Consider the following 54,689-nt stretch of genomic DNA (forward strand, 5'->3'; position numbering starts at 1 on the left):
CATTCCGCCGGCGACTTTCGTGGGCGCGAAGCCGGTCATGGGCCGGGTTCCGGAAGTCGGCGAACACACCGACGCCGTACTTGCCGAGTTCGGAGCACTGCCGCCGACAGAGCTCACGGACAGCCGCCGTTAGGTTCGGGTGGTCAGCATGCCGCACACGCATCGGGACAACGTCGTACAAGCGGCGAGGTCGTTTCTCTTCGTGCCCGGCGATCAACCGGCGCGCTTCGACAAGGCGGTCGACTCGGGCGCAGATCTGGTGGTGATCGACCTCGAGGACGCGGTCGCGGGAGACCGCAAGGACAGAGCGCGCGCAGCAGCGGTCGAGTGGCTCTCACACGGCGGTCGTGCATGCGTGCGGATCAACGACGCGTCGAGCCCGCTGTACGGCACCGACCTGGACGCTCTTGCCGGCATTCCCGGCCTCGTGGCGGTCATGGTTCCGAAAACCGACTCGCCGGAGTCGTCGACGGCTGCCGCCGAGCGGGCCGGCGTACCGGTGATCGCCTTGATCGAGTCGGCGATCGGCATGGTCCGCGTCCATGACATCGCCCGCACCCCCGCAGTCGCCCGCCTGGCCTTCGGGCACCTCGACTACGCACTCGACCTGGGCGCCGACCCCGGGTGGAGCGCGATGCTCCACGCCCGGTCGTCCCTGGTACTCGCATCGAGGGCGGCCGCGCTGCCAGGCCCCGTCGACGGTGTCACCACGGCGCTGGACGACGCCGAGACCCTTGACGGGGATCTGAGACGGGCGAAGGAGACCGGCTTCACGGCGAAGCTCCTCGTCCACCCCAAGCAGGTGGCGCTCACCCACGCCGCGTTCCGGCCCGACGAGGAGGCGGTCCGCTGGGCCCGCCGCGTCGTCGCATCCGCCACCGGGAGCAGCGCTGCCCGCGTGGACGGACACATGGTCGACGCCCCGGTCCTCGCACGGGCCAAGGCCATCCTGCAGCGAGCCGGCTGACAGCCGCACCGGCGTACGGGTGGCGCAGCACGCCGTGCCCGTGGGTCTGCGCACACCTTCATGCACCAGATGAATCACCGGGCGAACATTCCCGGCCTCGTCAACTCCGGCTCCGGCCAACATCCTTTGTTTACAGGCGATGTCCGTCTTGTGACAGGCAGGAGAAGCCATGTCCCTCACCACCCAGCGCCCCAGCGACCTCGACCGCAAGCGCTTCTTCATCGACGGAGCGTGGGTCGACCCGAGCGGTGACCGCGTGCAGGAGCAGATCGAGGCCGCCACGGGTGAGCGCATCGGCGTGGCCGCGCTGGGCACGGAAGCGGACGTCGACGCCGCCGTCCGCGCCGCCCGGCGTGCACTGGACGAAGGCCCGTGGGGTCGTACCACCGCGGCCGAACGTGCCGAGGTGCTGCGCAGGTTCGCGGACGCGCTCGAAAAGCGCGCCGGTGACACCTCGACTCTGGTCAGCCGCGAGAACGGAATGCCGATCGGGCTCTCTCAGATGCTGAACGGCGGGGCGCCCGCCGTCCTCCTGCGGATCTACGCCGATGTCGTCGAGAGCCTTCCGCTGGAGGAGACGCGCCCGAGCCTGGCAGGCTCGACGATCGTCCGCCGCGAACCGGTCGGCGTGGTCGGTGCGATCACACCGTGGAACTTCCCGCAGGCGCTCGCCATGTTCAAGATCGCGCCGGCGCTCGCCGCCGGGTGCACGGTGGTCCTGAAGCCCTCGCCGGAGACCGCGCTCGACTCGTACGTCTTCGCCGACGCCGCCCAGGAGGCCGGGCTTCCCGCGGGCGTGCTGAACATCGTGCTCGGTGACCGTGACGCCGGCGCCGCGCTCGTGTCCCACCCGCTGGTCGACAAGATCGCCTTCACCGGGTCCACCGCGGCCGGCCGGGCCATCGGCCAGGAGTGCGGACGGCTGATCCGCCGGGTCACCCTCGAACTGGGCGGCAAATCGGCTGCGATCTTCCTCGAGGACGGCAACGTCGAGACACTGCTGGCCGGCCTGGACAACGCGTCCTTCCTCAACAACAGCCAGACCTGCACGACACAGTCGCGGATCCTCATCGCACGCTCCCGCTACGACGAAGTGGTCGACGCCGTCGCGGGTTTCGCGGACGCCTACCGACTCGGGGACCCTCTCGACCCCACTGTGACCCTGGGCCCGATGGCCACCCGTACACACCTGGAGCGCGTCCTCACCTACATAGAGATCGCCAAGAACTCGGACGCCCGACTCGTCACCGGCGGTGGCAGGCCCGATCACCTGGGCCGCGGATGGTTTGTGCAACCGACCGTCTTCGCCGACGTGGACAACGCCGACCGGCTGGCCCGGGAAGAGGTGTTCGGCCCCGTCATGGCGCTCATCCCGTTCGACGACGACGATGACGCGGTCCGGATCGCCAACGACAGCAACTACGGCCTTGGCGGCTCGGTGTGGAGCGCCGACGAGGACCGCGCGCTGGCCGTGGCGCGCCGCGTCCGTACCGGCACGATCGGGCTCAACTACTACACCCTCGACCTCGGTGCGCCGTTCGGCGGATACAAGGACTCGGGCATCGGCCGTGAACTCGGTCCGGAGGGGATCAACGCCTACCTCGAGTACAAGTCCGTCTACGCGTCGACGAAATACCTCCCGGCATGAACCGGACACCAGGAACAACGAGAGAGGACGCGCAGTCATGACGGACCCCGTCGAGGTCGTCAACGCCTACTTCGCCTCAGTCACCGCAGCCGACCCGCGGGCCGTGGCCGACCTCTTCGCCGCGGACGCCGTTCTCCAGAACGCCGCCGGCACACTCACCGGTGCCGACGCGATCAGGCGGATGTACGAGAACGGCCTCGAGCCCGGTGCGATGAAGCCGAACCCCCGACGGTTTGTCGTCGACGGCGAGAACGTCGCCGTGGAGATCGACCTGATCGCCAACGGGAGTGCCGTGGCACTCGCCGACTTCTTCACCATCCGCAACGGAAAGATCGAACGCCTCGCCATCTACAGCCTCACCCCCACCGACGGACGTCTCTTCGACAAGGTCGGCGTCGACCCCGGCGCGGCGTGACCTGACGCCCCGCCGTACTGGGCGTTACCCCATCACCAGTTCACAAGGAGAACAATGAAGGTCGCAGTATTCGGCCCCGCACGGCGGGTCGGTGTGGTGCACGAAGGTTCCGTCGTCGACATCAACGCCGCGTACGCGAAATACCTGGCCGAGACCTCGCCTGCCGCCCGGCCACTGGCTGAGGCAGCCGCAGCCGTCCCCGCCCAGCTCAACGCGTTCATCGAGGAGGGGGCGCGGGCCCTGGACGGTGCGCGGGCCGCGCTGGAGTACCTGCTGGACCAGGCGCAGGACGTGCGTGGGCTGACAGGGGAGCAGCTCTGGTTCGCACTCGACGAGGTGCGGCTGCACGCCCCGGTAGAGGGACAGTCCCGCGTCCTGTGCGCTCTTGCCAACTTCGCCGACCACATGCAGAGCGCGGCCGAGAACTCCCACGGCGAGGACACCGAGGAAACCATCAACCGTCTCCTCGCGGGAGGACCCAAGTTCTTCGTGAAGGACCACCGCGCCGTCTCCGCGAGCGGCGATCCCCTGCGCTACCCGGCACGCACCCAGCGGCTGGACTACGAGGCGGAGGTGGCCGTCGTGATCGGCAGGAGCGGCCGCGACATCAAGGGCGATGACCTCGCTTCCCATGTGTGGGGCTACACCCTGTTCAACGACTGGTCGGTGAGGGACAACGTCTCCTTCGGCCCCGATTTCATGCACTCGAAGAACTTCGACGGCTCCGCGACGATCGGACCCTGGATCGTCGTCGACGACGGTATCGATCCGCAGGACATTCCCATCGAATGCCGGGTCAACGGCGAAGTGCGCCAGAGCGGCAACACGCGTTCCATGGTCCACTCCTTCGCCGCGCTCACCGAGCATCTCTCCAGGGACACGACCCTGTTGCCCGGCGACCTGATCGCCAGTGGCACGCCCAAGGGCACCGCCGTCGACTCCAGCCGGCAGGGACCCGACGGATCGTTCCCGGACACGCTGTTCCTCAAGCCCGGTGACGTCGTGGAAGTCTCCTCCGCCCTGATCGGCGCCATCCGCAACGAAGTCGTCAAGCCGACGGACTGAGGAGACGACCATGACCACGGAGAAGTTCGAGGTCGGCGGCGTCCTGTACGACCGCCCCTTCAAGATCCGCCGACTCAACCACTTCGGCATCAGCGTCGACGACACCGGCGAGTCGGCGAGGTTCTACCGGGACGTGCTCGGGTTCGCGGAGTCCGACAAGCTCGATCTCCAGAAGTATGACCCGGGCCCCTGGCTCGACTCGGTCCCCGACAAGCACGTCTACTTCCTGCGGCACAACAGCGACCACCACACCTTCGTGCTCATGCCGCGCCCGTGGGTCGAGCACCGGGAGCCGCCGGCCCGTTTCGACATCACGGTCAACCAGATCACCTGGCAGGTCGGCAGCCTCCGCGAGGTGGTCGAGGCGCGGCGCTGGCTCGCCGAGCTCGGGCAGAAGATCGGCCGCTACGGCCGCGACCCCGGGTCCAACTGGCACACCTACTTCCCGGACCCGACCGGCCACACCAACGAGCTGGAGTACGGCATCGAGCAGGTCGGCTGGGACGGCCTGAGCAAGCCCGAGGTGACGTGGCCGTGGCTGAACGAGCACCCCGAGCTGCCGTACAAGGCGGAGTCGACCGAGCTTGCCGAAGCCCTCGCCGGCGGCGTCGATCTGACGTCGGGCCACCGCTGGCTGGATGAGCTGCCCAAGACGTACGACGTCGGTGGTGTCCTGCTCGCGCGGCCGTTCAAGCCGGTGCGGATCGGACCGGTGAGCATCTTCGTCGAGGACCTCGACGCGGCGGAGCGTTTCTACACCGAGCGCCTCGGCCTGCACAAGAGCGAGGAGTCCTCGGTCGCCGGGCACCGCGTCCTGTTCCTGCGGGCGAACACCGAGCATCACAGCCTGACGCTCCTCCCACTGGAACTGCGCGGCGTGCTCGGCGCGCGGGAGGACAGCACCTTGCTCGCCTTCGGCGTGCAGGTCGGTTCCTACGAGCAACTCCGCGAGGCGAAGGAGTTCCTGGAGGAGAAGGGCGTCAAGCTCATCGACCTGCCGCAGGAGATCCACGCGGGGATCGACTACGTGATCCACGCGGTCGCCCCCGACGGGCACGTGATGCAGCTGTACTACTACATGGAGCAGGTCGGCTGGGACGGCCGCGTACGGCCGGAGGGCGAGCGCCGGAAGGTCCAGGCCGGCGTGTGGCCACAGACGCTGACGCCGCTCTTCGACACCTACGGCGGCGAGACCTTCTGGGGACCGCTCGGCTGACGGACGGCGCCGTGCCGTCCGTCGCTCATGACGCACCACGAGAGAGGTCCTGTTGCCTGAGATCAAATTCCACCATGCCGGAGGCGAGACGGACATCGTCGAGGCGGACGCTGGTGTCAGCGTGATGCGCGCGGCAGTGGAGAACGGCGTGGCCGGCATTGTCGGTGAGTGCGGGGGGCAGGCGATGTGTGCGACCTGCCATGTCCTCGTTCGCGACTCCTACTTGAGCGGGTTGCCGCCCATCGGTGACGACGAGGAAGAGATGCTCGAGTGCACGGCCAGCCCGCGCGACGGGCTACGCAGCCGCCTGGGGTGTCAGCTGACGCTGGGCGTAGATCTGCAGGAGGTCGAGGTCGATGTGCCCGAGTCCCAGGTCTGACCCTGCCGTCCGCCGCGTGGTCGTCATTGGTGCCGGACATGCCGGGGTCCAGGTGGCGGATGCGTTGCGCGCGGGCGGCCATGCCGGTCCCCTGGCCCTCGTCGGCGACGAGCCCGTCCTGCCCTACCAGCGTCCACCGCTGTCCAAGGACTACCTGTCACCCACCCGGACACCGGCCACGCCCCATTTGCGGGCGCGACAGTACTTCGCCGGCCATCGGATCGACCTGCACACCGGTGTCACCGCCACCGGTCTGGGGCGGCCATCACGCACTGTTCGGCTTTCCGACGGCCGCGAGTTGCCCTACGACGTCCTGGTGCTGGCCACTGGGGCGGCCAACCGCACGCTCGCCGTCCCAGGATCCGACCTGGCGGGCATCCACACGCTGCGTACCCTCGGCGACGCCGACACCCTGCGTGCGGCCCTGTCCCGAAGCCGGGCAGTGCTCGTCGTCGGCGCCGGGTTCATCGGCCTGGAGTTCGCCGCGGCGGCCCGCAAGCACGGGCTTCGGACCACCGTCCTGGAGGCAGCGGACCGCCCCCTGGGCCGAGCGCTGTCCGCGGAGATGGCCTCCCACCTCACGGCCGCACACCGGACGGCCGGCACCGATCTACGGCTCGGTGAGGCGGTCGCACGGTTCACCGGAGACGGCGGTCGCGTGAACGGTGCCATCAGCACCACGGGTGTGCGGTACCAGGCTGATCTCGTAGTCGTAGGTATCGGCGTCGTGCCGCGGGTCGAACTCGCCGTCCAGGCCGGCCTTCCGGTCGCGGACGGGATCGTCGTCGACGAGTATCTGCGCACCGCCGACTCCGCGGTATACGCCGTCGGCGACTGCGCCAACCACCCCAACGTGCACGCCGGTGTCCGGATGCGGGTGGAGTCGGTACAGAACGCCACCGACCAGGCGCGCCACGTCGCCTCGACGATCCTCGGTGGCACTGATGCCTACGCGGACCTGCCCTGGTTCTGGAGCCACCAAGGTGAGCTGAAGCTGCAGATCGCCGGCGTGCGCCGGCCCGATGACGAGAGTGTCGTGACCGGTGATCCCGACGCCGGCCGTTTCTCGGTCTGCTGCTACCGGCGGGGCCGCCTCGTCGCTGTCGAATCGCTCAATCGTCCCGCTGACCACGTGGCGGCGCGGCGCGTGCTGACGGCCGGTCGCTCACCAGAACCCGGACAACTGCGCGATCCGGGGTTCAGCCTCAAGGAGTTCGCCCGGGAGACCGTGGCGGCCCGCTGAGTATCCGCACTTCCTCCGAGGAGCTCCCATGACAATGACGTCGCCTTCTCCTGTGCCCAGCGCGGACTGGGTGGACCCCGTGGTGATGTCCGCCGATCCCTACCCCACCTACCGCCGTTTGCTCGACGAATCTCCGGTGGCATGGGTCCCCCCGCTGAACCTGTATCTGGTGACCTCGTCCCGGGCGTGCCGGGCCATCGAAGAGGACCAGCAGACCTACAGCGCGAAGCTCACCGGGGACGGCGGCACCATGGCCAGGGCGGTGGGCGCCCGGCCGATGCTCAGCAAGGACGACCCCGACCACGCGACCGAGCGGCGAGTGATCAACCCCACCCTGCGGCCCAAGAACCTGCGCGCCCGCTGGGCCCCGGTGTTCGAACACAACGCTCGCACTCACCTCGCCGTCCTGCGTGAGCAGGGCCCCGACCAGGCCGAGCTCAACCGCGACTACGCCGCCCCCGTCGCCTCGCAGAACCTGATCGACCTGCTGGGATTCAAAGACGTCGACATCGAGGACATGCGGCGTTGGTCGAACGCCTTCGTCGCGGGCATTGGCAACCTCTTCGACGATCCGGAGATCTGGCGGCGCAACGACGAGGCCCGCGAGGAGGTCGATGCCCTGCTCGACGAACTCATCCCTTTCTACCGGTCCCACCCGGACGACACGATCGTGTCCGCGTTCGCCAACGCAGAGCTCCCGCTGACGCAGGCCACCGCGAACATCAACCTGATCATCTCCGGAGGCATGAACGAACCGCAGCACGCGATCACGAGCTCGGTGTGGGCTTTGAGCCGCCATCCCGGCCAACGCGAGCGGGCGCTCGCCGATCCGGCCCTGTGGCCGGCGGTGTTCGACGAGACCGTACGATGGCTGTCCCCGATCGGCATGTACCGTCGGGTGACGACGCGTGAGGTTGTGCTGAGGGATGTGACGCTTCCGGCGCACGCACCGATCGGCGTTGTCGTCGGCGCGGCCAACCGTGACCCCGCCGAGTTCGAACGCGCCGACGAGTTCGACATCACCCGCCCCCGACAGCCGCACTTGGCTTTCGGCAGCGGCGTGCACCTGTGCGCCGGTCACTGGGCCGCGCGCATCGGCATCGGGGAGATCGCGATACCACTGCTGTACACGGAACTTCCCGGACTGCGCGCCGACCCGCGTCGCCAAGAGGCATGGCACGGCTGGTTCTTCCGCGGACTCACCGCACTTCCCGTGACCTGGAACTGAGCGGGTGCAGTAGGAGGCACCCCGGTCTCTCCGCCGTCTACGGCTGGTGCGCAGTGTGCTCGGCGGACAGGGCCGCCTGCCTAGGCCGAGCGCAGCAGCGCCCTCGTCGAGGGGGACGGCTCGGGTCACCGGGCGGGGGCTCGGCGGCGGCTTGGCCCGGAGGAGAGCGTCATGGCGTTGGCGTTGTCCTCTGTGCTTGGCCGTCGACGCGCACGAGCCAGTCGCGGAGGCGTGACGCGACTGTGTCCGGGTCTTCGAGGGGCGAGAGGTGGCCGATCCCTTCGAGTACGTGCAGCTCCGTATCGGGGATCGAGCTCGCCATCTCCTCGCTCAGCCGGAGTGGGGTGATCGCATCGGCATCACCGGCGACGATCAATGTGGGCACCTCGATCTTCGCAATCTCCGATGTGCGATCGCGCCGGTCCAGCACCGCGAGTTGCTGGGCCGTGAAGACTTCGGCGCCGAGGTCACGCGCCATCGCGGCCGCGAGGGCGGTCACATCGGGGCGGGCCGGCGCGACGGCACCGCTGACCCGGTCCACCGCCTCGCTGAACCGGCCGGACTCGGCCAGTTCGATGACGCTGATCGAGCTCTGCCTGCGGTCGGTCGGTGCGGCAATCGCGGAAGTGTTCAGCAGCGCCAGTCCCGCGACTCGCCCAGACGCTTTGAGTGCGATGTCCAAGGAGACATAGCCTCCCATCGAGATCCCGGCCAGGTAGAACCGGTCCGGTGCCTGGGCGAGCACATCGTCCGCCATGGACTCGATCGAGTCCCCGCTGCCTTGAACGACCACGCATTCCAAGAGGTCATGGACCCGGTTGATGACTGGTTGCCACAGCCGGGCGTCGCAGCCCAGCGCGGGCACGAGGACCAACGGATACCGGAGCACGGTCGGCTCCCTTTCTTGTCGCTCTGGAATGTGGCGGTTGAGGGCTGAGGACGGCGAGCTAGGAGGCCGCGCCGTCGACACTCAGGATGGTGCCGGAGGTGAAGCCGGCGTCCTCCGAGACCAAATAGGCGACGGCCGAGGCGATCTCATGGGCGGTCCCGGTTCGACCGGCCGGGATGGCCGCCCGGATGGCGGCCTGGTCCGTGTCGGGGAGTGCGTCGAACACCCTCCTCACACGGCCCTCCTCGGGCAGGACGAGCCCGGGGGAGACCGCGTTCACGGTGATCCCGTTGCGGGCGAGGTCTTTGGCGAGCTGCCTGGTGAAGCCGTTGACCGCGGCTTTGGACGTGGCGTAAGCGAGCCGCGCGCCGACGGTCCCGGACGGGCCGGAGAGGCCACGTGACACTGCGGACGAGAAGTTGACGATCCGGCCGTAGCCGTTCCGGCGCATGATCGGGACGGCGTACCTGCAGCACAGGAACGCGCTCGTGACGTTGTTGTCCAGCACGGTGTGCCAGGTCCGCGACGACAGGTCGTCGATGTCGCGCACCTGCTCTGTCCCACTGCCACCCGCGGTGTTCACGAGCGCGTCGACACGCCCGAGAACGGCGTCGATCTCCGCGAACGCGTCGGCGACGAGTTCCTCGCTGGAAAGATCGACGGGGATCGTCCGGACCGTGGTGTCCGGGAACCGGCTCTCTATTTTCTCCCTGGTCTGTTCCAGGCCCTCCTTCTGCAGGTCCAGGAGGGCGATCGCGAACCCTTCACCGGCAAGGCGGAATGCGATCTCCGCGCCCAGTCCTTGGGCCGCTCCCGTGATGACCGCGCTCCGCCGGTCCGCTGCCTCACCCATCACCGTTACTCCTCGTTGCAGATTGTTCAGAACACGAACTCGCCGACGGCCTGCCAGCTCAGTTCCCGTCGCAGGCGCGCCCGCAGCTTGACGAACTCGGCGCGCCGCTCGAAGGCCAGCACGCCCGTCACCGCCTCGCCCCGGCGGTAGAGGAAGAGCGAGCCGTCAGCGGCGCGGCTCTCCACGATCTCCTCGTCGCCGGCCAGATGGCCCGCGAACTGGATGCGGACGCCGTGCTGGTCCGACCAGAAGTACGGCACGTTCGTGAAGCCTTCGCCCTCGCTGCCGCGGAGGAGCTTCACCGCGTTGATTCCCGCGGCGCGTCCTTGCTCGGCAGCGCTGGTCCAGTGCTCGACGCGCATCACGGTTTCGAACCGCGCGTTGGGCCAGCGGACGATGTCTCCGGCGGCGAACACGTTGTCCGCCGCCCGGAGAGTGGCATCGGCCAGGATCCCGTTGTCGAAGACCAGCCCGGAGTCCTGGAGCCAGTCGATCGACGGGCGGACGCCGACTCCGACGACGATGACGTCGGCGGGCAGCCACGTGCCGTCGTCGAGCACCAGCGAGCGGTGCCCGTCCTCGTCGGCGACGCCGACGCCGCCGCTGCCCAGGAACAGGCCGACGCCCGCCTTCCGGTGCAGTGCCGCGTAGGCGTCGGCGACCGGCTCGCCGAACCGCCCCAGCGGCTTCGCCGCCAGGTCGACGAGCGAGACGGTCCGCCCTGCCTTCTGAAGCGTCGAGGCGAACTCGCCTCCGATGAAGCCGGCTCCGACGATCGCGACCGAGGCCCCCGGATCGGCGACCGCCGCACGCAGGGCGGTCGCGTCCTCGAAGCGGCGCAGCGTGTGAACACCGGCCCGGCCGGCGAACAGGGGAGGGATCACCGGCCGGCATCCGGTCGCGATGACGAGCGCACGATACGTCAGTGCTCCGTCGGGCAGAAGGACGGTGTTCGCCTTCGTGTCGAGCGCCCGGGCACGGGTGTTGAGTCTGAAGTCGACCCCTTGGTCGCGCAGTCCCGTGGCGAAGGGATAGACGAGCGTGTCCACGTCGAGCCGTTCGTGCAGGGAGACCTTGGACAGCGGAGGGAGCTCGTACGGCAGGTGCGGCTCGTCGCTGATGACCGTGACCTTCAGCTCCGGGGCGTGGCGTGCGACGGCTTCCGCGGCCCGCAGGCCGGCGGTCGACCCGCCGACGACGGCGACATCGGTGGTGGATGCGGTCACGGTCTCAGACCTCCGTGAGGGTGCTCACGGCGGCGACGGTTCCGTCGGCGCCGCGTGCCTCGGCACCGTGCTGCAGCCCGTCCGCGCCGGGGACGACCGTGATGGTCTGCGGCTTGGTCAGCGGGGAGACGAAGCGGTAGCCGAAGGTCTTGCCCCGCAGATCGATGCCCTGGCGGCGGAGGTGTTCGCCCGTCATGAGCGCCAGCAGGGGCCCGTGGATGACGAGACCGTCGTACCCCTCCCGCCGGCACCAGTCCAGGTCGTAGTGGATGCGGTGCGCGTTGTAGGTCAGCGCCGAGAAGCGGAACAGCAGCCGCTCGTCGACCGCGAGGTCCAGCGTCGGCCCGGCCGGGGCCGTCGTCGCCGCGGGCGGGGGCGGCAGCGCCCGGGAGCCGGGAGCGCGGTAGACGATGTCCTGCTCCTCCCGGATCGCCAGTTCGCCGCCCTGGAAGATTTCCTGGAGGACGGTCGTCAGCGTCAGTGGTCCGGTCCTGCCCGCCTTGTCGACGGACCGCTTGATCGATGTCACCTTGGTCGCGGGCTCCCCGATCAGGAGGCGGCGCAGCGTCGTCACCCTGCCGCCGCCGAACATCCGCCGGCGTCCCGGGCCGGGAGGGGCGGGGATTCCCGTCACGGGATGGCCGTCCTCGCCGAGCTCGTGTTCCGGGCCGCGCTCCAGCAGGTAGGTCCAGTGCCACAGTGGGGGCACCGGGTCTCCCGCCGCGTGCGGCATCTCGATGTCCAGCGCGGCCGCCAGGGACTGAGTCGGCTCGGACGCGATGACCTCGGTCCGCTCGACCGTCCGCGTTCCCTCGCTCGTGACCATGTCACTCTCCTTGTCTTCCGGCGCGAAGAGCGCGCAGGAGCTCCGACAGGTCCGGAGCGTCGTCCAGGTTCTCCACCGCCCGCACCAGGTCTCGCGCGGCCTCGTGCCCGTAGGGCCCGAGCAGTGCCTCCGCCTTGCGAACGACCTCCGCGTGTGACAGCGGGTTCTGCGCCGACCCTTTGGCGGTGGTGGGGTTGCCGGCGGGAAGCGTCACCGTCTCGCCGTCCGTGAACTCCACCGCCAGCCGTGGCCCGTCCTCCAGCTGGATGCCGCTGTCGACGTGCATCGAGATCTTATGGAACGTCGCCCGGATGCCGGGCTCGTCGATGCGGGGCGGGTCGAACTGGTCAAGTCCGACGCTCCTGTGGTGCAGGGCGATCGTCACGGCGTACGGGAGGCTGAACTGTGCGTCGAACACCGTCTCGATGGGGTCGACCGACAGCATGTTCACCGCTGTCTCACCGGCCGTGATCGAGATGTGCCGTACATCCTCGGGCTTGAGATCCCGCTCCTGGATGAGAGCGAGCACCGTGTCAATCGTGGAGTGGCTTCCGCGGCAGCAGGCGTAGGGCTTGATGTACGCGGTCGCGACGTTGAAGTCGACGCCGAGGTCCTGCAGTGCCTTGTCCGCGTACCCCTGTCCGCCGTTGTAGACGGCGAACAGGCCGCCCCACTCGGCCTCGAAGATCCGCCGTGGGCCGGTGATCCCGGCGCGCGCGAGCAGCGCCGCGTCGACACCGGTCTCCCCGGCCTTGCCGGGATGGATCCGCTTGGTCCATGCTCCGTCGTCGATGAACGCCCAGACGCCGCCCGTGAAGGATCCGGCGATGCCCAGCGCGTCGGCGAAGCGCTCCGCGTCCAGTCCCAGGGCCTTCGCGCCGGCGGCGGCAGCGGCGAAGCTCCCCATGGTGCCGCTGGAGTGCCAGCCCCGGTCGGTGTGCGCGGCGAAGCCGCCGAGCGACTGCAGGGTCCGGTAGCCGATGTCGTACCCGGCGATCGTCGCCGCGATCAGTGCCCGCCCGTCGGCGCCGGTCGCCTCGGCGACGGCGAGGGCCGCCGGCAGCACGGTGGAACCCGCGTGCCCCGGTCCGCCTCCGTCGTCGAAGTCGCGCGCGTGTGCCGACGTCCCGTTCGCCAGCGCGGCGTGCGACGGGGGGAGCAGGAGCGGTGTCCCCCAGACGAGGCTGCCCGACTCGGACTGCTGCGTGCTCGTCAGGGCGTCCCTGACCCGCTGCGCCTCGTCGGTGTTCACCCCGGCGAGCGCCACCGCCAGCGTGTCCAGGATGTTGTCCTTGACCCGGCCGACGACCTCGGCCGGGATCTGGTCGAACGACAGGCCGGCCCAGTGCGAGGCCAGACATTCCGTCAGCGACCCTTCGGTGTCCGCCATCACGTCCCGCCTACGACTTGAGGTCAACGGTGAGCGACTTCACGAGCCACCGGCCGCCGGCCTGCCCGATCTCGGTGTCCTCCTCGACCACGACGGCATTCGGACAGCGCTCCACCAGGTAGCTGACGACCTCTTCCATCTCGACCTTCGCAAGCCCCTGTCCGAGACAGTTGTGGCTGCCCGTGCTGAAGGTCAGCGGCTGGTTGCGCTCACGTCCGAGCACGAAGTCCGCCGGATTCTCGAAGCGCGCCGGATCACGGTTGGCCGACCAGACCGCCACGTGGACGTCCGAACCGGCGGGGACGACGGTCCCGTTCAGCTCGACGTCCTCGGTCGCGATCCTGCTGATGACCCCGGGCCGGGGGTACAGCCGAAGCACCTCGACGACCGCCGCCGGGATCAGCGTCGGATCCTCGACCAGCCGCTGCCAGACCTCCCGGTCGCGCAGCAGGGTCCACACCACCAGACCTGTCTGGTGCGTGGTGTTGACGGAGCTCGCCTCGAGCATGGCGGCCGCTTCGTTGAAGAGCTCCTTCTCGGAGAGCTTGCCGACGTCGTGCTGTGCGATCAGGAACGACAGCATGTCCTCGCCCAGGCCCTGCGTGCGCTTGCGTGCGACGAGCTCCTCCAGGTAGGCGAACAACTCGTCGTACGCACCGACGATCACCGGTGTGAGGCTCGGGTCGCGGTTCAGCAGCGACAGGGTCCGCTCCGAGAGGCTCGCGACCTTGGGGGCGTCCTCGACCGGTGCGCCGGCGAGGTGGCAGTACACCCGCGCGGGCAGACGCCGGTCGACGGCACCGTGGAAGTCGACCGGCGCGGACGGGTCGAGGTCGGCGGCGAGGTCCTGGATGATCTGCCGCAGGGCGTCGCGGATGTTCTCGACGGTCGCCGGTCCCATGAAACGGGCCAGCGGCGTGCGCAGCCGGAGATGACGCGGGCCGTCAGCCATGAGCAGACTGTGCGCGCGGAAGTCGTGCACCGGACCGTCGGTGATCCCGAAGTCCTCCATCAGCTTGAGTGCGGCGTTCTGGAATCGCTTGTCCCGCAGCACGGTGGTCGCGAGCTCGTGGCTCAGGACGGTGTAGCCGGCCGAGCCGAGAGCGAGAGGGCCCTCGGCCAGGGCGCCGCCCGGGTGCGCGAGGGCATCCGGGGAGAACGGTTCGAAGTGCGGAAGGGGCGTGTTCATGAGCGTGAGATCGCCCCCAGCGGGCAGCAGAGGATGACTTCCTCCAGCTCGTCCGCACGACCGTCCTCGACTTCGGTCGTCAACTGTTCGAGCAGTCCGTTCTCACCGATCCGGAACACGTCCGGCATCAGCGCCGCACAGGTGCCGTTGGCGTCGCACCGGACGAAATCCACTTTGACCTCGACCATCTCGAGGAACTCCTCACTGAGTCAGGCAATGCTATCTGGCAAATATCAAAAAGTTGCCTCATCCATACATCGAATGTATGGGAGGGTCGGCTTATGAAACATGCGCGCCTATCTCGTCGTAGCGCAATGACTTGCAACGCTCCATCACAGATCGCAGGGGAACAGGTTCTCGGCCCGTGATGTGCTTGACATGGTGCGACATGATGGCTTGGTAGCCTTCAGAGATCGCTACTTCGGCGGATATCAATTCGTCACTTGCCCACATGTGCCCGTCCGCGCTCGGCGGCATGCTGGGGTCATAGGTCCGGGGAATCCCCACAGAATCGAAGAATGCGAGGCGCTCTTCGACCGAGACCGGCGCGTACTTGACGGGGACGCCGTGGACTTCGGTAGCGATCGCCGCGATGTCGTGGAAATTGAGCAACTCGCTGCCGGTGATCTCGTAGACCGCGTCGGCGTGCCGCTCGTTCTGCAGCAGGCAGGTGGCAGCGCTGTCGGCTACATCGCTCTTCGCGACCGGAGCGATGAAGCCATCACCCGTCGCCTGGGTGAGCAGTCCGCTTTCCACCCCGGGCGCCACAAGAACGTTGCTGACGATTTCGGAGTAGAGGGAGTTCCTGAGGATCGTGTACGTCAGACCAGACGCACGCAGATCAAGCTCGGTCTGACAGTGGTCCCTGGACGACAGTGCCGGATTGTTCGGCTGCACGCCTCCCACCGAGGTATACACGATATGCCGGATACCGGCCCGTTGTGCTGCGGAGATCGCATTCCGGTGCTCGGAAACCCTTCGTCCGAGGTTCAGTCCGCTGATGAGGAAGAGTATCTCCCCGCCGCTGTAAGCGGCGTCCAGGGAAGCCGCGTCCCGGTAGTCGCCTTGGCAGACGCGGTGCCGCTGTGTCCCACCCTGGTACAGCTTTTCTGGGGTGCGCGTCACAAGCGTCAGTTCGGCATCCGGGTCCGCGGCCAGAAGCAGGTCAGTGACGCGGTGCCCCAAGTCCCCCGAGGCTCCGCTGATGACAATGCGACCCATGGTGTGTCTCCATTTCGTCTTTCTCGAAACGTCTGCAGGGCACGTCAGCGCGCTGACGGAATTGGTCGTGGGGCGCGAGGGCTTCATGCCCAGGGGCCCTGGAAGAGACGCCGGCCACGGGATGCGGCGGACAGGCGGGCGTGCGTTCGGCCGCCCGTGACGCACACCGCTCCGTGGAAGGCCAGGGAGGCCTACGGCCCCTGGATGCCTCCGGTCCGCGGGCCGGCTGTCACCCGGCGGTCGTGCTGTCCTCGTGGGCCGCATAGTGGACGACCCGGGGCCTGGCGACACAGTGTGGTGCGACTGCCTCGGCGAAGGCATTCGCCTGCGGTGTTCCGGGGAAAACCTCGGTGTGGTCCTCGAGTCGTTCCCAACCGACGTGCAGCAGGTACGTGTCGGGGTGGTCGACGCTGCGCAGCAGTTCGGCGGATCGGCACCCGGGAGTCTCCAGCAGCAGATGCCGGGCCGTCGCGAAGTCCGCTTCGAGCCGGACGCCCGCCCCCGGATGGACCCGCAGTTCGGCGTGCTCGTAGATCATTGGTCCCCTTCGTCGCGTCCGGACGCCGTGCCCGAGGCACTCAGGTCCAGGAAGCCGCCGCGCAGGAAGATCAGGGGGGGATCGGTGGCGCGCAGTTCCAGTGACTCGACGCGGCCGACCACCTGGTAATGATCGCCGATGAGGTCGACCTTGAACCTCGTGCATTCCAGGGTGACGATCGCCTCGTCCAGCAGGGGCAGGCCGCGCGCCGACAGGTGCCAGTCCACGTCGAGGAAGCGGTCCTCGCTGCGCCGGGAGAACGACTTGCACAGCTCGCTGTGGCCATGGCCGAGGATGTTCACGCCGAAGTGGCTCGCCTCGTAGAGACGCGGCCAGGTCTTGGACGACCGGTCGACGAAGAACGTGATGAGGGGCGGGTCCAGCGACACAGAGGTGAAGGAGCCGACGGTCATCCCGACGGGCCCGGACCTGACGCTCGCGGTGACCACCGCCACACTGGTGGGGACGTGCCCGAGGGCGCGCCGGTAGTCGACGGGGTCGTCGGTGGTGGCGGGGCCGCCCTGCTGCGCGGCGTGGGCAGGCGGGGTCTGCATGGTCGTTGTCCTCACAGCGCGATCGTCGGTTCTTCGTTGCCCAGCAGCAGTCGGCCGTAGGCTTCCTTGCCGATCTCGGGGGTGACGAGGGCGTGCCGGGCGGCGGTCTCGGAGTCCCGCCAGATGCGGTTCAGCACGTTGACCTCGGCGAAGGAACCCGCGCCGTTGGCGGTCAGCAGTCCGTCGATCGCGCCCGTGACCAGTTCGGCGACCACGCCGGTGTCATTGCGGATCCGGGCACGGGTCTCCAGGTCGAGCTGTCGGCGCTCGGCGGCGGCCCGGTCGATGTCGAGGCACATCCGTTCCACCGTCAGCTCGGCCAGGTGCAGCTTGGTGGCCGCACCGGCGACACCGAGCTGGTGGGTGGGGGAGAGCCGCGCCTCCTGGTAGCTGGTGTAGGCCACCGGCTTCCGGGGCAGCTTGGCCCGGGTGATCTCCAGCGCGTGCCGGCCCAGACCGATCTGCGGTGCGACGAGAATGGCGGCGGCGACCGCGTTGAAGGCCATCGACGCCATCCGTTCGTCGGTGTACGGCGTGAGATAGCGCCCCTCGAACATGTCCTTGACCGGCTGGATCCGGTGATCGGGCACGAAGTGGTCTTCGACCACGATGGTGTCGCTGCCCGTGCCCTGCATTCCGGCGACGAACCAGGTCGGTTCGATCGTCCAGGCCTCCGCCGGGATCAGCGCCAGCGCCAGCTCGCCGCCCTCGACGGGGATGCCCAGAGACCCCCAGTCAGCGGCGAAGGAGCCCGAGGCGTACGGCCAGCGGCCACTGACGAGGTAACCGCCGTCGACCCGCTCCGACTTGCTGCCCGGGGAGAAGACGCCACACACCTTGGCCTTCGCGTTCGCACCGAAGACGTCCTCCTGGGCCTGGGCGGAGGAAGTCGAGGCGAACCCCGTGCCGACGGTCATCAGGGCGGCGATCCATCCGGTCGAGCCATCACCGCGGGCCACTTCCGCCACGGCGTCGACGGCGGTGCGCAACGTCGCCCCGTGGCCGCCGTACCGCTTGGGCACGAGCAGACGGAAGATGTCCGCGTCCTCCAGCGCCTTGACCACCTCGGGGGCCACTCGACGCGCCTCGGAACCTTGCATGGCGTATTCACGGATCAGCGGGACCAGGCCGGTGGCGCGGCCCACCAGCTCGGCGTCAGAGGCTTCGAGATCCGACACTGCGGCGCTGGACGTCATTGTCATGGTGCCTTTCCCAGAGAGCGACGTGGGTCGATGAATCTCATGACCGACGTAACGGGGTGATGACAGCCAGCATGCGGATCCGCTTTGAGCGGCGTAAAGACCAGGGGCTTCACCAGAAGTTCGGGTCTGCGATGCATCAGACGCATGACGCGGCTCGCGCGAGATCGGGGACCGCACCCGGGCGTGACCTCGACGCCGATCTGGTGGGGTCGACCGCGGTCCGAGGCGAGGGCACAGGTTCGGGTGACCGTCGTGCGCGGCAGGCCCCGGCGGCACGGGCGGGGTTTCTTGGCCACGACCGCCAACGGGCAGAGCGCTCGGCTCACTGCACCGGCAGCGGGGCATCGTACCGATGCCCCGCTGCCGGCGGTCGGTGTCAGGACAGGAAGCTCCCGTAGGGGCCGTTCAGGATCTGGTTCTTCTGGCTCTGGTTGAAGTGGGTGTTCGGGTAGTCGTAGAAGGACGCGGACATCGGTGTGCCGTCGGTCGAGGCCGCGTCCGGCAGGCCGAAGGCGTGTCCGAGTTCGTGCACCATCCCCCCGTACCAGCGGTTCATCGACTGTCCGCTGGTGCCCGCGGCGCCGTCGGCGTCGTGCCCGCTCAGCACGACCCATCCGGGGCTGGCGCCCCCGCCCGCGCCTTCTCCCTCGGCGCTGATCTCGCCCACGTTGAGCCAGCGGCTGTCGGGGTTGTTCAGGCCGAACTTCCTGGCGAGTTCGTTCTGCATGTTGGTGACGGCCCACCAGTAACGGTCACCGCCGTTGGGTGTGCTCGAGCAGACCGGGACAGCCCCCTACGACAACGATGTCGAATTCGTGCTGCGCGGGGCTCCCACCGCCCGAGGACGGACCCGCCCCGCTCACGCCCCTCCCAGGAACAGGCGGACAACCCCTGACACACCTGCGCCTCGAGCAGCAGTGGAGCGAAGGGGACACGGTCACCGTGCGCCTTCGCCCGCGCATCAGCGCCGAACTGCTCCCCGACGGCTCGCCATGGTGTCGTTCCGCTACGGGCCCAGCGTCCTGGCGGCCGAGGGCGACCGGCGCGACCTGGTCGAGCTCTTCGCCGACGACTCCAGGATGGGTCACGTCGCCGGCGGCCCGTTGCGCCCCCTGGAACACCTGCCCATCGTACTCACCCGCAGCCCCGCCGACCTGAGGGCCGGCGTATGCCGACTCGCTCCGGACCGGCTGGGGTTCGCCCTGGATCACGTGACGCGCGACCGGGCGAGTCCGTCACCCTCGTCCCGTTCGCCGGCATCCACGACTCCCGCTACGTCATTTACTTCCCCCTGGCGGAACCGGAGCGCCTCCAGGTGCGGCGAGCGGAGCTGCGCGCGACCGACGAGGCGGCACTCGCTTTGCACGACCGCACGGTTGACGCCATTGCCGCCGGCGAGCAACAGCCCGAAAGCAACCACCGGTTCCTGGGGCACGACACGTGGTCCGGCCTCACCGACGGGCTGAGGTGGCGGGCTGCCACGGGATGGTGGTCCTACCGCCTGACCGACCGGGACGGCACCGCCACCGGCCTGCAGGTGACCCACCTCGCGGACGGGAGCGCCGGACCGACCCGCGTGTTGGTCGGCGGACAGACGCTGGGCATGATCAGTCCCTCTTCAGATCGCCAAGGCGAGGAAATCTCCCAGGTGTTCCCGCTCGACACGGACCGTACCGCCGGACCCGTCAAGGTTCGCTTCGAAGCGGCCGGCCCCGCAACCACCATCCGGCTGCGCGAAGTGCACCTGGTGCGACCATCCGCGACGTAGCCGAGGCGGCCGGGTCTCCACAGCAACTGCCTCCGACGTCATCAATGGACCGGCTCACCGGGCGGACGGGCCCGCCCACCGCCGCGTCCCGGCACCTCTCGCGTGCCGCCCGACGCGCACCGGTCACGGCGACGGCACCACCATCGGTGGACGTCTCAGAACATCGCCTGGATGATCCCCACGGTGCGTGCCAGGTGCGGTTCGGAGCGTTCGGCGCGGTGGGCGACGGCCAGTTCCACACGCGCGTCGGCCCCGGCCAGCGGTAGGTAGGCGACGCCGTCGAGCGCCAGCGCGGTCACGGGCTTGGGTACGACGGCGACGCCGAGGCCGCCGGCCACGAGCGTGACCAGTGTCGAGGTCTCGCCGACCTCGTGGCGGATGTGCGGTTCGACACCGGCGTCGCGCAGCAGGCCCAGCACGACGTCGTACATCACCGACCGGCGGTCGGCGGAGTGCACGATCAGGTCGGCACCGGCGAGGTCCGCGGCGCGCAGCCGTTTCCGGCGGGCGAGGGGGTGGTCGACCGGTACGGCGACGACGAGCCGGTCCCGGCGCAGGGTGTGCACGGTGAGGGAGAGGTCGGCTGCCACAGGGCGCAGCAGCGCGACGTCGATGGCGCCGGTGCGCAGCGCCTCGACCTGGTCGGGCGCCAGCATCTCGCCGCGGAAGGAGAAGTCGACGCCGGGAAGCTCCTCCGTGAGGCGGCGCGAGAGCGTGGGCAGGAGGCTGTACGTCGCCGAGCCCACGCACCCGATCGAGAGGTGGCCCACCGCGCCGGCGGCGACGAGCCGTGCGTGGTGGGCGGCCTCGTCGACGTCGGCGAGGATCGCGCGCCCGCTCGAGGTAGGCCCGGCCGGCCTCGGTGAGGTCGACGCGGCGGGTGGTGCGGTGGAGCAGTTCGACACCGAGTTCGGCCTCGAGTGGTGGCGGAACCAGTCGCGGCGGTCGACGTCGGCAATCTCCCTCTGGGCTTGCTCAACTCGGCGCGGAATCCCAACATAGACCTCGGGACGCATCGCCCTACTGGTGAAGCCGAGCTTCGGGTAGCGGTGGTGCAGATCCATGTCACGGACCCAGTTGCGCGCTGTGCGCCCGTTCTTCCATCGATTGCAGTCACCGCACGCTGGCACGAAGTTCCACCAGATGTCTAGTCCCCGCTCTGCCACCGGCCTCTCATGATCGAGCGTGGTAGCGCGCGACCGTCCGCAGTAGACACAGATCCCACGGTGTGCGGTCAGGACCATGAGCCATACCCATGTCGGCTGAACTCCACGACTACCACGCGGTGTTGCCATCTGCCCCGTAGCCACGCCCCCCATTGTGCTGTCAGGAATTGGGGAGCGATCTTAGCGCCGACAGCTGACAATCCAGTGGTTGAGGAGGGTCTCCGCCTGCTCGCGAGGCGGGTGAACGCTCGGGCACGCAAGGAAGAACAGGCGTCTCGATCTCTCCAGGAGGGGGAGACGGCGGGTCAGCGGACTTCTGTCTCTGACCGTTTGAGGTCGGGCGGGTAGCCCTTTGCGCGGAGCCAGGCGTCCAGGGCGAGAGCGACGATGTCACCGTGAGGGATGTCGGTGTCGGCGTTGCAGCGGCGGATCCGGCGCTGGAACTGAAGAACTTCAGGGACGGCGTGGTTGAGCTGCCCTCGCTTGGTGTGCCGGTCTTTGATGATGTTCAGGGTGTCCGGGTGCGGGGTGAGAGCGTCGTCGGTGGGCTGGAACTCGGCGTCGAGGGCGTCGGCGATTTCACGCAGTCGGCGGGCGTAGGGGGAGTGATCAGGCACGAGAGCTGCTCCGGTCGGTCCGGCTAGGCGGATGGCTATCCGCCTACTGGGCTATTGGAATAGTCGGCAGAAGGGGCGGCCGCATCCCGGCGTGGGTTGGCCGCCCCTCGTGCACTGCAGTTGGGCTCAGAACCCGCGGGCGGTGAGCCACTCGTCCAGCGCGACCGAGACGATGTCGCCCATGGGCAGGTGATCGAGTTCGTTGTCCAGTGCGAAGCGTTTGATCCGCTTCTTCAGCTTCAGTGCAGTAGGGACCGACGAGTCGAGGCTCTCGCGCGCGATGATGCGCTGGTTGAGAACGACGGCCGTCTCAGGAATGTCTTTGGGACGGCCGGATCCCTGAGCCCACGGTGTTCCTTCGCTGGGCGCTGCCTGCGATTGCACGTTCTGTTCCTGGCGAGCCCGTGGAATATCGTTCTTCACCGGGAAACCGTTGCCGCCTGCCGCCGGAGGAGCTACCGGGCGAAGCGCCACCTCGGCGGCCGGGGCTGCGCCAGGAGCCGCAGCCGGGCCGTGCCGCGGAACGGGCTCGGTCGGCCGCGTGGGCTGGACCGCAGGTGCTGCGGGTTCGGAAGCCGGGAGCACAGGCGGCACCCGTGTCTCCATTGGCTCCCCAGCGAAATCCATCCTCGTCCCGGGGGCGGCGACGCCCAGATGCCCGGCGTCTGGCTCCGTCACGGGGCCGCTCTGTGTGACCTCAACGGTCGGCTGGGCGGAGGGCTCCGCCACTGCGGGCGCCGCCTCGGTCCGGCCCCGTGCCGACCGCTCGACGGGAACCGTCGAAGGAGCGGACTGAACCTGCGGCTCGCCGGCAGGGGGACCACCTTCGCCGCGAGCGGCGTCCTGTTCGGCGACGAACTGCTCCGGCGTGAGTTCAGCGGCCGGCGGAGGGGGCGGCGGGGTTGTCCTTTTGGCCCCGCCCAGGGTGCGACCGCCTGTGCGGCGGGCCGGAGGCTTCGGCCTTTCGTTCTTTTCACTCATGCCTCGGTCAGCTCCATCATCAGGTTGGCGTACTCGCTCAGTTCGGTCGGGATCTCGCCGAAGGCCTCCATGTAGTGCACCCAGGAGTGAATGACCGTCTCGGCGAGCGGGAACGGCTCGTCGCGGTCCGGGCCGATGCCCTCGCCCTTCGCGGGCTGAAGCAGCTTGTCCTTCGCGGTGCGGGGCAGGCTGGTGCGGTCGTCGGCCTTGACCATCACGACGTGGGCGGTGACGTCGTGCTCGTTGCGGGCGGCGGCGCGCTCGGCCTCGTCGAAGGTGGCGACGAGCTTGCGGCGCTCGATCTTGGTGGGGGCGACCGGCACGAGCAGCAGGTTCGCCTCGGTAACAGCCTCGTGGAAGATGCGCGCGCTGCCGCCGCCGGCGTCGACCACGATCGCGCCGAACTGGGCGCGCTTGGCGCGGATGTACTCGGCGATGTCGTCGAACGGGTACCGCTCGATGACCAGGTTGGCGGGGATGTCGAAGCCTTCGGCCTGGGCGACTTTGAACCAGTCCCAGGCGGACTGGCTGGTCGCGTCGGCGTCCAGCAGCAGCGTCGGCAGGTCGAGGACGACCGCGTAGTAGAGGGCGATGAACCAGGCGGAGGTGGTCTTGCCGGTGCCGCCCTTGAGCATGCCGACAACGATCACGGAGGCGTCCCAGGCGTGGGCTGTGGCCGCCGCCAGGCTCTTGTGACGGGTGTTCTCGTTCACGTGTGTTCGATCTCCAGAAGGTAGAGGGGTGTTGTTTGTGCGGCCGGTGCGGTCGCACGCGCTTCGCGCGGCGCTGGTGGAGGGGCGCGTGCCGCGCGGCTGCGGCGGGGATGGCACCACTGCGCAGTCGGCAGCTGACCGGTACGCCCGGCAAGACCAGCGAGGGCACAGCCTGGGTGGGTCACGACCGCTCCCCCTCGCCGGGAGTACGGCCATGTCGGTGCTGGGGCCGCATGGGGGTCTGCGCCTGGTGAAGGAGCCGGTAGACCGTGGCGACCGAGTAGTTGCAGTCCTCAGCCAGCTCCGGCACAGAGGCGCCAGCCTCGTACCGGACCCGCAGGGACACCGCGAGCTTCTGCCGCTCGGCGGCCCGCGCCGCGGCGCGCATCCGCAGTGCCTGCTGCGTGGTGCGCACAGCGCCGCCGGCCTCGATCAGCAGGCGCCGGGCAGCACGCCTCGTCCCAGCCCCCGCCGCGGCGAGCTCGGTGAGGGTCGCGCCGTGCTGCTCGTACAGGGTGCGCAGGTGGGCCGCGAGCCGCTGGCGCGCTTGCGGATCCTGGCGCATCCGGCGGGTCTGCCACGACGTGCGCATCACCGTGCCGGCATCGTGCAGCCGATTGAGCACCGTGCCGTACGACAGCCCACTGGCAGCGACGAGTTCGTCGACCGTAGCCCCGGACTCGTACTGCTCGCGCAGAGCCTCAGGCGTCACCGGCCGGTTCTCGGCTGCGGTGGTTGGAGGGCGTTGTGGGTTCATGCGGCGGAGTTCCATTCGCTGAGGGCTTCGGCATGGGCGGCGGCCAGCTCGTCGTAACTGCGCTGGTCCGATGGGGTGATGAGGATCAGGCGGCCATCGGTGGCGATGCGCCAGTCGGTGGCAGGGCGGCCGGTGGCCGGGTCGAGGACACCTCCGCCCGGGGCGTGCCACGCGGGCGGGATCTCGTCGGGCCGTGGTGCGGGGACCAGTACCTGGTGCCCGTCGCGGACGATGACCACGGCCTTGCTCCGGTGCTCCGCGAGCCGCTCCAGTGCCTCCCGGTACGCCGCACGCTGAGCCGCGTGCCGGGCTTTGCGGCGGGCTGCAACGCCCGTGGTGCAGTGGTGCTCGGCGACCTCGTCCCAGCCCTGTGCCGGAGCTGCTTCCGGGCCGGTATCAGACTCAGGACGGCTGTTACCGATGCCCTCCAGAGCCCGTGGCGCGAGGGACCAGGTCTCCCCGGTCTGGTGGGCGAGGCCGTGGTAGGCGAGGCGTTGCAGGGTCCGATAGGTGGTCGCTCGCGAGACCGAGGAAGTACCGACGAGCTCCCTGACCGTCTGGGCGGGACGCTGGTGCAGAGCGCTGATGAGCATGAGGGCGGCACCGCCGAGGCCATGTCGGGCAAAGGCGTCGTGGCCCATGAGTCGGCCGAGGACGGTGGAATCGATATCGGCCGTCGTGGCCGTCTCAGGGGTGGTCCACTCCTCAAGTGCCGGGTCGGGGGGGAACTGAGTGGTCCAGAAACGAGACGGCAGAACCGGGGCACCGTCGCCGGGGGCGCTGCCGTCGCCCAGGTACCAGGTCGAACCCTCCCGGCCGTGACCGGTCCGCAGCCGACGAAGCCAGCCGCCTGGTTTGAGGACGGTGTCGTAGACGGCCCGCAGCGTGGTGCGGGAGATGCCCGCTTCCTCCGCGGTCTGCCGTTCACTGGCGTGGTGCAGGGGGCCGCCCGCGATCTCGGCGAAGGTCAGATGCGCCCGCAGCACCCGCAGCGCGGTCCGTCCCCGCTCCCCGCGCCAGGGCGTCGTCTCGATCCGGTCCCGCAGCGCGGCGAGAACCTCGTACGCGTCGTGCCGGGACCCCAGCGCCATGCTGGCGCTGACAGCTGCCGTAGCGCTGGCCCACACCCGGCGGATGTAGTCCAGAGCGCCGGACTGCCCGGAGCGCAGCGCGATGTGCCGGGCGTGCCTGCCGCCTTCGTGGTCGGGGTGCAGCAGCAGTCGGGTGAGCTGGTCGATGGTGCCGCCGGCGCGGGCCACATGGCAGGCGATGGCCGCCGTGATCCGGTGGCCATGCTCGGCCGCGCCCTGGCGGTCGTCCCGCAGGGCCACGGTTCGGCCGTCAGTGTTGAGCCTGCTGTAACTGCCGGTGGCGTAGCGGCCGGTGAGGTCGCCGAGCAGAATGAGATCGGTCGCAGCCGACGGCAGTGGGGCGTATTCCCTAATGCCGTGGAATTGGGTCGAGTGACGTTGAGAGAGGGCTTTGTGGGTGCTGTCTGGCACGGTGGGGTCGTCTCGCAAAGACGTGGGCGCCACCCAGGCCCGCTAAAACCACGGGTGGTGCCCGGAACCAACCTCCATCGGCGCCGGCAAGATCTCCAGGACGGCCATCCTGAAGACCCTTTTCTGCCCGGCCCCGAGCGGAGGCAGGCGTCCCCATCGCAGCTCGACCGAGGTCGAAACAGAGCACCGCCAGAGTGGTCCACTCTTGATCCACACCGGCCAACTCGGGTCCGTCAGATGCCAGTTGCAGAGGTCGTTGCCTCTGACTGCCTCTGAGCGGACCGGGTCGAACCGGGGTCGAATCAGAGTGTTTTCCTCTGACTGCCTCCGATCGCCTCTGCGACCCGTCCTAGCAGGTCACAGCCTCATCGGCCCCACACAAGCGCAGGTCAGAAAGGTGCGCTAGCTGTACCACTGGTTCCTGGCGAAGGCGGTGATGTGCGGCATGGCGTTCGGCTCCCGTCGTTGGGTCGTGGCGACATCGTCGAGACGGGGCGTGCGGGGGCGCAATGCGGCTTCCGTGTCACGGAAGGGCGCTTGGAAAAGCCCTGGTGAGAGCCTTGATGCGAGGCGCCGTGCCGCCGCCCGCCGCTGACGGGGACAGCAGCCGTGCAGTGTGCCTGCACTGTCGGGCGGTGTTGATCTGTGACCACTCAATTGCGAACTATGTCCTTAATAGGCTTTCTCTAGCGCTTACTTGGCGGCATACGGCTGGTACAGCGGCAGAAGTTGTATAGCTGCAGATCGAGAAGGAGAGTTGCTGTGATCGGAGGCCTCCGTTGCGAATCCGGGTCGAATTCGCCCTCCCGGGATGTTTTCGCAGGTCACGGTCATGATTGGAAGGCGTAACCGGGTGACTGTGAAAGTGGTCGTGGGGCCGTGCAGCCTGGGATGCGGTCGCCAGCAGGTTCTTGGTCTGCTGGTGGTACACGCTCGCCGTCGCCTCTGACCTGAGGCAAGGGGAGGAATCGTCTGCTGCTGGGCCGAGTTGGCCGCACCTGGTCCGGATCTTTGCGCGTGATCTGCGGTGTTGGCGTGGGAGTCCTGCGGTACCACATCGCACATGTCGTAGAACGCGTCCAGGGGCGTCCATTCAGTCCCATGCGGACATGCATGTCCAGTTTCGGGATCCTGTGCTGGGAGGGTGTCCACGGGGTTTGTGACTCGCCGGTGACAGCTGGCAGCGCGACGAAGCCCCGGGCTCACCCGCTGTGCTCAGCGTAGGTTCGTAATACGGATGTCTTTTTCTCCTTGGCGATGGCCTGTGTCCGGCCCAAGGGACAACGTGATGAGACGTCCGTGTGCCCGTTCACTCGTCGTGGTGCTGTTCCCGGTGTCGCTCTGTGCAGTGGCACCCGCCCCACCGATCCGGGGCAAGTGCGGCCAGCCGTTACACCGTCCCCGGCGCATCTACGCCGACCGCGGCTACGACCACAACGTCTACCGCGACAGGGTCCGCCTGTTCCGGATCAGGTCGCACATCGCCCATCGCGGCACCGAACACTGGCTCTGGCTTGGGCATACACCGCTGGGTCGTCGAGGGCGCGACCGCGCTGCTGCACTGGTTCCGCCGCCTGCGCATCCGCTGGGAACGCCGCGACGACATCCACCAAGCCTTGATCACCCTCGGCTGCGTCATCATCTGCTGGCGACAACTCATGACCTCGTCCTGATTCGAGTCCTGAGCCGTGCGCGGATAACCTCCGCCCGTGGACCCAGACGATCTCATACGCAGCATCCAACGCTGTTCCATGTGGCCGGCGACGGGGCCTGGCCCAACATTCAAGAGCACGGCCTGCTGAGCACCGCCGCGGTGGTGGACCTGTACGGGCCGTAGGAGGAGACTCGGACCGAGGTGTTGAGCTCCGTGCGCACGAGGAGCATCCCACTGCAGAGGCAGGGGCTCAGTCCGGTGGTCGTGCGGGAGCAGGGCCCACTGCGGCTCCTTCCTCCCCGTGTGGCCGACGACACGACGGAGCAGCAGTTCCCGGATGCGCTGAACGGGAGGGTCTTCTTCTGGCTGGCGCAGGAGCGGCTCATGAAGCTTGCCAAGGCCGGGCCATATCGCAAGTTCCCGCAGACAGTGTTGTCGTTCTCCACGGCCGAGATGCTTGAGACCTACAGCGATCGTGTGCGACTCGCGCCCTACAACACGGGCAGTACCCGCTCCACGCGGGGACTCTCTGCGGCCAACGGGTCGCACTTCTTGCTTCTGCAAAGTTCAGCGTCTTTGGAGGCGTCTGCGGCACTGCCTGTCCCCGCGAGGTTGCGCAGATCGCGGACTGCGTGGACGCGACCTCGGACGGCAGACCGCGGTGATCGCCGACCGAGGCCGTGTCGGTTACCTGCTCAGGCCGCGCATCAGCGCGGCGAGGCCGCCGAAGAACTCTTGGCCGGCGGTCACGTCCCGCGCGTGGTGCGCGGTCTCGGCCAGGCGCGGGAACTCGGTCGGCGGCAGTGCGGAGATGGCGACCGTGCCCTCGCCCGCCAAGGGCCCCAGGTGCTCCAGCTGGATGGCTCCGATGACGTAGCTCAGCAGGGCCCGCAGTGCGATGACGCGTGGTGTGCCGTCGAAGCCGGCTTCGACCAGAACAGTGAGCACCGCTTCCGACCAGCACAGCACCCCGTGGGACCGATGCCGGTGGGTGACCGTCAGCGGCACGACGGCGGGATGGGCGCTGACGGCGTCGCGCAGGCGCCGCACCAGGGTCTCGATCCGCTCCTGCCATGACATGTCTGGGGGCGGCGGCTCGGTGTCGACGGTTCCCAGCACGAACTCGACCACCAGCCGTTCGAGTTCCTCGCGGTCGGCCACGTAGCGGTAGAGCCCCATCGTGCTCATGCGCAGTTCCTTGGCGACCGTGCGCATCGACAGACCGGCGAGACCGTCGCGATCCAGGACGGTGAGGGCGGCCGAGGCGAGCTGATCCGGCGTGAGCGAACGGGGGCGAGGCATGGCAGTTGACAGCGTACGGCATACGCCTACGCTGGTAGGCGTATGCCGTACGCCTAAAAGAAGGGGGAGTAGCATGCGGACGCCTCGAAGGCCCATACGGCCAGGGACCTTAGGACCCGGTGCCGTTGTCGATGCCCATGACCTCACGGCCGTCTCGGGCGCCCCGGTCGCCGTGCCCGACCGTGACTGGCTGACACATCTTCAGTTCCGGCGGTTCGCCGGCTGCCCGATCTGCAACCTGCACCTTCAGTCGGTGGTGCGACGGCACGCGGAGATCGCTCAAGTCGGAATCCGCGAGGTCGTGGTCTTCCACTCGCCCGCCGAGGAACTGCGGCATTACGTGGCCGACTTCCCCTTCGCCGTCATAGCCGATCCCACCAAGCGCCTGTACGCCGAGTTCGGCGTCGAGTCGGCACCACGAGCACTACTGAGCCCGCGCGCCTGGGCACCGACCGCCCGGGCCGTCCTGCGCAGTGCGTGGCGGATCCTCCGCGGGCAGGAGCGTCCGCCGGCCCGCAGGCAGCCCGGCGGGCGGCTCGGCCTTCCCGCCGACTTCCTGATCGCGCCCGACGGCCGCATCCTGGCCGCCACGTACGGCGAACACGCCTACGACCAGTGGTCGGTCGACCACCTGCTCGAACTGGCAACCCGAACACCGCTGCCATCAGGACCTCGTCGCGAAGGAAAGTCATGAGTGAGATCTGCCAGTGACAGGGCAAGGCTCGCCGGGGAGCATGCCGGCGGGGCCTCTGCGCGGACCCGTGAGGTGACGAAGCCGCACCGGAGATCGCCGGTGCGGCTTCGTCGTGAGATCGGTTGCGTCGGCGCGCACCATGCAGTCGGCGGCCTATGCGGTTTCCTGCATGCTCTCGGGGCGTGCACCGGATTTGGGGTTGCACCCGTCCACCCGTCCACCCGTCCTGCCCGGGAGCGGCCGGTGGTCGTAGTGCTTTCTTCCGAGGCGCACTGCGTCGAGAGACCGATCCGCTCGCGACTCGGCGTCCCTAGGGTGATTCACATGAGCGACGCAGCGCAGAAGACCTCCCGCGACCGTGCTCTGGACGTCGTCCGGGGTTACGCGCACCACGACCCCGTCGCGGTGCGCGAGGCGCTGGACGGTCTGTACGCGGGCGGCTCGTTGGAGGTGTACGCCATCTTGAACGGCCTGTTGCGCTCCACCATCAGCATCATGGAGCTGACCGGCAGGCCGTGGCGGCTGGACGACCTGGTGCGGCGGGCAGACGAGATCGCCGTCTCGGCCCCACCGCACTACGAGTTCGCCGTGGCGGAGGCGACGCGGGCGTGGGCCCGCGGAGACGAGTCGGCGATGCGCGCGGCCTCGTGCCGGGACCTCACCGGTGCTGTGCACATCACGGCGGTCGGCGTCACCGTTCTGGGGCTGGCGGTGTGGGGCCGGACCGGTTTCCTCGATGTGCTCGCGGAGTTCCACGAGGCCGCACGCACCATCGCCGACGAGCAGGTCTACGACATCTCCGAGCGCTCATAACCCCGCGCCCCCTGACTCTCGCCGGCTTCGTCGTCGATGCCACCTGTCTGCGGAGCCGGCGAGAACCCCCTCCCAGGACACACATGAACTTCCAGACCCCGCTGTCGGCTCTGTTCCCCGGAACCTCAGGTCGGCTCCTCACCGCCCTCGTCGGCCATCACATCGCCCAGGCGGACAGAGCCCTGCCCCTCGAGGAGTTGTCCAGGAACGCAGCGGTGACGTCGACGCAGTTGGAAGCGGCGCTCTTTCGCCTTGGTCTGCTCGGCCTCATCGCGCCCAGGCGCAAGGGGGAAGCCGTACATCTCGTCACCGGTCACATCGCCTGGGGCGCCCTGCGTCAGCTGGTAGACCTACGCGACGCCGTCATCGACATGGTCCGTCGGGAGGCACAGGCGCGCCTCCGACCGGCACCGCTCTACCTGGCCCTGACCGGCGCCGTCATCGAGGGAACGGCCACACATCCCGCAGACCTGTTGGAGCTGATCGTCGTCCCTCCGCCGACTGCTCAGCCCGACTGGCACGACGGCGTGGCCGCCCTGGTCTCCCACCTGTCCCGGGCACTGGGCAACGTCGTGGTCCACCGCACCGCTCAGGACACCGACGAGGCGGCGGCCAGGGGCGGGGCCAATGCCGTGCGCGTGTCCCTCCCGTGAGAGCGGACGCACTGGAGAGGGACGTTCATCGTTCGTTGGCCTCGGTCACCCGCCGTACCAGATCCGCCCAAGTGGCCTGAAGGCGCAGGGTGGTGACCTGGTCGTCGGTGCGCAGGTGGTCGAGGGTCTCCAGGTCGACAAAGGCGAGCAGAGCGTGGGCGAGCATGGTGCGGTCGCCCACGACTCCCGCCTCCCCCAGCAGCGAGGTGACGTGGTTGCGGAAGGCCCGGCCGTAGTGTGAGGTCTGGCGGCGCTCGCTGGAGACCAGGCGCCCCAGTACCGGGCCCAGGTCCGTCTCGTCGGCGACTCGCGCGATCAGGGCGTGCCCGAACGCGATCAGCCGGTCACTGGCGGGCGCCCCCGGCCCCAGCGGCGGCAGACCGAGGGTGTACGCCTCGTAAAACTCCGCCTCGACGTCGTTCAAGAGAGCCAGCAACAGGCCATCGCGGTCACCGAACCGACGAAACAGCGTGCCCTTGCCCACCCCGGCCACCTGCGCGACCTCGTGCATCGTCACATGCTCGGCACCCCGCTCGGCCACCAGCCAGGCGGCCGCCTCCAGGAGCCGGGCACGGTTGCGCGCGGCGTCGGCCCGCTCACCCGTGAGGTTCTCCGGCGGATCGGTCACCGACCACCCCGCGGCACGATCTCGACGTACACGCTTGCGTCCTCGACCCGCACCGGATACACCGGCACGGGCTGGGTCGCCGGCGGGTCCAGGGGCTTGCCGCTGCGCAGGTCGAAGCGGGAACCGTGCAGCCAGCACTCGACCGTGCACCCCTCCACCTCGCCTTCGGAGAGCGACACAGCGCTGTGCGAGCACACGTCGTGGATCGCGAACACCTCGTCCCCGGTCAGCACGAGCGAGACGGGCACGCCCTCCGCCTCGAACCGCCGGCGCACGCCCTCTTCCAGCGTGTCGAACCGGCAGAGGTACGTGTAGCCGCTGATGGGCATCGAACTCCTCGAAAGCATCCAGCACCCGGGGTGACCAGGCTGTTCCCCCAAGCTAGTGACCGGAACCGCTGTCGTTACCGGCCTCCGGTCCGAACTGCGCTCAGCCCATGGTCCTAGGGCACTACGAGCCGAGGCCGACGAGTACACCTTTCTCTGCGGACCCGTGCCTGCCCGCTTCATACTCGGCCGCAGCCCGATCCCCCATCGCACGTCCGGCCAGGCCGCCTCGGAGCAGACTGCGCGGCATAGCACGCCCCCATGCGGTGGGGTGATACGCCGTCAGGACTCCTGAGCGCCGCGCGGATACGTGGCTTGTCGTGCCCACGGCCGCGACAGGCCGGTGAGCAGGCGCCCTGTCGGTGCGGCGGCACAACTCGCGCCCATGGCTATGATCCGGTTCCGGTCGCAGTGTGCGGCCGCGGCAGGGCGCCTGACCGTTTCAGGGTGGTGAGCCACTGCGCGACGACGGCGTCGACGAAGGTGTCGGTGACCTGGCCGCGGTCGAGGAAGAGCCGGGCGAGCACGGGGCCGTAGAGCAACGTGAATTCGTCGTCGTCGACATGGACGCCGGATGGTTCCAGCAGTCTGTTCAGGTCCGCGTGCCGGTCCTCGATGATGCGGGCGAGCGCCTGGGCGCTGTCGGGGTCGTGGTCGGCCTGGGCGGTGACCGCGAGGACGGCGGCACGGATGGCGGCGTCGCTGTTGCCGTCGCGCAGACTCCTCACCCAGGCGGTGGCCACGGCCCGCACATCGCTGCCGGGTTGGGGATAGGGACCGAGGTCGGGCCCTTCGAGTATCAGATCGCACAGCAGGGTGGCGCGGTTGGGCCAGTGCCGGTAGAGGGTCTGACGGGTGACGTCTGCCCGCTCGGCCAGCAGCGCGTAGGTCAGTCCGGTCGGCCCGACCTGCGGCAGCAGCTCACGCGCGATCGTCAGGATGCGGGTGCGGGTGCGCTGGACGCGGGGGTTGCTCAGGCTCGGTCGGCGGCGGTGGACAGGCGTCGAGGACATGAGGCCAATCTACCTAAAGCATACGTAGCGTGTGATAGGTCGTGGTCGCACGTACGACACGTCGCTCAGGCTGCGTGATGGAGTGGGAGAAGACCACGCACTTTCCGTGCCACGCGTAGCGCAGGATGGTCACCCGCCGGCGGGGCTGATCAGTGCGGAGTGCTGGAATGGGGCCGGTAGGAGTTTCTGCGCGACACGGGCGGCAGTCAGCGGCCGAGAGAGGAGAGTGCACCCCGCACCCTGCCGGCCCAGTCATCGCCGTCGTGCAGGTCGTGCGCCCCGACACCCCCGGGAGCGGCGCTGGAGGCCACCACGTCCGGCCGCAGCGAGGCGATCAGCTCCAGGCTGTTGGCCAGTGCGTCCGGGTCGCTGAACGGCAGGTTCCCGGCAGCCCATGTGCCGTCACGCTCGGTATAGAGGGTGTCGCCGGTGAACAGATAACGCTCGCCACGCGCACCACTCACGAGGTAGCAGGTGCTGCCCGGGGTATGGCCAGGCGTAGGGATGACCTCCACTCCGTTCTCGTCCACCTGCCGGCGATCCAGCCAGACGCCGTCCTCGGCGACGTTCGCGATCCGCTTGGCGTCACCGCGCCCGGCGTGCAGCCGAGCCCCGAAACGCCTCGCGATCTCGCGCACCATCGGCCCGGCCTCGTCGTGATGGCTCAGATACTGGTGCGCAACCCCGCCCAGCCGCTCGATCTCATCGAAGTCCGCGTCAGTGACGGTCGAGTAGAACAGGACGTTGCCTCCGGACGGCGGCGTCCACAGGTACGCGTGCGTGGTCAGTCCCGGAAACGGGGACTCGCCCCGGGTCTCCCACAGGTCTTCACGGATCTTCTTGAGCATCGGAACCTCCCGGGCGGGTCGTTCACATCAACCAGCTCGGCCGGAAGAACTTCAAGCAGCCTGCTGGATACAAGTCTGATGGAGATTGCTGTCGGCACCTGCTTGTGGGCCGGTTGCCGGCTCCACGGTGCTGACGCGGTCGGATTGCTCCTCTGTCCCGCCGTCGCGCCGTCGCTCCGGGGCCGGTGAGTGCGGTTCGGCGCACGAAGGCGGTCCTTCGGAGCCCGAAATGCAGGTCCGGACTGCGTTGCGGGAATCGGGGTGCCGGCCGTGCCTGTCTGCTCTGATCGGGTACGGCCGGCACCTGCAGTCGGTGGGTCGGTGTCCGATTCGGTTCAGTTGCCGAGGGCGGCGTAGACCTTGGCAAGGTCGAACATGTTGTGGACGGAGACGAACTTCTCCGAGGCGATGTCGATGGTGAAGATCGAGGTCGCCGGCACCGCGATACGCGTCACCTCGGAGCCCGTGTCGATGGAGAAGGTCGGCAGGGCGGTAGAGGCGACGGTCACGGTGGAGGCGGACCGGGCCGGCGCCAGGTCCACCGGCACGATGTCACCCATCAGCGGGGTGTTCCAGACCTCGATCTTCGTGTGCCTGACGGAGACGTTCTGGAAGAGCTGTGCCGTGAACGCCTTGATGGCCTCGACGGTCACGATGGGGTCGTCGGCGTTGAACTGCAGCGTCGTGTCCGGGGCGACGAGGTAGTTGTCGGCGACGCGGGCGGCGTCCCGGGAGTCGACGGAGTCGTAGTACTCCTGGACGATCCGGAGGACGTCGGCGACAGGGATCGCGGTCTTGGTGCTCATGAATGGTTCGCTTTTCTGTTCATGCGGAGAAAATGATCTCTCCGCAGGGGGCTCTGGGGCCGGCTGAGGGAGCTGCCGGGTCAGGGCGCGAGGATGACCTTGCCCTGGTCGTGGTGGGCCTCGATCTCGGCGTGGGCCTGGGCGGCCTCGGCGAGGGGGAAGGTCCGCCATACCGGCACGTCGAGGTCGCCGCGGGCGACGAGATCGGCCAGCAGGGGCAGGGCCTGCGGGAACCGGTCGGCGGGGTCGAGTCCGGTGAAGCGCACCCCGTGCTCGGTGAAGGTCAGGTCGGCGATGGTGATGACCCGTTCGGCATCGCCGGTGAGGGCGATGGAGTCGGGGAGGACACCCGCACCGGCGGTGTCGAGGACGCGGTCCACCGTTCCCGGCGCGGCGTCGCGGACCCGCTGCGCCCAGCCTTCGCCGTAGCGGACCGGCGTAGCCCCGAGCTTGCCGACACGCTCGAAGTCGCGCTCGCCGGCGGTGCCGATGACGGTGAGGCCGCGGGCGACGGCCAGCTGTACGGCGATGGCGCCGACGGCGCCGCCCGCGCCGTGGACGAGCAGGGTCTGCCCGGGCGAGAGGCGGAGGTGCTCCAGGGCCCGGTAGGCGGTCTCGCCGACCGTGATCATGGCCGCCGCGGTCTCGAACGACAGTTCCGCGGGCTTGGCGAACGCCTCGTCCAGCAGGACGTACTCGCTGTAGGCGCCGCCGTGCCTTGCGCCGAAGACCTCGTCACCGGGCGAGAACCCGGAGCCTTCGCCGGCCTCGTCGACCACCCCGGCGACGTCGTTGCCGGGGGTGAACGGGAACTCGAGCGGCATGATCGCGGCCAGTTCCCCGGAGCGCAGCCTGAGGTCGACGGGGTTGACGGCGATGGCGCGGACCTTGACGCGGACCTGGCCCGGACCCGGCTGCGGGAGGGGGGCGTCGGACAAGGTCAGCACGTCGGGCGCGCCGTACTCGGAGAAGGTGATCGAAGTGGACAACAGAAACTCCTCAAACGAAGGGGATCCAACCCTCACACCAGAATCATTCGTAGTGTGTGATTGACTCCGGTTTATCATACGATGCGGATGATTCACAAAGGGCTGAGGCGCTTTTCACACAGGGCTGCGGCAGATCACGGGGGCGCCAGGCACCGGTGGCCTTGAGCCCGCAGACGCCGCCGGAAGCAGGGAGTCAGCGCGTCAGCGGGTCAGTTGCAGCGTCCTGTGGGCCAGTTCGAGCGCTTGGTCCACACCCCGGTCGGCCAGGTAGGTGAGGTCCACGAAGACGTGATCGACATCGGTTGTGTCCCGTGTGCGGAGGATGAGTCAGCGACCGCCTCCACGCTTACCCCGGCCTTGGGATTGATCCGCAGGATCGCGTCGATGCCTGCCGGGTCATGGCTTTCTGCCGCGGCCATTCGGCAGACCTCTTCCAGGGGCCTGGACGGTGGCCGGGTCGAACTCGAACCCGGGATACGCCCTCGTAGCCCACGGTCGGGTTCACCGCGGCCAGGACGCGGTCATCGGCCACAGACTGTCGGCGCCGAGTTGCTCGGCCTGCCGAGCGAAGTGGGCCACCCGGTGCAGCTGTTGGGCCATCGCGCCGTACTGGGGAAGTGCAAAGCCAATGCGCATGCATGCTCCTGTGTGGGGGTGTGGGGGGCCGCCGGATCCGTCAACCGGTGGGCCACTGGGAACTGGTGACACAGTCCGTCGCAGAGCTGCATCCTGATCCGGGCCTGACGCTCCAGTTCCACGCCATGGGACAGACCCCGCGGCTTGCGGTGGTCAGCGGCCGAGAACGGCCCTTGAAGTCAGTGATCGCGGCAGACGTCCAAAGAAGAGCTGCTGGAAGGAAAGGAGAGGGGAAGCCGGACTCCTCGCAGCTCCCAGGGGGGTTACTGGTCCTCGATCCGCTCCTGCGTGCTGCCCCGCCGAGCATCCCGGTTCTGGGGTGCGGCGAGGCTGCCGAGGATGTCGAGCAGTTCGGCGCTGCGGGTGCCGGGCTCGGCGTGGAAGACGACCATGTTGAGCCCGTCCGTGCCGTCCACGGAGAGCTTGGTCGACCGCAGGTCGAGTTCGCCGACCTGCGGGTGGGTCAGGTGGCTCACCCGGCCATGGCGGGGCCGCACCTCGTACCGGGCCCACAGGGTGCGGAAGCGTTCGCTGCGCAGGCACAGCTCGCCGACCAGGTCCCGTAGTCGCGGATCGTCCGCATTCGTTCCGGCCTCGGCGCGCAGCGCGGCCACCGCCTGCGACGTCAGGTCCTCCCAGTCGCGGCGCAGTTCGCGCTCGGCCGGGTCGAGGAAGAGGGCGCGCAGGAGATTGACGCCGGGCCGGAAGTTCGGGGTGAGCGCGGTGGCCAGGGCGTTGGCGGCCAGGCAGTCGTAGTAGCGGTTCTGGACATAGGCGGGGTTTCGGGGCCAGCCGTCGATGAGCTGGAGCAGGCTCGCCGGTACCTGTCGTGTGCGGTGTCCGCCTGCGGTGGGCCGCTCCTGGGCGAGCCCGACGAGGTGGGCGGTGGCGTCGGCGTCGAGCCGCAGGACGCGGGCGACGGCTTCCAGGACCTGCACGGAGGGGTTGCGGTCCCGGCCCTGCTCCAGGCGCAGGTAGTAGTCGGAGCTGATGCCGGCCAGCATCGCGACCTCCTCGCGGCGCAGGCCGGGCACTCGGCGCAGGCCGCCGCCGGGCAGGCCCACGTCCTCGGGCCGCACCAGCGCGCGGCGGGCGCGCAGGAACTCCCCGAGCGGGTTCGATCCGTCCATGGCCCCACCGTAAGACCGCCCGGCCGACGGTGCCTGTCCCTGTCACTCCCAGGAACACCGGGGCCCTGCCACGCCGGGCGTGCGAGGCGCAAGGTGGAGACCGGGCCACCGGAACGACCTCGGCGGCCCGGACATCCTGAGCACCCTCTGGAGAGATACGACATGTCCGCACAGCTGGCCGGCACCCTGACCCTGGCCGACGACCTGACCATCACCCGCGTCGGGTACGGCGCCATGCAGCTGACCGGGCCGAACGTGTTCGGCCCCCCGAAGGACCGAGCCCGAGCTGTCGCGGTGCTGCGCGCGGTGGTCGACGCGGGCATCACCCACATCGACACCTCCGACTTCTACGGCCCCGTCGTCGTCAACGAGCTCATCCGGGAGGCTCTGCACCCGTATCCCCAGGGGCTGCACCTCGTCACCAAGGTCGGCGCCCGCCGCGCAGCCGACGGCAGCTTCATGCTCTCCCGGCACCCCGAGGACCTGAAAGCGCAGGTGTACGACAACCTGCGCAACCTCCGCCTGGAGGCCCTGGACGTCGTCAATCTGCGGCTGGGTGCCCCGGACGGCCGCCCGAACGACGACTCGCTGGCCGAGCAGTTCGGCGCACTGGCCGAGCTGCGCGAGCAGGGACTGATCCGGCACCTGGGGCTGAGCACCGTGAGCGCCGCGCAGCTCGACGAGGCCCTGGCCATCGCGCCCGTGGTGACCGTGCAGAACCTGTACAACCTGGCCAACCGGCAGGACGACGCCCTGGTGGAGCGCACGGCCGCCGAGAACATCGCCTTCGTGCCGTACTTCCCCCTCGGCGGCTTCTCGCCCCTGCAGTCCGAGACGCTGGCGAAGGTCGCCGCCCGACTGGAGACCTCGCCCCAGCAGGCGGCGCTGGCGTGGCTGCTGCGCCGGTCGCCGAACATCGCGCTCATCCCCGGCACGTCCTCGCTGGAGCACCTGCGGGACAACATCGCCGCCGCGAACCTGGTGCTGCCGGACGAGGCGGTCACCGACCTGGACGGAATCGCCGGCTGACCGGCCACCCGATATACCCGGACACGCGAGTCGGTCGCAGGGACGGGCCACTGGCACGGATTCTCGACGCCAGCCGGATGCGGGCGGTTCTCCCGACACTGCGGGGAGGTGCCGAGCAGCTCTCCGCAGAGGATCCGGGGCGTGCGCGTCAGCGCGGCGCGCAGAAGAGCTCCGCGAACGGCTCGTCGATATCCGGGGCGAATTCATACCTAGTATCCGTGCCGCATTGTTCAGTCGAACAGTGCAGAGACCTTGTTGCCGTCGTAAAAGCCGATGACTTCATCGATCCGGTCTTCGGTGACGTGCATCGCCCAGCAGTACTCCATGCTGTAGTCGATGCCGTTCCTGCCGAGTCCGCCTATTCCCTGGAAGAAGACGACCGCCCGGTCGCCATCGACGATCAGTCGCTTCACACGGGCGCTGGGCCACGTGGTCAGCCGCTGGTCCAAGGCGCCGTAGCAGTTCCGGACGTAGTCGTCTTTTCCCTGGTACACGCGGGAGATCGGGGAAGAGCCGGTCACCGTCCAGGTCAAACTCTCCGACAGCGCGTCGAGCAGCGGCATGTAGTCACCGCTTTCCACCTGCTCGAACAGATCGGTCAGAAACTCCCTCGTCTTCTCGCTGCTCAACGCTTTCGCCCTCTCCGTGAACGAACCGCTCCCGGTGGAGCCCACTCGTGAATGCTGCCTTCGATTCACCAGTAAACGGCTTTGGAGTGCTGTCGGTCCAACACTCCTCATCGGATACGTGACAGCCTCAGGCTGTTACGGTGGGCAGGTGGACCTCGATCTTCGCCAGGTGCGCTACGTTGTCGCCCTCGCTGATGAACTCCATTTCGGCCGGGCCGCGGACAGGCTCGTCATCGCCCAGCAGACGCTCTCGGCCCAGATCCGCAGCCTGGAGAAGCGCCTCGGCGTCCCGCTGTTCGTCCGAGACCGCCGCCACGTCGCCCTGACGCCCGCAGGCGAGACTTTCGTCAAGCGCGGCCGGCGTCTCCTGACGGAGGCTGAGCGCCTGGTCGAGGAAGTCACCCACACCCACGCGCCACTGCGCATCGACGTGCCCAACGAGGGCCTGCCCTCCATCCCCCTGTTCCACTACCTGCGCACCCAGACCCACGACATGCCGTTCGAGGTGGCACTGAGCCACGGCCTGACCAAGACCCTGCCCCGTCTGCTCGCCGGTGACCTCGACCTCGCCTTCGGCCGCCCGCACGGCCTCGGCCGCCCCCTCGCGGCAGCGCTCGCCACGATGCCCGTCGGGCTGGAACCCATCGGCATCATCCTGCCGACCGGCCATCCCCTGGCCGACCGCGACCGTGTCCCCCTCGCCGCACTCGCCGAACACCAACTCCTGGTCCATACCTCCGACGAAACCGCCGAGTGGCGCGACTGGGTCGACCAGGCCGTCGCCGCCTTCGGCCTGCAGGTGGCCACCCGCGTGCGCGGGCACGGCCGCACCTCCGCCCAGGTCGCCGTCCAAGCCCTCGGCCACCCGGCCTTCAGCCTCATCGGCGCGCACCTGCCCGACGGCCTCACCGCAAGGCCGCTGACCGACCCGGTCCCGCTCTACCACTGGCACGCCGTCTGGAACACCGCCACCGCACCCCCAGCCCTCAAGCGAACCCTGAAGCTCATCCACACCTACGCCCGCACCCACCACTGGCACCGCCCCCCGGCCGCCGCCTGGTGGCTCCCACAGCCCGACTACGACACACTGCGGGCCACCGGCTGAGTCGAGGAGCGGAACGCGGGGCCGCCGAACAGGCCAGCCCAGCCGAGTCACCGAACCGGTACCGATCACCTGCCTACCGCCAAACCCTGGCCCGCTCCTTCTGAGCACGACGCGCTCTCGCATGCCGCCTTGCTCGGGCCGGGTGTCCGCGGCGACGGCGTCGCCCCTGTCGAAGCCCTGGCGGCGCAGACCGATCGTGCCGTCCTCGACCTGGTCGCGGAGCCGCACGATCGCGTCCCGGTCTGTGCCTGATCCGGTCAAGGGAAAGGCCCCTTCATGGCGTTGGCAGAAAGGGGCCGCATCCGAGCACCCGAAGACGGCGGTTCCACTTGTATGGGGGCCGCTGCCGGGGTCAGCTTTCCGGCGCGTTCCACAGGTCCCGAAGCTCCGCCCATTGCGGTCCCGGCCCGTGCAGGGCGGTGGGCTGCCCGGGGTCCGGGGCGCGCAGCCCGGCGAGGACCAGGTCGAGGTAGCGCAGGTGCAGCGCGGTGGCGCGCTCGCTGGTGACGGGGATCTGAGGGGTGAGGTGTTCGAGCAGCAGCGGAATGTCGGCGGATTCGAGGGCGGCGCGCAACTGCCGCGCGGCAGCCTGCACCTCGTCGGTGGCCGGCAGTCGGCCGCCGACCAGAGGCAGGAGCGGACCACCCGTTCCCTGCTCGGCCAACGCGTCGCGGAAGAAGCGTACGAGGGCGGCCCAGGGATCGGACTCCTCGGCGACCGCCGTGCGCGCCTGCGTGACGAGTTGTTCCATTCCCGCGATCCGCATGCGCTGGGCCAGCAACTCCTTGCTGGGGTAGCGGCGGTAGAGACTGCCCATGCCGATGCCGGCGCGGCGCGCGATCTCGGAGACGGGAGCGTCCCAACCGCGCTCGGCGAAGACCTCACGCGCGGCCTGGAAGAGGCGGGCGTCGTTACGGTCCGCCTCGCGCTGCCGGCCGCGCGGCTTGCCTGTGTACGTGTCGCCCATGGAGCGGCATTCTCCCTCAGGGACGTCCCACGCCGTGCCCGCCGTCGACGGTGACGACAGCCCCGGTGACGAACCCGGCGTCGCCGCCGGCGAGCATGGCAATCGCCCGGGCCACATCCTCCGGTTCCGCGACCCGCCCGAGCGGGGTGTGCTCGGCCAGACGCTGCTGGAACTCCGCCGGCTGTGCGGCGCTGCGCTCTGTGCGCACGAAGCCGGGCGCCACGACGTTGACGTTGATGCCGAGCGGGCCGGCCTCGTAGGCGACGAACCGGGCGAAGGTGTTGAGCGCCGCCTTCGCGGTGCCGTGCGCGGCCATGCCCACCATGGGCGGGCCGTCGGCCACCGAGCTGGAGACGTACACGATCCTGCCCCCGCCCTGGGCACCCATGATGGTCAATGCCTGCTGGGTGAGGGTGAAGGCGGACGCGAGCTCGTTCGTCACCTTCGCGTGGAAGTCCTCCCAGGACAGGCTGGGGAGCGGGGTCGGGGTGAAGCGGGCGCCGGCGTTGCAGACCAGGACGTCCAGCCGCCCGTCGACCGTGGAACGCTTCAGCAGTTCGGCCGCCTGCCGGGGGTCGTGCACATCGGCCTGCACGGCGAAGGCTTCGCCGCCGTCGGCCTCGATCTGCTTGACCACCTGGTCGGCGGCCTCGCGGTTCGAGAAGTAGTTGACGGCCACGCGGTATCCGCGGGCCGCCAGCTCACGCGAGGTGGCCGCACCGATACCCCGGCTGCCACCGGTGACCAGTGCGGTCGGCTTGCTCGTCGTCTCCATGTGCCCTCCGAGTCGGCAGAACGATGCGTCCTACACCCAACCTATCGGAGCGGAGCGCTCCGATCAAAATGAAGGGCTGCACCAAGCAGGTGTGATGTGCGCCAGGGGAACGTCATGTAGGACCGCCCGTGTCCGAAGCGGTAGGTGGGGTGGGGAGCGGGCGTTCAGTAGGTAGGGCCGTAGGGGCTCCAGTGCCCGAGGAAGGGTTTCAGGTCGTCCGCTCTTGGGTTGGGAATGTCGGGCAGCCGGGGCGGTGCGTTCAATGGGTCGAGGTGCTCAACGATGGCCGCTGCCCACCTGATCCATTCCTCGGCTTAGGTTCTGGCCTGGCCCGGTGGCATGGCCTCGACGCGTGTGCGTACCGCGCTCACGTACGTACACCCAGGTCGACTGACCGACTGCCGAGATGGCGACCGGCGGAGCCTCCGGCGGCAGCCTGACCGTGGGCGCCGGAGCCTCGTTCACCTTGGCGGGCAGCAAGGTCCGGTACAGCGAGACCGCGACGGCCATCGGGGACGACGCCAACACGATCCAGAATTTCATGCGGTCGACCGGAGCCAACGGCCACGACGTGATTGTCCACGGCGACGAGGCGGGCAATTTCCGCGTCGACGGCCTCATCACTCACCCTGAGCAGATAGCCCAGCTCGTCCGGGAGAACCCGCACTACAGGGGAGGCCCCATTCAGATCGTCTCCTGCCACGCCGCCTGCGGCTCTGCGGAAGAGCTTGCGGAAGCCTTGGGTGTCAAGGTAACCGGCGTGAGCAAGCACCAGGTGGATCTCGACCCCACCACGGGCATCGTGCGCGAGTGGCCGGACGGCCCCCTGGGTGCACCGGTTCCGGTGGGTTCGCGGTGACACATAGGATGCAGACGGAAGGGATATCTCTATGACGAACATCGCCCCCCTGGGGATATTCGGGAGGATTGCAAGCTAGTCCGCCTTCTCGGAGAACGCCGAGGAACTTCGGCAGCGAACGGGTGAGATTGCCGTCGGGGAGCGGGCACACATTGCCGGATATCTGCGCTCCGGTACTCCCGTCATCGCACTGATGGGATTCTCGGAGGACATTCTGGGCAACAAGTTCTCCCGGTCCGGCGGCACCGCCATCATGAGCGACGGACGGTTCTTCTGGCGGCTCGATGCTGCCGACTACGTGGAGTACTACGGGATCGGGCTACCGGAGGAGTTCCTCTCTCACGGCGCGGCCCGGCAGTGGGTTCCGCCGGTCCTCACCCGTGAGGAAGTGGCCGCCGTCGACCGCCGTCTGATCGAGCTCGGACAGAACAACCAGGTCTGAGTCACATCACGGACACACCACGGCCGCAGCCCCCGCACAGTGGGCTGCGGCCGTTCTCGGTGTCGGTCTCAGAGGGCGACGCCGGTGAGGACCAAGACTCGCTCGCTCGTTCGTTCAAGACGGCGATCAATGGGCCTCCATCCCGATCATCGTCACGACGGAAGTCGGCGACCTGCTCGTCGAGGTGCCGGGCCATCGCCGAGACCTGTGACTTGGACAGCTGGGTGACGCCGAGCGACTCGGCGAGCTTCTCGACACGGCGGGTGGACACACCCAGCAGGTAGGCGGTGGCGACCACCGAAATGAGGGCCTGTTCGGCCCGGCGACGCCGTTCGAGAAGCCAGTGCGGGAAGTAACTCCCGCTCCTGAGCTTGGGGACGGCGAGTTCGACGGTGCCGGCCCTCGTGTCCCACTCACGCGGGCGATATCCGTTGCGGTGGTTGACTCTCTCGTCGCTGACCTGCCCGTATTCGGCGTTGCAGAGTGCGTCCGCCTCCGCGGACATGAGTGCGTCGGCGAACGTCTTGACCATCGCGCGCAGCAGATCGGGACTCGCCGCAGCGAGGTTGTCCTCGGCGAGGGCGTGCAGGGGCAGACTGTCAGGTGCGGTCATCGTGCTGATCTCCTTCGGGCTTCGACACCTCGAAGATCAGCCGGTGGCCGTTCATCTATGCGGGCATCATCCCGACGCCGGAGCAGACCCCCGGATCAGGTCGAACCCGTACACCACTTCCCTGGACGCAACCGTTGGAAAGGGCTCACTGCTCAGTGGCCCGAACCGGTGCATCGACATCGACGGGCCCATCGCTTGGTGCCAACGGCGCAAGGTCGAAGGGACGTACTACCCGGCGCCGCGCTATGCGCCAGATCCCTCCCTCGCGCCGGTATTCGTCCTCGTAGGTACCTCCACCGACAATCCAGCGGTGGTTGCGGAGTTGGGCCAGGACCACGACGTCCGATCGTCCGGTCGCGGCAGCGCCGTCGATTTCCACCGTGTGGTTGGCAGTGGCATGCTGCATGATCGGGAATGCCTGCCACTGCTGCTCGACCGCCGCGCGTATGGCTTCGATCCCCGTGAATGTCTGGTCCGAGCTGGTCTCCCACGCGGCGTCCGCTGTCCAAATTGCCTCCCAGCGGGCTGAGTCGCGGTGGTCGGCACCCACGCAGTAGTCGTGGGCCAGCCGATGCAGTGCAAGTTCCGTCTCGACTCGGTCCAGGCGAGCGGCAAGATCTTGTAACGTCGTCATTCCTGAGAGGCTACTGACGGTTGAGATGGCCCGCAGGGCGGTCGCCTCACCCCTACAAGTGCTGGCGCAGGGCGTGCAGTTCGCCGTTTGCCGCAGTGAGCGCGGCCCGCAGTTGGGCAACTTCTTCACGGTGTTTGCGGCGGTCGGCGGCCAGCCGTTGGATGAGGCGGCGGACCAGCGTACTGGCGGCAGCCTCAGCTTGAGCACGGCTTCGCCCATCTCAGAAACTGAGGGTCCTCGGCAAGGTCCGCACCGACGCGAAGTGGGCGACCACCCTGGTGAGGGCCCTGCCTGTTCTGACGAACCGCGAAGTTTCCCGCTGACCGACGATCTTCACCGAAGTCATCCGCCCGCGACTTGCACAAGTATCGAGAACCCTGCGCACACCAGACCCGTAACCTGCGACTTCACGATGCACGCGGCTCATTGAGGATGGTCTTTGTCCGGCCCAAGGGACAGAGCGATGAGACGCACTCTCTTTTGATCGATTACGCGTCGGAGTGCTGATCTTGCTCTGCGCCGGTGCCACGCTCTGGATCCCGCCGAGTGATGGCCTTCCGTGGGGGCCGGAAAAGTCCGCCGCGGATTGGGCGGAGCGACTATGAGGCGTCGCGAGTGAAGCGCCAGGCTCCGCAGGTGAGGGCGAGTGCCAGGTAGAGGGCAAGGTCGACGAGGGCGAAGGAGAGGGAGGGGGTGCGTTCCGGGTGGAGGGGGTGCGGGTGGAGCTGGCCGAGGGCGTCCGCAGCGTTGCTCAGCATGAGCTTGCTGGGCAGATAGGACCAGCCTTCGGCGGCCTTGGCTGCGCCGTAGCCGAGATAGACCAGGGCGAAGAGCGCGGCGATGGCTCCGGCGGTGTGCCGGATGACGGCCCCGAGGCCGTAGCCCACGACGGTGACGACGAACAGGTAGAGGCCGGCACAGGACACGGCGCGAAACACGCCTGGAGTGCCCAGACCGACGTCAAGGTGCTGCTTGGCCAGGATGGCCTGCCCGATGAAGAAGCTGGTGAACGCGGCCAGTTCGCCCAGTAGCAGGGCGAATCCGCCGGTGACGAGGGTCTTGGCTGTGTAGGCGAGCACGCGCCGGGGCGTCGCGGTCAGCGTCGAGCGGATCAGTCCGGTGGTGTATTCGCTGCTGACGCCCAGCACGCCGAGGACTCCGAAGGCGAGGACGGCGAAGGCGAAGCCGGAGAGTGAGTCGCCCACCGGGTCGAACTGGGCCCGGTCGGCCGTCGTCATGTGGGGCCAGGCGTTGGCGGTGTGCGCGACGTCCATGACGCTCAGCGCCAGGCCGAATGCCACGGTGATGAGGGCGGTGATCCAGGTCGAGCGGAGGGAGCGCAGCTTGATCACCTCGCTGGCCATGGCACCTGTCAGTGCAGTGGGCATCAGTGTCCCGTCCCTTCGGTCCGGTACTCCACGGCGGATTCGGAGAGGTCGAGGTAGGCGTCTTCCAGTGAGGCGCCGGCAGGAACGAAGTCGGTGATCGGGACGTCAGCGAGCAGACGTCCTCGTCCGATGACGAGAAGGTGGTCGACGGTGAGGGCCATCTCGCTCATCAGGTGGCTGGAGACAAGGACGGTGCGTCCTTCGGCGGCCAGCGACCGCATGAGGTTACGGATCCACCGGATGCCTTCCGGGTCCAGGCCGTTGGCGGGTTCGTCGAAGATGAGCACGGGCGGGTCGCCGAGCAGGGCGGCGGCGATGCCCAGGCGCTGCTTCATGCCGAGCGAGTAGGTGCCGATCCTGCGGTGGGCGACGTCGGTGAGGCCGGTGAGGGCGAGCACCTCATCGATTCGCCCGCGCCGGATGTGGTTGGTGGCCGCGAGCGCGGCCAGATGCGCCCGCGCCGTACGGCCCCGGTGGACGGCTCCGGCGTCGAGGAGCGCGCCGACACGGCGCAGCGGCTGTTCGGCCTGGCGGTAGGGCACGCCGTCGACCAGGGTGCGGCCGGCGTCCGGGGTGTCCAGGCCGAGGACGGCCCGGATCGTGGTTGACTTCCCCGCGCCGTTGGGACCGAGGAAGCCGGTCACGCGGGCGGGCTGGACGTCGAAGCTGAGGTCGTCGACGGCGGCCTTGCGGCCGAAGCGTTTGGTGAGATGTTCGCATCGAATCACGTCCATGACGATGCCGGGACGGGCGAGACTCTTCATCTGCCCGCGGGCGGGTCCTTTCGGGCCCGGGTCTGCCGTACGGCATAGGGCCCGCGGACGATGTGGGCATGACCGGGAGACGCATAGGCTCAGGTCGTGGAACGGAAGACGCAGGCGGCCCCGGAGTCGTTCCGGCCCTATTGGCCGGAGGCCCTTGTTGTTCTGTCATTGGCGGTGTGCGGCCTGGCACCGTGGCATCCGCAGGCGATTTTCTGGGGCGGGTTGCCGCTCGCCTTCGCGCTCTTCTGCGTCACGTCCCTGCGCCCGGCCCGCACCGCGGGAATCGCCCTGGCCGCGGCCCTGGCGATGGCGCTGTCCACCGGCCTGCCCAGGTTCGAACACGCCGGGGCCGTGGTGCCCTTCGCGCTGCTCTTCGCCGTCGCCTGGGCGGTGGGCTTCGCGGTCGGCCAGCGGCGCCGGTATCTGCACGCGCTGGTGCGGCAGGAACGCGACCGCGCCGATCGGGAGGCGGCTGCGGAACGGCTGCGGATCGCCCGCGAGCTGCACGACAGCATCGCCCACTCGATGAGCGTGATCTCCGTCCAGGCAGGCTTCGGCCGCCTGGTGCTCGAGGACCGTCCCCAGGACGCGCGCAGCGCGCTGGAGGCGATCGAGACCACCGGCCGGCAGACCCTCGTTGAGCTGCGCCGCATGCTCGGCGTGCTGCACGACGACACCCACGACGCAGGCGACACGGGCCTGGCCCCCGCCCTAAAACTCGCCGACCTGAACCGTCTCACTGAACGGACCCGGCGCCCCGGCCTGCGGATCGACCTCACCGTCACCGGGCAAGCCAGGCCCCTGCCCCCTGGGCTGGAGGCAGCTGCGTACCGGATCGTCCAGGAGGCGCTGACCAACGTGGTCAAGCACGCCGACGCGAGCACCGCGCACGTCACCGTCGCGTACGGACCCGACGAGCTGACCCTCACGGTGATCAACGACGGCAGCATCCGGCCTGCCTCGGGCCGCACCGGACGCGGGCTGCCCGGGATGCGTGAGCGCCTTGCCCTCTACGGCGGCACCCTGCAGGCGGGGCCGGCCGCGACTGGCGGCTTCCGGGTACGGGCCGGCATCCCCGTGGACCGGCCACAGCCCACTGCCCCCGTACGGGAGCGGCCGTGACCATCCGGGTCCTGGTCGCCGACGACCAGCAGCTGATCCGCATCGGCCTGGCCGGAATCGTGGACACCGCCCCCGACCTCGCGTCGATCGGCAGCGTCGCAACGGGCCGGGACGCCGTCGCAGCAGCCGCCGAACACCGGCCCGACATCGTCCTCATGGACGTGCGGATGCCCGAGATGGACGGCATCGAAGCCACCCGCCGTATCACCGCCGCCGGCCACGCCCGTGTCCTGATGCTCACCACCTTCGACCTCGACGAATACGTCTTCGGCGCACTGCACGCCGGGGCCAGCGGCTTCCTCCTGAAGGACGCCCCGCCCCTGGACCTGCTGTCCGCCGTCCGTACCGTCGCCCAGGGCGAGGCGCTGCTCGCTCCACGCGTCACCAAACGGCTCATCGCGGCATACGTAAACAGGCCGGCACAACCGCACGTCAAGGAACCGCCGCGGCTGCCCGAGGCCGTCACCACGCGTGAACGCGAAGTGCTGCTGCTCGTCGCCGAAGGACTCACCAACGCCGAGATCGCCGAACGGCTGTACATCGGCGCGGGCACGGTGAAGACCCACGTCGCCCGGCTGCTGGCCAAGCTCGACGCCCGCGACCGCGTCCAACTCGTCATCCACGCCTACCGCAGCGGCCTCACCGGCTAGTCCGCCAGCCCTCGACTGTCCCCGAGAAGCCAAGATCGTGAGACACGACGCCTTGGCCCTCAAATGAGACAAACCGCAAACACGCAGGTCCCCACGACGGAACGGGACATTCCAAGTGAGGCCCTACAGCCGGCCGACCGTGCAGTGCGCGGGCCGTCCCGTGCGATCAAGGGCGCCTGCGGCTGCGCTCCGCGCCGGGCTTCCCCCACTCTGGATGGCCCGGCGCTCCCGAGACTGCGGAGATGCGGCAAGTGCTGACGGCTGTGACGGCGCTGGCCCACACCCGGTGGATGTACTCCAGCGCGCGGGACTGCCCGGAGCGCAGGGCGATGTGTCGGGCGTGGCGGCCGCCCTCGTGATCGGGGTGCAGCAGCAGCCGGGTCAGCTGCTCGATGCTTCCGTCGGCGCGGGCCACGTGGCAGGCGATCGCCGCGGTGATGCGGTGACCGTGTTCCGATATGCCTTGGCGGTCGCCGCGCAAGGTCACCGTGCGGCCGTCGGGGCTGAGCCTGCTGTAGCTGCCTGCCGCGTAGCGGCCGGTGAGGTCGCCGAGCAGGACGAGGTCGGCGGCGGGCTTGGGGAGGGAGGCGAGTCCCTGCAGCGTGGTGTGGTGGCCTGTGGCTGCCTCTGGTGGGGAGAAATCCGGACGTGGAGCCGACGGGGAGTAGTGCGGGTGGGCTGTGGGGTGTGGCATTCTGGGGTCGTCCCAAGGACATGGACGCCACCAAGGCCCGCTGAAACCAGCGATGGTGTCCGGAACCGACCTCCAGTCGGTGCCGGCGAAGCCTCCAGGATTGGCGTCCTGGGGGCTTTCGTGCGCTCTGGCACCTGTCGGAGGCAGGCGTCCCCATCGCGGCTCGACCGGAGACGACCGAGAGGCCTGTCAGAGCCGCCACCCTGGATCCGTACCGGTCAACACCGGTCGCTCAAAGGGCAGTTCGAGAGGTCGATGCCTCTGAGCGACCCGGGTCGAACCGGGGTCGAATCAGAGCGGTTTCCTCTGACTGCCTCCGATCGCCTCTGCAACCCGTCCTAGCAGGTCACATCCTTATCGCCTCGCATAAGCGCAGGTCAGAAAGATGTGCTAGCTGTACCACTGGTTCCTGGCGAACGCGGTCATGTGCGGCATGGCAGTTCCCGTCCCTGTCGGCGGGGCTCCGTCGCCCCGCGTGCCGTGGTTGGCATCAGGGTCGTGAGGCCTGCACCGGCGCGGCAAGGCGGCTTCTGCCAGGCGGAAGGGCTTGTGTGAAGAGGCTGGTCAGAACCTTGTTCTGTCAGCCCCTAGATCAGCATCGCGGACGGTGCTTGGCCTTGCGGGGCCGGTCACCATGTGCTCGGCGGAAGCCCGTCGCAGGCCCGGGAGTTCGCCCCGTCGTCGCCCCCGGCGGTAGTGGCCGGCCTAGCCGCGGCTTTCGCCGCCGATGGCGCCGGGACCCCTGAAATCCCGCAGGGCATGCAGGGCGCCGAGCAGGCCGCACCGGCCTGGGTATACACCGCCGGTCGCCTGCTGCGCGGACCCCGGCAATCCGTGGAGTTCCTCGCCCGCAGGCTGCTGTCGGGCCCTACGGCTACGGCTACGGCCGTCCAGTCTACGGTTCGGCCGGGCGGGCACCGCCCGAGCGGCGTCAGGCGTCGATCGGACGCAGCACTGCGTAGTACGCGAACGGCGGACCGTACAGCCGGGCGACCCGCAGCCCGGCTCCCTCCGCCAGGCTGATCAGCGAGGACGGCCGGATCTGATGCCGGTCGAAGAACTCGCCGACCACCAGCCGCCCGGACGGCTTCAGCACCCGGCGCAGCTCGGCCAGCGTACGCGCCGGATCCGGGATCTCGCCCAGCGCCGTCACCAGGTAAGCCGCATCGAACGAGCCATCCGCAAAAGGAAGTTCATGTGCGTCGGCGCAGTTCGGCACGATGTTGTCGACGCCCTGCTCCTTGGCCCGGCGGCCCACGTGGTCGAGCATCTCCTGCTGGATGTCCAGGATGTCCAGCTGGCCGTTCGGGCCCAGCTGCGGTGCGACGTGCAGCGACTGGAGGCCGGTTCCGGGGCCTATCTCCAGGATCCTCTCACCCTCCCGGGCCTGCAGCACGTGGTCCAGACGCTTCAGAGTCAGGAACGGCAGCGGCAGGTCGAGCAGCCAGCGCTGAGAGTACGGGTACGGCGCGGAGTCGGTGAACCACCAGGTGGCGACGGCTGCGGCAGTGCCCGCGCCGATCAATGCCCGCGAATGCCTCATAATTCCTCCTTAAATGTCCGATTAGGCCATCGGAACATCGCTGATGGTCAATCAGTTGTGTTTGTGTGCAATCCGCTTGTGCCGGCGCCGACCTTGTCGGCAGTTGACCCGAGCGGGCCGAACGAACCGCCCGTGGACCGCCGTTGCGGCAGGCCGGGACTTCCCGAAACGGGCCGGACCGCAAGCGCCGATCACGTCACGAGCTCCTCCGCTCAGCGGCCCGGCCGAGGGAAGGTCCGGGCCGTGAGAACCGCGCAGGCCACCGCCAGCGGCACCTCGACGAAGACCGCCATCAGCACCGCCAGCTTGAAGTCCGAACCCGGGGCGGCCGTCATGGTGTCGAACCAGGCGTCGACCAGCAGCAGGACCGAGGTCGCGGCGGAGGTCAGGCAGGCCCGGCAGTCGCCGCGCCTGAGGAGCAGTCCGGTGGAGAGCAGGCCGAGCGCCTCAAAGCTGTCCAGACCCGTCCACGTCCAGGCCCAGTGCGAGGCCTGAGCGGTGGCCGGCAGCCCGGTGTTCAGGAAGACCAGCCAGGGAATCATCGCCAGCCCGAGCACGGTGAGGACCGTGGCCGCCCGGCGAAGCAGCAGGGGGAACGCCGAAGCGGCCGCAGCCTTCGGAAGGATCCGCGGGACACCGGAGCCCGAACCGGAGGCGCCCGCAAGGGTCCGGATGTCGGCCTTGCCTAACGGGGCGCTCAGGGGTGCGGAGGGGTGGCGCATGGTTCTTCTCCAACCTTGGTCGTCGGCGTGGGGCGGTGGTGCCCGCTCAGTGGATGTGGATGCCGCCGTCGGAGGCGGCCACGGCGAGAGAGGCCGTCGCGCCGTCGGAGTTCGGCAGGGCGATCTGCGGCGCGGAGCTGCTGCTGTGTGCGTCGATCCGGTAGCCGGTGCTCGAGGGCACCGCGAGGTCGACCGCGCCGTGGCCGGTCGTCGTGGTGCACCGTCGGGCGGTGCGGCCTGAGGTATTGATCGTTCCACTCCTCGTTCTCGGGAAGGCCGGTGGCCTTCACCGGTGGTTCGCGGTGGCGCTGCGGGGCGGCGCACCTGCGCCACCCCGCACCGACCATCTGCCCTCCAGCCAACAGCAGTTCGGCCAGGCCGGACACGTGGCCAGCCCACCGAACCGGGGTAGGGATAACCCCCCTGCCAGTCCCAGCCGTTGTTGTCGGGCGGGGTGGTGGGGCCGGTGGTGTCGGCCGGGGCGGCAGCGGCCCGCGGCTGCGCTGCGGCGCTGACTCCGGATGCGATGGCGGGCGTGACGAGGGTGAGGGTGATCGCCGCCAGCGCGGCGGCGGCCGCGGCCACGAGGTTGGCCCGTCGTGCGTGGGTGACATCCGGAACGGCCTGGTGCTCGGTTGCGAGTTCGCCGCCGAGATCGTCGGCTACGGCCCGGACACCGTGCGGGCCCTGCCGGTCGGGAGCACCGTCTGCGGCCCCCCGATCGGCTTCGGCCCGCAGGGCGGTGGGATCGTCGGCTGCACCCCGGCCTTTCCGGGCGGCTTCGGCGAGTACAGGATCCTCAACGAGGTCTTCACCCTGGCGGTGCCGACGGTCTGGACCCGAAGGCGGCCGCGCTCACCGAGCCGTTCTCGGTCGCCGCCCGGGCGGTCCGGTGGGGCGAGCCCGGTCCGGGTTCGGTCGCCGTGGTGCTCCGCCTCGGCCCGATCGGCCTGGGCGTCGTCGCGGTGCTCAAGGCGCGCGGCCACGGCCCGGTCGTAGCGGTCGACTTCTCGCCCAAGCGGCGGGCGCTGGCCGAGCGGCTGGGTGCCGACATCCTGATCGACCCGGCCGTCGAGTCGCCCTACGACCGCTGGTCCTCGCTCGGGGTGATCCCCGGGATGCTGGACCGGATGGCCACGGAGTACCGCGGGGTGCCGACCACCGACGTGGTGCTCTTCGAGTGTGTCGGCGCCTCCGGCGTGCTCGCCCGGGTCGTCGACGGCGCACCGGCCGGCGCGAAGATCGTGCTGGTCGGCGTCTGCCTGCGCCCCGACACGGTCGACCCCGGGGTGGTGGCCGGCAAGGAGCTGGACATCGGCGGGTCGTTCGGCGGCAGCCCGGGTGAGTACTGCCAGACGCTGCGGGACATCGCCGAGGGCCGGATCGACGCCGGTGCCGTCATCACCGGCGTCACCGGCCTGGACGGACTGGCCGGGGCGATCGCCGAACTCCGCGAGCCGGAGCGGCACGCGAAGATCGTCGTCGACCCCTCGCTGGTCGCCGGCTGATCGTCCGAACGACGGTGGCGTCCCCGGAACCTCCCGGCGACGCCACCGTCGTTCGCGGCACGGGCGCGCTCAGTGGACCATGATGCTGCCGCGCGTGGTCTTCACCACCACGCTGTGCGGCGCGTCCGTGGCGGTGTTCGGCAGCGAGACGCTCGGCGACGACCAGGAGCTCTGCGCGTCGACGTGGTAGGTGGCGTCGTGAGGCACCTTGAGGTTGACCCCTCCGTAGCCCGTGGTGACCTTCAGGGAGGCGGGTGCCGCCGTGAAGGAGGCGCTGACCGAGCCGTCGGTGGTGATCACCTCGGCGTTCGGGGCGCTGCTGTCGGCGAGGGTCACCGCGCCGTACGTGCTCCGCACGGTCAGCGGGCCGGACGACTGGTCCACCTCGACCCCGCCCAGCCCGGTGGTCAGATCCAGCCGGCCGGTCAGGCCCTTCGCCTGGATCCCGGCGTCCCCGGTGCTCACCTGCGCGGCCAGGCCGGCCGGCACCGTGATCTGCAGGTGCCCCGAGCAGTCGTTGGAGCAGTCGGCTGTGACCGTGACGTCCGACCCGGACCGGGTGACGGAGACCTGCGGGACATGGCCCGTGTAGCTGCCGCTCATGGCCACCGTGACCTTCGAGGAGCCGTCCTGACTCAGCGTCACGCCGAGTCCGTCGGCCTGGACCGTCACCTGGCTGGCGCCGGCCGCGTCCTGCTGCCAGTTGCCGCTGTACGGGTGGTGCGCCGGAAGCAAGGCGACCACGACCCAGCTGGCCGCGGCGACGACCGCGACGAGGACGGCCAGCCCTGTGAGGAGGCATCCGCGGCGCCTCATCGGTGTGGTACTGATCTCAGGCTCCCAGGTAGCGCAGAACGGCGAGCACGCGGCGGTGGTCTCCCGCCTCCTGCTGCAGATCGAATTTCACGAAGATGCTGCGGATGTACTTCTCCACCGCCGCCGTGCCAATCACCAGATCGGCCGCGATCCCGGCGTTGGAACGGCCCCCCGCCATGGCCGTGAGGACCTCCCGCTCGCGCGGCGTCAGGGTGGACAGCGGATCCCGCTGCCGGCTGCCGGCCAGCAACTGCTTGACCACCTCCGGGTCGAGGACCGTCTCGCCCGCGGCGACCCGGCGCAGCGCGTCCACGAACTCCTCGGCGTCCGATACCCGGTCCTTGAGCAGGTAACCGACCCCGTTGTCATTGGTGTTGACCAGGTCGATGGCGTAGCGCTCCTCGACGTAGTGGGAGAGCACCAGGACGCCGGTCTCCGGCCAGCGGGCGCGTACCGCCAGTGCGGCGCGCAGGCCCTCGTCCAGGAAGGTGGGCGGCATCCGGACGTCCGTCACACAGGCGTCCGGCCGGTGTTCGGCCACCGCGCGCAGGAGTTGCTCCCCGTCGCCGACCGCGGCGACCACCTCGATCCCCTGTTCGCTGAGGAGCAGCTCGATGCCCTGGCGCAGCAGCGCGGAGTCCTAGGCCAGCACTACCCGCATGGCAAGTCCACCTCGATCACGGTCGGTCCACCCACCGGACTGCTGAGCCGGAACCGCCCGTCCACCCCGGACACCCGGTCCGCCAGACCAGTCAGACCCGTGCCGGCCGCGAGATCGGCTCCGCCGCGCCCGTCATCGCCAACCTTAATGTCCAATCGGGCGCCCTCCCGCCGGATCTCCACCCAAGCGCGGGTCGCATGAGCATGTTTGGCCACATTGGTGAGCGCCTCGGTCACCGTGAAGTAGGCGACTGCCTCGATGGTGGAGGAGGGGCGCGGCTCCACCAGGACGTCAAGGCGCACCGGCACCGGAACCAGCGCGGCGACGGCGGAGAGCGCCGCCTCCAGGCCTCGGTCGGTCAGCACCGGCGGGTGCAGGCCACGGGCCAGGTTGCGCAACTCGGCGATGGTGCTCAGGGTCTCCCGCCGGGCGTCCTCGACCAGCTTGTTGGTCTCGTGGTCACCGGACTTCTTCAACCGCGAGCTGGCCCGGCCCAGGGTGATCGACATCGCCACCAGCCGTTGCTGGGCACCGTCGTGCAGGTCCCGCTCGATCCGTTTGCGCTCCGCCTCGGCGGCGTCCACCACCCGGGCTCGACTCTCCGTCAGATCGTTGACCCGCTGTTCCAGTTCCAGGCCGCGGGGCCGGGAGAGCAGTGCGACGGCCAGCGCGGTGTCCAGCGCCAGCAGGATTTTGACGATCAGTGGGGAGAGGACCGCGCCG

General features: G+C 69.1%; 59 protein-coding genes and 4 pseudogenes (1 of these 63 running past the window's edge). 21 read left to right on the forward strand and 42 right to left on the reverse strand.

All coding sequences use genetic code 11. From position 1 onward, the window contains the following. Nucleotides 1-148 precede the first annotated feature (148 nt). The 8 genes from JF597_RS37585 to JF597_RS37620 all read left to right on the forward strand — a co-directional run bounded on the left by JF597_RS37585 (nt 149) and on the right by JF597_RS37620 (nt 8,161). Nucleotides 149-967 (forward strand): CoA ester lyase, encoded by an 819-nt coding sequence (locus JF597_RS37585; protein ID WP_294006539.1) that lies wholly within the window; start codon nt 149-151, stop codon nt 965-967. A gap of 169 nt (nt 968-1,136) precedes the next feature. Next, on the forward strand, nt 1,137-2,615 hold the full coding sequence (locus JF597_RS37590; RefSeq protein WP_294006542.1) for an aldehyde dehydrogenase: 1,479 nt from the start codon (nt 1,137-1,139) through the stop codon (nt 2,613-2,615). A gap of 37 nt (nt 2,616-2,652) precedes the next feature. Further along, entirely contained in the window at nt 2,653-3,030 is a 378-nt protein-coding gene (locus JF597_RS37595) for a nuclear transport factor 2 family protein (RefSeq protein WP_294006545.1), read from the forward strand. A 54-nt stretch (nt 3,031-3,084) separates the two neighbouring features. Then, the gene (locus JF597_RS37600; RefSeq protein ID WP_294006548.1) at nt 3,085-4,095 is read left to right on the forward strand and encodes a fumarylacetoacetate hydrolase family protein; all 1,011 of its coding nucleotides are present in this window, start codon (nt 3,085-3,087) and stop codon (nt 4,093-4,095) included. Nucleotides 4,096-4,105: 10 nt separating this feature from the next. Continuing rightward, nucleotides 4,106-5,311, forward strand: coding sequence for a VOC family protein (locus tag JF597_RS37605; protein WP_294006551.1), 1,206 nt, complete (start codon nt 4,106-4,108; stop codon nt 5,309-5,311). 52 nt (nt 5,312-5,363) lie between these two features. Next, the gene (locus JF597_RS37610) at nt 5,364-5,690 is read left to right on the forward strand and encodes a 2Fe-2S iron-sulfur cluster-binding protein (RefSeq protein ID WP_294006554.1); all 327 of its coding nucleotides are present in this window, start codon (nt 5,364-5,366) and stop codon (nt 5,688-5,690) included. A 16-nt stretch (nt 5,691-5,706) separates the two neighbouring features. Then, nucleotides 5,707-6,933, forward strand: coding sequence for an FAD/NAD(P)-binding oxidoreductase (locus JF597_RS37615; RefSeq protein WP_294006557.1), 1,227 nt, complete (start codon nt 5,707-5,709; stop codon nt 6,931-6,933). Nucleotides 6,934-6,961: 28 nt separating this feature from the next. Beyond that, nucleotides 6,962-8,161, forward strand: coding sequence for a cytochrome P450 (locus JF597_RS37620; RefSeq protein WP_294006560.1), 1,200 nt, complete (start codon nt 6,962-6,964; stop codon nt 8,159-8,161). A gap of 169 nt (nt 8,162-8,330) precedes the next feature. Here JF597_RS37620 and JF597_RS37625 read toward each other — a convergent pair whose 3' ends face one another. The 12 genes from JF597_RS37625 to JF597_RS37680 form a co-directional block, all read right to left on the reverse strand. After that, nucleotides 8,331-9,050, reverse strand: coding sequence for an alpha/beta hydrolase (locus JF597_RS37625; RefSeq protein ID WP_294006563.1), 720 nt, complete (start codon nt 9,048-9,050; stop codon nt 8,331-8,333). A gap of 58 nt (nt 9,051-9,108) precedes the next feature. Then, nucleotides 9,109-9,903, reverse strand: coding sequence for an SDR family NAD(P)-dependent oxidoreductase (locus tag JF597_RS37630; protein ID WP_294006566.1), 795 nt, complete (start codon nt 9,901-9,903; stop codon nt 9,109-9,111). 26 nt (nt 9,904-9,929) lie between these two features. Continuing rightward, nucleotides 9,930-11,129 (reverse strand): FAD/NAD(P)-binding oxidoreductase, encoded by a 1,200-nt coding sequence (locus JF597_RS37635; protein WP_294006570.1) that lies wholly within the window; start codon nt 11,127-11,129, stop codon nt 9,930-9,932. 4 nt (nt 11,130-11,133) lie between these two features. Then, nucleotides 11,134-11,955: a mesaconyl-C4 CoA hydratase gene (locus JF597_RS37640; RefSeq protein WP_294006573.1), complete on the reverse strand. Its 822-nt coding sequence runs from the start codon at nt 11,953-11,955 to the stop codon at nt 11,134-11,136. Nucleotide 11,956: 1 nt separating this feature from the next. Then, nucleotides 11,957-13,345: an MmgE/PrpD family protein gene (locus tag JF597_RS37645; protein WP_294006576.1), complete on the reverse strand. Its 1,389-nt coding sequence runs from the start codon at nt 13,343-13,345 to the stop codon at nt 11,957-11,959. A gap of 10 nt (nt 13,346-13,355) precedes the next feature. Next, nucleotides 13,356-14,534: a cytochrome P450 gene (locus tag JF597_RS37650; protein ID WP_294006579.1), complete on the reverse strand. Its 1,179-nt coding sequence runs from the start codon at nt 14,532-14,534 to the stop codon at nt 13,356-13,358. Continuing rightward, on the reverse strand, nt 14,531-14,722 hold the full coding sequence (locus JF597_RS37655; RefSeq protein WP_294006582.1) for a ferredoxin: 192 nt from the start codon (nt 14,720-14,722) through the stop codon (nt 14,531-14,533). Before JF597_RS37655 ends, JF597_RS37650 begins: the two co-directional genes overlap by 4 nt. Before the next feature lie 91 nt (nt 14,723-14,813). Next, a complete protein-coding gene (locus tag JF597_RS37660; RefSeq protein ID WP_294006585.1) occupies nt 14,814-15,755 on the reverse strand; it encodes an SDR family oxidoreductase in 942 nt (313 codons plus the stop codon). 229 nt (nt 15,756-15,984) lie between these two features. Continuing rightward, entirely contained in the window at nt 15,985-16,293 is a 309-nt protein-coding gene (locus JF597_RS37665; protein WP_294006588.1) for an antibiotic biosynthesis monooxygenase family protein, read from the reverse strand. After that, nucleotides 16,290-16,847: a flavin reductase family protein gene (locus tag JF597_RS37670; RefSeq protein WP_294006591.1), complete on the reverse strand. Its 558-nt coding sequence runs from the start codon at nt 16,845-16,847 to the stop codon at nt 16,290-16,292. The genes JF597_RS37665 and JF597_RS37670 overlap by 4 nt, the downstream gene beginning before the upstream one ends. Before the next feature lie 11 nt (nt 16,848-16,858). Next, nucleotides 16,859-18,049, reverse strand: a complete 1,191-nt coding sequence (locus tag JF597_RS37675) for an acyl-CoA dehydrogenase family protein (RefSeq protein ID WP_294006594.1) — start codon at nt 18,047-18,049, stop codon at nt 16,859-16,861. Between the two features lie 376 nt (nt 18,050-18,425). After that, nucleotides 18,426-18,776 carry a hypothetical protein gene (locus JF597_RS37680; RefSeq protein ID WP_294006596.1) on the reverse strand — a complete coding sequence of 117 codons (351 nt, stop codon included), beginning with the start codon at nt 18,774-18,776 and terminating at the stop codon, nt 18,426-18,428. A gap of 265 nt (nt 18,777-19,041) precedes the next feature. On the opposite strand from JF597_RS37680, the pseudogene JF597_RS55760 reads away from it, so the two are divergent. Together JF597_RS55760 and JF597_RS37685 are read left to right on the forward strand one after the other, a co-directional pair. Further along, nucleotides 19,042-19,260, forward strand: a pseudogene (locus JF597_RS55760) (DUF4986 domain-containing protein); the annotation flags it as partial. A gap of 104 nt (nt 19,261-19,364) precedes the next feature. Beyond that, nucleotides 19,365-19,817 carry a DUF6805 domain-containing protein gene (locus JF597_RS37685; protein ID WP_294006598.1) on the forward strand — a complete coding sequence of 151 codons (453 nt, stop codon included), beginning with the start codon at nt 19,365-19,367 and terminating at the stop codon, nt 19,815-19,817. Between the two features lie 155 nt (nt 19,818-19,972). On the opposite strand, the gene JF597_RS37690 is transcribed toward JF597_RS37685, so the two are convergent. The 7 genes and pseudogenes from JF597_RS37690 to JF597_RS37715 form a co-directional block, all read right to left on the reverse strand. After that, on the reverse strand, nt 19,973-20,881 hold the full coding sequence (locus tag JF597_RS37690; protein WP_294006601.1) for a LysR family substrate-binding domain-containing protein: 909 nt from the start codon (nt 20,879-20,881) through the stop codon (nt 19,973-19,975). 42 nt (nt 20,882-20,923) lie between these two features. Continuing rightward, nucleotides 20,924-21,136 (reverse strand): annotated as a pseudogene (locus tag JF597_RS55765) (HNH endonuclease signature motif containing protein); the annotation flags it as partial. Nucleotides 21,137-21,288: 152 nt separating this feature from the next. Beyond that, on the reverse strand, nt 21,289-21,600 hold the full coding sequence (locus JF597_RS37695) for a hypothetical protein (RefSeq protein ID WP_294006604.1): 312 nt from the start codon (nt 21,598-21,600) through the stop codon (nt 21,289-21,291). Nucleotides 21,601-21,726: 126 nt separating this feature from the next. Beyond that, nucleotides 21,727-22,023 carry a hypothetical protein gene (locus tag JF597_RS37700; protein WP_294006607.1) on the reverse strand — a complete coding sequence of 99 codons (297 nt, stop codon included), beginning with the start codon at nt 22,021-22,023 and terminating at the stop codon, nt 21,727-21,729. A gap of 554 nt (nt 22,024-22,577) precedes the next feature. Beyond that, complete coding sequence (locus JF597_RS37705) at nt 22,578-23,294, reverse strand: ParA family protein (RefSeq protein WP_294006610.1); 717 nt, start codon at nt 23,292-23,294, stop codon at nt 22,578-22,580. Between the two features lie 181 nt (nt 23,295-23,475). Next, nucleotides 23,476-24,066, reverse strand: a complete 591-nt coding sequence (locus tag JF597_RS37710; RefSeq protein ID WP_294006613.1) for a helix-turn-helix domain containing protein — start codon at nt 24,064-24,066, stop codon at nt 23,476-23,478. After that, nucleotides 24,048-25,553, reverse strand: coding sequence for a transcriptional regulator (locus JF597_RS37715; RefSeq protein WP_294006616.1), 1,506 nt, complete (start codon nt 25,551-25,553; stop codon nt 24,048-24,050). Before JF597_RS37715 ends, JF597_RS37710 begins: the two co-directional genes overlap by 19 nt. A 1,360-nt stretch (nt 25,554-26,913) precedes the next feature. On the opposite strand from JF597_RS37715, the pseudogene JF597_RS37720 reads away from it, so the two are divergent. Next, nucleotides 26,914-27,226, forward strand: a pseudogene (locus tag JF597_RS37720) (IS5/IS1182 family transposase); the annotation flags it as partial. 668 nt (nt 27,227-27,894) lie between these two features. On the opposite strand, the gene JF597_RS37725 reads toward JF597_RS37720, so the two are convergent. Beyond that, nucleotides 27,895-28,509, reverse strand: a complete 615-nt coding sequence (locus tag JF597_RS37725; RefSeq protein WP_294006619.1) for a TetR/AcrR family transcriptional regulator — start codon at nt 28,507-28,509, stop codon at nt 27,895-27,897. Between the two features lie 253 nt (nt 28,510-28,762). Here JF597_RS37725 and JF597_RS37730 point away from each other — a divergent pair, with 253 nt between their 5' ends. The 3 genes from JF597_RS37730 to JF597_RS37740 all read left to right on the forward strand — a co-directional run bounded on the left by JF597_RS37730 (nt 28,763) and on the right by JF597_RS37740 (nt 30,669). Further along, nucleotides 28,763-29,203, forward strand: coding sequence for an AhpC/TSA family protein (locus tag JF597_RS37730; RefSeq protein ID WP_366916500.1), 441 nt, complete (start codon nt 28,763-28,765; stop codon nt 29,201-29,203). Nucleotides 29,204-29,527: 324 nt separating this feature from the next. Beyond that, nucleotides 29,528-30,016 (forward strand): hypothetical protein, encoded by a 489-nt coding sequence (locus tag JF597_RS37735; RefSeq protein ID WP_294006625.1) that lies wholly within the window; start codon nt 29,528-29,530, stop codon nt 30,014-30,016. A gap of 83 nt (nt 30,017-30,099) precedes the next feature. Further along, the gene (locus JF597_RS37740) at nt 30,100-30,669 is read left to right on the forward strand and encodes a hypothetical protein (RefSeq protein ID WP_294006628.1); all 570 of its coding nucleotides are present in this window, start codon (nt 30,100-30,102) and stop codon (nt 30,667-30,669) included. 25 nt (nt 30,670-30,694) lie between these two features. Here JF597_RS37740 and JF597_RS37745 read toward each other — a convergent pair whose 3' ends face one another. The 8 genes from JF597_RS37745 to JF597_RS37780 form a co-directional block, all read right to left on the reverse strand. Further along, nucleotides 30,695-31,297, reverse strand: a complete 603-nt coding sequence (locus JF597_RS37745) for a TetR/AcrR family transcriptional regulator (protein WP_294006630.1) — start codon at nt 31,295-31,297, stop codon at nt 30,695-30,697. Then, on the reverse strand, nt 31,294-31,626 hold the full coding sequence (locus tag JF597_RS37750) for a non-heme iron oxygenase ferredoxin subunit (RefSeq protein WP_294006633.1): 333 nt from the start codon (nt 31,624-31,626) through the stop codon (nt 31,294-31,296). Before JF597_RS37750 ends, JF597_RS37745 begins: the two co-directional genes overlap by 4 nt. 386 nt (nt 31,627-32,012) lie before the next feature. After that, a complete protein-coding gene (locus JF597_RS37755; RefSeq protein ID WP_294006636.1) occupies nt 32,013-32,636 on the reverse strand; it encodes a TetR/AcrR family transcriptional regulator in 624 nt (207 codons plus the stop codon). Between the two features lie 206 nt (nt 32,637-32,842). Continuing rightward, nucleotides 32,843-33,484, reverse strand: a complete 642-nt coding sequence (locus JF597_RS37760) for an MBL fold metallo-hydrolase (protein ID WP_294006639.1) — start codon at nt 33,482-33,484, stop codon at nt 32,843-32,845. A gap of 335 nt (nt 33,485-33,819) precedes the next feature. After that, nucleotides 33,820-34,290, reverse strand: a complete 471-nt coding sequence (locus JF597_RS37765) for a ketosteroid isomerase family protein (protein ID WP_294006642.1) — start codon at nt 34,288-34,290, stop codon at nt 33,820-33,822. An 80-nt stretch (nt 34,291-34,370) separates the two neighbouring features. Next, complete coding sequence (locus JF597_RS37770; RefSeq protein WP_294006645.1) at nt 34,371-35,279, reverse strand: NADP-dependent oxidoreductase; 909 nt, start codon at nt 35,277-35,279, stop codon at nt 34,371-34,373. 501 nt (nt 35,280-35,780) lie between these two features. Next, a complete protein-coding gene (locus tag JF597_RS37775; protein WP_294006648.1) occupies nt 35,781-35,915 on the reverse strand; it encodes a hypothetical protein in 135 nt (44 codons plus the stop codon). Nucleotides 35,916-36,178: 263 nt separating this feature from the next. Then, nucleotides 36,179-37,045: a helix-turn-helix transcriptional regulator gene (locus tag JF597_RS37780; RefSeq protein WP_294006650.1), complete on the reverse strand. Its 867-nt coding sequence runs from the start codon at nt 37,043-37,045 to the stop codon at nt 36,179-36,181. Between the two features lie 162 nt (nt 37,046-37,207). Here JF597_RS37780 and JF597_RS37785 point away from each other — a divergent pair, with 162 nt between their 5' ends. Next, the gene (locus JF597_RS37785) at nt 37,208-38,074 is read left to right on the forward strand and encodes an oxidoreductase (protein ID WP_294006653.1); all 867 of its coding nucleotides are present in this window, start codon (nt 37,208-37,210) and stop codon (nt 38,072-38,074) included. A gap of 230 nt (nt 38,075-38,304) precedes the next feature. Here the strand turns inward: JF597_RS37785 and JF597_RS37790 are convergent, their stop codons facing one another. Then, nucleotides 38,305-38,703: a nuclear transport factor 2 family protein gene (locus JF597_RS37790; RefSeq protein ID WP_294006655.1), complete on the reverse strand. Its 399-nt coding sequence runs from the start codon at nt 38,701-38,703 to the stop codon at nt 38,305-38,307. Nucleotides 38,704-38,851: 148 nt separating this feature from the next. On the opposite strand from JF597_RS37790, the gene JF597_RS37795 reads away from it, so the two are divergent. Then, a complete protein-coding gene (locus JF597_RS37795) occupies nt 38,852-39,808 on the forward strand; it encodes a LysR family transcriptional regulator (RefSeq protein WP_294006657.1) in 957 nt (318 codons plus the stop codon). Between the two features lie 352 nt (nt 39,809-40,160). On the opposite strand, the gene JF597_RS37800 is transcribed toward JF597_RS37795, so the two are convergent. Beyond that, entirely contained in the window at nt 40,161-40,775 is a 615-nt protein-coding gene (locus tag JF597_RS37800) for a helix-turn-helix domain-containing protein (RefSeq protein ID WP_294006660.1), read from the reverse strand. Nucleotides 40,776-40,791: 16 nt separating this feature from the next. Further along, a complete protein-coding gene (locus JF597_RS37805; RefSeq protein WP_294006662.1) occupies nt 40,792-41,550 on the reverse strand; it encodes an SDR family oxidoreductase in 759 nt (252 codons plus the stop codon). Between the two features lie 406 nt (nt 41,551-41,956). Here JF597_RS37805 and JF597_RS37810 point away from each other — a divergent pair, with 406 nt between their 5' ends. Beyond that, nucleotides 41,957-42,409, forward strand: a complete 453-nt coding sequence (locus JF597_RS37810) for a hypothetical protein (RefSeq protein WP_294006664.1) — start codon at nt 41,957-41,959, stop codon at nt 42,407-42,409. A 193-nt stretch (nt 42,410-42,602) separates the two neighbouring features. Next, nucleotides 42,603-42,851 (forward strand): hypothetical protein, encoded by a 249-nt coding sequence (locus JF597_RS37815; protein ID WP_294006666.1) that lies wholly within the window; start codon nt 42,603-42,605, stop codon nt 42,849-42,851. A 169-nt stretch (nt 42,852-43,020) separates the two neighbouring features. Here the strand turns inward: JF597_RS37815 and JF597_RS37820 are convergent. The 4 genes and pseudogenes from JF597_RS37820 to JF597_RS37835 all read right to left on the reverse strand — a co-directional run. Continuing rightward, a pseudogene (locus tag JF597_RS37820) lies at nt 43,021-43,464 on the reverse strand (transposase); the annotation flags it as partial. A gap of 145 nt (nt 43,465-43,609) precedes the next feature. Further along, nucleotides 43,610-44,098, reverse strand: a complete 489-nt coding sequence (locus JF597_RS37825) for a nuclear transport factor 2 family protein (protein ID WP_294006669.1) — start codon at nt 44,096-44,098, stop codon at nt 43,610-43,612. A gap of 599 nt (nt 44,099-44,697) precedes the next feature. After that, nucleotides 44,698-45,486, reverse strand: a complete 789-nt coding sequence (locus JF597_RS37830; RefSeq protein WP_294006671.1) for an ABC transporter permease — start codon at nt 45,484-45,486, stop codon at nt 44,698-44,700. Further along, nucleotides 45,486-46,250, reverse strand: a complete 765-nt coding sequence (locus JF597_RS37835; protein WP_294006673.1) for an ATP-binding cassette domain-containing protein — start codon at nt 46,248-46,250, stop codon at nt 45,486-45,488. The genes JF597_RS37830 and JF597_RS37835 overlap by 1 nt, the downstream gene beginning before the upstream one ends. 96 nt (nt 46,251-46,346) lie before the next feature. Here JF597_RS37835 and JF597_RS37840 point away from each other — a divergent pair, with 96 nt between their 5' ends. After that, nucleotides 46,347-47,372 carry a sensor histidine kinase gene (locus tag JF597_RS37840; protein ID WP_294006675.1) on the forward strand — a complete coding sequence of 342 codons (1,026 nt, stop codon included), beginning with the start codon at nt 46,347-46,349 and terminating at the stop codon, nt 47,370-47,372. Continuing rightward, entirely contained in the window at nt 47,369-48,022 is a 654-nt protein-coding gene (locus tag JF597_RS37845) for a response regulator transcription factor (protein ID WP_294006678.1), read from the forward strand. Before JF597_RS37840 ends, JF597_RS37845 begins: the two co-directional genes overlap by 4 nt. 166 nt (nt 48,023-48,188) lie before the next feature. Here the strand turns inward: JF597_RS37845 and JF597_RS37850 are convergent, their stop codons facing one another. The 4 genes from JF597_RS37850 to JF597_RS37865 form a co-directional block, all read right to left on the reverse strand. Continuing rightward, the gene (locus JF597_RS37850; protein ID WP_294006680.1) at nt 48,189-48,716 is read right to left on the reverse strand and encodes a hypothetical protein; all 528 of its coding nucleotides are present in this window, start codon (nt 48,714-48,716) and stop codon (nt 48,189-48,191) included. A 931-nt stretch (nt 48,717-49,647) separates the two neighbouring features. Next, nucleotides 49,648-50,259, reverse strand: a complete 612-nt coding sequence (locus JF597_RS37855) for a methyltransferase domain-containing protein (RefSeq protein WP_294006683.1) — start codon at nt 50,257-50,259, stop codon at nt 49,648-49,650. Between the two features lie 212 nt (nt 50,260-50,471). Then, a complete protein-coding gene (locus JF597_RS37860; protein ID WP_294006685.1) occupies nt 50,472-50,981 on the reverse strand; it encodes a hypothetical protein in 510 nt (169 codons plus the stop codon). A gap of 46 nt (nt 50,982-51,027) precedes the next feature. Beyond that, nucleotides 51,028-51,162 carry a hypothetical protein gene (locus tag JF597_RS37865; protein WP_294006688.1) on the reverse strand — a complete coding sequence of 45 codons (135 nt, stop codon included), beginning with the start codon at nt 51,160-51,162 and terminating at the stop codon, nt 51,028-51,030. Nucleotides 51,163-51,907: 745 nt separating this feature from the next. On the opposite strand from JF597_RS37865, the gene JF597_RS37870 reads away from it, so the two are divergent. Next, nucleotides 51,908-52,489, forward strand: a complete 582-nt coding sequence (locus JF597_RS37870) for a zinc-binding dehydrogenase (protein WP_294006691.1) — start codon at nt 51,908-51,910, stop codon at nt 52,487-52,489. A gap of 69 nt (nt 52,490-52,558) precedes the next feature. Here the strand turns inward: JF597_RS37870 and JF597_RS37875 are convergent, their stop codons facing one another. The 3 genes in view from JF597_RS37875 to JF597_RS37885 are tightly spaced (at most 20 nt apart) and all read right to left on the reverse strand, a layout consistent with a single transcriptional unit that may run on beyond the window. Then, a complete protein-coding gene (locus JF597_RS37875) occupies nt 52,559-53,305 on the reverse strand; it encodes a DUF4097 family beta strand repeat-containing protein (protein WP_294006694.1) in 747 nt (248 codons plus the stop codon). 16 nt (nt 53,306-53,321) lie between these two features. After that, on the reverse strand, nt 53,322-53,936 hold the full coding sequence (locus tag JF597_RS37880; RefSeq protein ID WP_294006749.1) for a response regulator transcription factor: 615 nt from the start codon (nt 53,934-53,936) through the stop codon (nt 53,322-53,324). A gap of 20 nt (nt 53,937-53,956) precedes the next feature. Next, nucleotides 53,957-54,689 carry the 3' portion of a sensor domain-containing protein gene (locus JF597_RS37885; protein WP_294006697.1) on the reverse strand. 641 nt of this gene lie beyond the right edge of the window, so 733 of the gene's 1,374 nt are visible here — the last part of the coding sequence; its start codon lies beyond the right edge, outside the window; the stop codon is at nt 53,957-53,959.

The sequence above is a fragment of the Streptomyces sp. genome, assembly GCF_019510245.1.
GTDB lineage: Bacteria > Actinomycetota > Actinomycetes > Streptomycetales > Streptomycetaceae > Streptomyces.

Excerpts from the sequence above, each read along its gene's own strand:
- JF597_RS37765 (WP_294006642.1), bottom strand. The coding sequence starts at position 34,290 with ATGAGCACCAAGACCGCGATCCCTGTCGCCGACGTCCTCCGGATCGTC.
- JF597_RS37585 (WP_294006539.1), top strand. The coding sequence starts at position 149 with ATGCCGCACACGCATCGGGACAACGTCGTACAAGCGGCGAGGTCGTTT.
- JF597_RS37725 (WP_294006619.1), bottom strand. The coding sequence starts at position 28,509 with ATGCCTCGCCCCCGTTCGCTCACGCCGGATCAGCTCGCCTCGGCCGCC.
- JF597_RS37815 (WP_294006666.1), top strand. The coding sequence starts at position 42,603 with ATGGGATTCTCGGAGGACATTCTGGGCAACAAGTTCTCCCGGTCCGGC.
- JF597_RS37755 (WP_294006636.1), bottom strand. The coding sequence starts at position 32,636 with ATGTCCTCGACGCCTGTCCACCGCCGCCGACCGAGCCTGAGCAACCCC.
- JF597_RS37800 (WP_294006660.1), bottom strand. The coding sequence starts at position 40,775 with ATGGGCGACACGTACACAGGCAAGCCGCGCGGCCGGCAGCGCGAGGCG.
- JF597_RS37600 (WP_294006548.1), top strand. The coding sequence starts at position 3,085 with ATGAAGGTCGCAGTATTCGGCCCCGCACGGCGGGTCGGTGTGGTGCAC.
- JF597_RS37860 (WP_294006685.1), bottom strand. The coding sequence starts at position 50,981 with ATGCGCCACCCCTCCGCACCCCTGAGCGCCCCGTTAGGCAAGGCCGAC.
- JF597_RS37760 (WP_294006639.1), bottom strand. The coding sequence starts at position 33,484 with ATGCTCAAGAAGATCCGTGAAGACCTGTGGGAGACCCGGGGCGAGTCC.
- JF597_RS37640 (WP_294006573.1), bottom strand. The coding sequence starts at position 11,955 with ATGGTCACGAGCGAGGGAACGCGGACGGTCGAGCGGACCGAGGTCATC.
- JF597_RS37855 (WP_294006683.1), bottom strand. The coding sequence starts at position 50,259 with ATGAGGCATTCGCGGGCATTGATCGGCGCGGGCACTGCCGCAGCCGTC.
- JF597_RS37875 (WP_294006694.1), bottom strand. The coding sequence starts at position 53,305 with ATGAGGCGCCGCGGATGCCTCCTCACAGGGCTGGCCGTCCTCGTCGCG.
- JF597_RS37665 (WP_294006588.1), bottom strand. The coding sequence starts at position 16,293 with ATGATCTACGAGCACGCCGAACTGCGGGTCCATCCGGGGGCGGGCGTC.
- JF597_RS37620 (WP_294006560.1), top strand. The coding sequence starts at position 6,962 with ATGACAATGACGTCGCCTTCTCCTGTGCCCAGCGCGGACTGGGTGGAC.
- JF597_RS37675 (WP_294006594.1), bottom strand. The coding sequence starts at position 18,049 with ATGACAATGACGTCCAGCGCCGCAGTGTCGGATCTCGAAGCCTCTGAC.
- JF597_RS37660 (WP_294006585.1), bottom strand. The coding sequence starts at position 15,755 with ATGGGTCGCATTGTCATCAGCGGAGCCTCGGGGGACTTGGGGCACCGC.
- JF597_RS37835 (WP_294006673.1), bottom strand. The coding sequence starts at position 46,250 with ATGAAGAGTCTCGCCCGTCCCGGCATCGTCATGGACGTGATTCGATGC.
- JF597_RS37655 (WP_294006582.1), bottom strand. The coding sequence starts at position 14,722 with ATGGTCGAGGTCAAAGTGGATTTCGTCCGGTGCGACGCCAACGGCACC.
- JF597_RS37650 (WP_294006579.1), bottom strand. The coding sequence starts at position 14,534 with ATGAACACGCCCCTTCCGCACTTCGAACCGTTCTCCCCGGATGCCCTC.
- JF597_RS37735 (WP_294006625.1), top strand. The coding sequence starts at position 29,528 with ATGAGCGACGCAGCGCAGAAGACCTCCCGCGACCGTGCTCTGGACGTC.
- JF597_RS37785 (WP_294006653.1), top strand. The coding sequence starts at position 37,208 with ATGTCCGCACAGCTGGCCGGCACCCTGACCCTGGCCGACGACCTGACC.
- JF597_RS37670 (WP_294006591.1), bottom strand. The coding sequence starts at position 16,847 with ATGCAGACCCCGCCTGCCCACGCCGCGCAGCAGGGCGGCCCCGCCACC.
- JF597_RS37775 (WP_294006648.1), bottom strand. The coding sequence starts at position 35,915 with ATGCGCATTGGCTTTGCACTTCCCCAGTACGGCGCGATGGCCCAACAG.
- JF597_RS37810 (WP_294006664.1), top strand. The coding sequence starts at position 41,957 with ATGGCGACCGGCGGAGCCTCCGGCGGCAGCCTGACCGTGGGCGCCGGA.
- JF597_RS37690 (WP_294006601.1), bottom strand. The coding sequence starts at position 20,881 with ATGGATCTGCACCACCGCTACCCGAAGCTCGGCTTCACCAGTAGGGCG.
- JF597_RS37805 (WP_294006662.1), bottom strand. The coding sequence starts at position 41,550 with ATGGAGACGACGAGCAAGCCGACCGCACTGGTCACCGGTGGCAGCCGG.
- JF597_RS37830 (WP_294006671.1), bottom strand. The coding sequence starts at position 45,486 with ATGCCCACTGCACTGACAGGTGCCATGGCCAGCGAGGTGATCAAGCTG.
- JF597_RS37850 (WP_294006680.1), bottom strand. The coding sequence starts at position 48,716 with ATGCCACACCCCACAGCCCACCCGCACTACTCCCCGTCGGCTCCACGT.
- JF597_RS37750 (WP_294006633.1), bottom strand. The coding sequence starts at position 31,626 with ATGCCCATCAGCGGCTACACGTACCTCTGCCGGTTCGACACGCTGGAA.
- JF597_RS37710 (WP_294006613.1), bottom strand. The coding sequence starts at position 24,066 with ATGGAACTCCGCCGCATGAACCCACAACGCCCTCCAACCACCGCAGCC.
- JF597_RS37780 (WP_294006650.1), bottom strand. The coding sequence starts at position 37,045 with ATGGACGGATCGAACCCGCTCGGGGAGTTCCTGCGCGCCCGCCGCGCG.
- JF597_RS37740 (WP_294006628.1), top strand. The coding sequence starts at position 30,100 with ATGAACTTCCAGACCCCGCTGTCGGCTCTGTTCCCCGGAACCTCAGGT.
- JF597_RS37680 (WP_294006596.1), bottom strand. The coding sequence starts at position 18,776 with ATGCAGAACGAACTCGCCAGGAAGTTCGGCCTGAACAACCCCGACAGC.
- JF597_RS37590 (WP_294006542.1), top strand. The coding sequence starts at position 1,137 with ATGTCCCTCACCACCCAGCGCCCCAGCGACCTCGACCGCAAGCGCTTC.
- JF597_RS37630 (WP_294006566.1), bottom strand. The coding sequence starts at position 9,903 with ATGGGTGAGGCAGCGGACCGGCGGAGCGCGGTCATCACGGGAGCGGCC.
- JF597_RS37645 (WP_294006576.1), bottom strand. The coding sequence starts at position 13,345 with ATGGCGGACACCGAAGGGTCGCTGACGGAATGTCTGGCCTCGCACTGG.
- JF597_RS37605 (WP_294006551.1), top strand. The coding sequence starts at position 4,106 with ATGACCACGGAGAAGTTCGAGGTCGGCGGCGTCCTGTACGACCGCCCC.
- JF597_RS37825 (WP_294006669.1), bottom strand. The coding sequence starts at position 44,098 with ATGACGACGTTACAAGATCTTGCCGCTCGCCTGGACCGAGTCGAGACG.
- JF597_RS37595 (WP_294006545.1), top strand. The coding sequence starts at position 2,653 with ATGACGGACCCCGTCGAGGTCGTCAACGCCTACTTCGCCTCAGTCACC.